This is a genomic window from Nonomuraea sp. 3N208 (genome assembly GCF_052245935.1).
GTDB lineage: Bacteria > Actinomycetota > Actinomycetes > Streptosporangiales > Streptosporangiaceae > Nonomuraea.
Genome location: NZ_JBQQBR010000058.1, coordinates 1 through 54,250, shown reverse-complemented (window position 1 = coordinate 54,250; position 54,250 = coordinate 1). Strand labels below are relative to the sequence as shown.

59 protein-coding genes, 1 tRNA gene and 1 pseudogene (1 of these 61 cut by a window edge) are annotated in these 54,250 nt (G+C 67.9%); 27 read left to right on the top strand and 34 right to left on the bottom strand.

Annotated elements, in window-relative coordinates:
* Positions 1-681 carry the 5' portion of an NmrA family NAD(P)-binding protein gene (locus tag ACTWPT_RS52440; protein WP_443185067.1) on the bottom strand. Its footprint begins 129 nt before the window's first position, so 681 of the gene's 810 nt are visible here — the first part of the coding sequence; it begins with the start codon at positions 679-681; its stop codon lies beyond the left edge, outside the window.
* Positions 682-755: 74 nt separating this feature from the next.
* Here ACTWPT_RS52440 and ACTWPT_RS52435 point away from each other — a divergent pair, with 74 nt between their 5' ends.
* The 5 genes from ACTWPT_RS52435 to lipB all read left to right on the top strand — a co-directional run bounded on the left by ACTWPT_RS52435 (position 756) and on the right by lipB (position 4,275).
* Entirely contained in the window at positions 756-1,691 is a 936-nt protein-coding gene (locus ACTWPT_RS52435; protein ID WP_443185066.1) for an AraC family transcriptional regulator, read from the top strand.
* Positions 1,688-2,206: an HAD domain-containing protein gene (locus tag ACTWPT_RS52430; protein WP_443185065.1), complete on the top strand. Its 519-nt coding sequence runs from the start codon at positions 1,688-1,690 to the stop codon at positions 2,204-2,206. The genes ACTWPT_RS52435 and ACTWPT_RS52430 overlap by 4 nt, the downstream gene beginning before the upstream one ends.
* Before the next feature lie 63 nt (positions 2,207-2,269).
* On the top strand, positions 2,270-2,476 hold the full coding sequence (locus ACTWPT_RS52425; RefSeq protein ID WP_443185064.1) for a PspC domain-containing protein: 207 nt from the start codon (positions 2,270-2,272) through the stop codon (positions 2,474-2,476).
* A 206-nt stretch (positions 2,477-2,682) separates the two neighbouring features.
* Complete coding sequence (locus ACTWPT_RS52420) at positions 2,683-3,552, top strand: alpha/beta fold hydrolase (RefSeq protein ID WP_443185063.1); 870 nt, start codon at positions 2,683-2,685, stop codon at positions 3,550-3,552.
* An 87-nt stretch (positions 3,553-3,639) separates the two neighbouring features.
* On the top strand, positions 3,640-4,275 hold the full coding sequence (gene lipB, locus ACTWPT_RS52415) for a lipoyl(octanoyl) transferase LipB (protein WP_443185062.1): 636 nt from the start codon (positions 3,640-3,642) through the stop codon (positions 4,273-4,275).
* 135 nt (positions 4,276-4,410) lie between these two features.
* On the opposite strand, the gene ACTWPT_RS52410 is transcribed toward lipB, so the two are convergent.
* The 3 genes from ACTWPT_RS52410 to ACTWPT_RS52400 form a co-directional block, all read right to left on the bottom strand.
* Positions 4,411-5,940, bottom strand: coding sequence for an amino acid permease (locus tag ACTWPT_RS52410; protein ID WP_443185061.1), 1,530 nt, complete (start codon positions 5,938-5,940; stop codon positions 4,411-4,413).
* A gap of 143 nt (positions 5,941-6,083) precedes the next feature.
* Positions 6,084-6,629 carry a type 1 glutamine amidotransferase domain-containing protein gene (locus ACTWPT_RS52405; RefSeq protein WP_443185060.1) on the bottom strand — a complete coding sequence of 182 codons (546 nt, stop codon included), beginning with the start codon at positions 6,627-6,629 and terminating at the stop codon, positions 6,084-6,086.
* Positions 6,630-6,816: 187 nt separating this feature from the next.
* Positions 6,817-7,311: a ribosomal maturation YjgA family protein gene (locus tag ACTWPT_RS52400; protein ID WP_443185059.1), complete on the bottom strand. Its 495-nt coding sequence runs from the start codon at positions 7,309-7,311 to the stop codon at positions 6,817-6,819.
* 148 nt (positions 7,312-7,459) lie between these two features.
* Here ACTWPT_RS52400 and ACTWPT_RS52395 point away from each other — a divergent pair, with 148 nt between their 5' ends.
* The 5 genes from ACTWPT_RS52395 to ACTWPT_RS52375 are packed head-to-tail and all read left to right on the top strand — an operon-like array spanning position 7,460 to position 13,170.
* Positions 7,460-9,274, top strand: a complete 1,815-nt coding sequence (locus ACTWPT_RS52395; protein WP_443185058.1) for an ABC transporter substrate-binding protein — start codon at positions 7,460-7,462, stop codon at positions 9,272-9,274.
* Complete coding sequence (locus ACTWPT_RS52390) at positions 9,271-10,326, top strand: ABC transporter permease (protein ID WP_443185057.1); 1,056 nt, start codon at positions 9,271-9,273, stop codon at positions 10,324-10,326. Before ACTWPT_RS52395 ends, ACTWPT_RS52390 begins: the two co-directional genes overlap by 4 nt.
* Complete coding sequence (locus tag ACTWPT_RS52385; RefSeq protein ID WP_443185056.1) at positions 10,323-11,204, top strand: ABC transporter permease; 882 nt, start codon at positions 10,323-10,325, stop codon at positions 11,202-11,204. Before ACTWPT_RS52390 ends, ACTWPT_RS52385 begins: the two co-directional genes overlap by 4 nt.
* Positions 11,201-12,166, top strand: a complete 966-nt coding sequence (locus ACTWPT_RS52380) for an ABC transporter ATP-binding protein (RefSeq protein WP_443185055.1) — start codon at positions 11,201-11,203, stop codon at positions 12,164-12,166. Before ACTWPT_RS52385 ends, ACTWPT_RS52380 begins: the two co-directional genes overlap by 4 nt.
* On the top strand, positions 12,163-13,170 hold the full coding sequence (locus tag ACTWPT_RS52375) for an ABC transporter ATP-binding protein (RefSeq protein WP_443185054.1): 1,008 nt from the start codon (positions 12,163-12,165) through the stop codon (positions 13,168-13,170). The genes ACTWPT_RS52380 and ACTWPT_RS52375 overlap by 4 nt, the downstream gene beginning before the upstream one ends.
* Here the strand turns inward: ACTWPT_RS52375 and ACTWPT_RS52370 are convergent.
* Positions 13,164-13,730, bottom strand: a complete 567-nt coding sequence (locus tag ACTWPT_RS52370) for a nucleoside deaminase (RefSeq protein ID WP_443185053.1) — start codon at positions 13,728-13,730, stop codon at positions 13,164-13,166. The genes ACTWPT_RS52375 and ACTWPT_RS52370 overlap by 7 nt on opposite strands.
* 87 nt (positions 13,731-13,817) lie before the next feature.
* Here ACTWPT_RS52370 and ACTWPT_RS52365 point away from each other — a divergent pair.
* Both ACTWPT_RS52365 and ACTWPT_RS52360 read left to right on the top strand, forming a co-directional pair.
* Positions 13,818-14,087, top strand: a pseudogene (locus ACTWPT_RS52365) (antibiotic biosynthesis monooxygenase); the annotation flags it as partial.
* Between the two features lie 36 nt (positions 14,088-14,123).
* Positions 14,124-14,810 (top strand): antibiotic biosynthesis monooxygenase, encoded by a 687-nt coding sequence (locus ACTWPT_RS52360; protein ID WP_443185087.1) that lies wholly within the window; start codon positions 14,124-14,126, stop codon positions 14,808-14,810.
* A gap of 4 nt (positions 14,811-14,814) precedes the next feature.
* Here ACTWPT_RS52360 and ACTWPT_RS52355 read toward each other — a convergent pair whose 3' ends face one another.
* Both ACTWPT_RS52355 and ACTWPT_RS52350 read right to left on the bottom strand, forming a co-directional pair.
* Positions 14,815-15,462: a response regulator gene (locus tag ACTWPT_RS52355; protein WP_443185052.1), complete on the bottom strand. Its 648-nt coding sequence runs from the start codon at positions 15,460-15,462 to the stop codon at positions 14,815-14,817.
* Positions 15,459-16,553, bottom strand: a complete 1,095-nt coding sequence (locus ACTWPT_RS52350) for a sensor histidine kinase (RefSeq protein WP_443185051.1) — start codon at positions 16,551-16,553, stop codon at positions 15,459-15,461. Before ACTWPT_RS52350 ends, ACTWPT_RS52355 begins: the two co-directional genes overlap by 4 nt.
* A 110-nt stretch (positions 16,554-16,663) precedes the next feature.
* Here ACTWPT_RS52350 and ACTWPT_RS52345 point away from each other — a divergent pair, with 110 nt between their 5' ends.
* Positions 16,664-17,731: an alpha/beta hydrolase family protein gene (locus tag ACTWPT_RS52345; RefSeq protein ID WP_443185050.1), complete on the top strand. Its 1,068-nt coding sequence runs from the start codon at positions 16,664-16,666 to the stop codon at positions 17,729-17,731.
* Here the strand turns inward: ACTWPT_RS52345 and ACTWPT_RS52340 are convergent.
* A complete protein-coding gene (locus ACTWPT_RS52340; RefSeq protein WP_443185049.1) occupies positions 17,692-18,516 on the bottom strand; it encodes an NAD(P)H-binding protein in 825 nt (274 codons plus the stop codon). The genes ACTWPT_RS52345 and ACTWPT_RS52340 overlap by 40 nt on opposite strands.
* Positions 18,517-18,577: 61 nt before the next feature.
* Positions 18,578-19,753 (bottom strand): FAD-dependent monooxygenase, encoded by a 1,176-nt coding sequence (locus ACTWPT_RS52335; RefSeq protein WP_443185048.1) that lies wholly within the window; start codon positions 19,751-19,753, stop codon positions 18,578-18,580.
* 60 nt (positions 19,754-19,813) lie between these two features.
* Here ACTWPT_RS52335 and ACTWPT_RS52330 point away from each other — a divergent pair, with 60 nt between their 5' ends.
* Positions 19,814-20,380, top strand: a complete 567-nt coding sequence (locus ACTWPT_RS52330) for a TetR/AcrR family transcriptional regulator (RefSeq protein ID WP_443185047.1) — start codon at positions 19,814-19,816, stop codon at positions 20,378-20,380.
* Here ACTWPT_RS52330 and ACTWPT_RS52325 read toward each other — a convergent pair.
* Genes ACTWPT_RS52325 through ACTWPT_RS52315 form a run of 3 tightly spaced genes read right to left on the bottom strand, consistent with a single transcriptional unit; the run spans position 20,377 to position 21,978 of the window.
* A complete protein-coding gene (locus ACTWPT_RS52325; RefSeq protein ID WP_443185046.1) occupies positions 20,377-21,018 on the bottom strand; it encodes a maleylpyruvate isomerase N-terminal domain-containing protein in 642 nt (213 codons plus the stop codon). The two genes, ACTWPT_RS52330 and ACTWPT_RS52325, sit on opposite strands and share 4 nt — an antisense overlap.
* 19 nt (positions 21,019-21,037) lie before the next feature.
* Entirely contained in the window at positions 21,038-21,352 is a 315-nt protein-coding gene (locus tag ACTWPT_RS52320; protein ID WP_443185045.1) for a DMT family transporter, read from the bottom strand.
* Positions 21,349-21,978, bottom strand: a complete 630-nt coding sequence (locus ACTWPT_RS52315) for an FMN-dependent NADH-azoreductase (RefSeq protein WP_443185044.1) — start codon at positions 21,976-21,978, stop codon at positions 21,349-21,351. Before ACTWPT_RS52315 ends, ACTWPT_RS52320 begins: the two co-directional genes overlap by 4 nt.
* A 72-nt stretch (positions 21,979-22,050) precedes the next feature.
* On the opposite strand from ACTWPT_RS52315, the gene ACTWPT_RS52310 reads away from it, so the two are divergent.
* Complete coding sequence (locus ACTWPT_RS52310; RefSeq protein WP_443185043.1) at positions 22,051-22,605, top strand: TetR/AcrR family transcriptional regulator; 555 nt, start codon at positions 22,051-22,053, stop codon at positions 22,603-22,605.
* Here the strand turns inward: ACTWPT_RS52310 and ACTWPT_RS52305 are convergent.
* Positions 22,580-23,314, bottom strand: a complete 735-nt coding sequence (locus ACTWPT_RS52305; protein WP_443185042.1) for a nucleotidyltransferase — start codon at positions 23,312-23,314, stop codon at positions 22,580-22,582. The genes ACTWPT_RS52310 and ACTWPT_RS52305 overlap by 26 nt on opposite strands.
* Before the next feature lie 10 nt (positions 23,315-23,324).
* Here ACTWPT_RS52305 and ACTWPT_RS52300 point away from each other — a divergent pair, with 10 nt between their 5' ends.
* On the top strand, positions 23,325-24,140 hold the full coding sequence (locus ACTWPT_RS52300; RefSeq protein ID WP_443185041.1) for an SDR family NAD(P)-dependent oxidoreductase: 816 nt from the start codon (positions 23,325-23,327) through the stop codon (positions 24,138-24,140).
* On the opposite strand, the gene ACTWPT_RS52295 is transcribed toward ACTWPT_RS52300, so the two are convergent.
* Positions 24,127-25,065 (bottom strand): ribose-phosphate diphosphokinase, encoded by a 939-nt coding sequence (locus ACTWPT_RS52295; protein ID WP_443185040.1) that lies wholly within the window; start codon positions 25,063-25,065, stop codon positions 24,127-24,129. The genes ACTWPT_RS52300 and ACTWPT_RS52295 overlap by 14 nt on opposite strands.
* Positions 25,066-25,098: 33 nt before the next feature.
* A complete protein-coding gene (locus ACTWPT_RS52290; RefSeq protein ID WP_443185039.1) occupies positions 25,099-25,737 on the bottom strand; it encodes an HAD family hydrolase in 639 nt (212 codons plus the stop codon).
* 119 nt (positions 25,738-25,856) lie between these two features.
* Here ACTWPT_RS52290 and ACTWPT_RS52285 point away from each other — a divergent pair, with 119 nt between their 5' ends.
* Entirely contained in the window at positions 25,857-27,644 is a 1,788-nt protein-coding gene (locus tag ACTWPT_RS52285; RefSeq protein ID WP_443185038.1) for an alkyl/aryl-sulfatase, read from the top strand.
* 5 nt (positions 27,645-27,649) lie between these two features.
* Here the strand turns inward: ACTWPT_RS52285 and ACTWPT_RS52280 are convergent, their stop codons facing one another.
* Positions 27,650-29,080: a purine-cytosine permease family protein gene (locus ACTWPT_RS52280; protein WP_443185037.1), complete on the bottom strand. Its 1,431-nt coding sequence runs from the start codon at positions 29,078-29,080 to the stop codon at positions 27,650-27,652.
* A gap of 154 nt (positions 29,081-29,234) precedes the next feature.
* Between ACTWPT_RS52280 and ACTWPT_RS52275 the strand changes: the two genes are divergently transcribed.
* Entirely contained in the window at positions 29,235-30,662 is a 1,428-nt protein-coding gene (locus tag ACTWPT_RS52275; protein ID WP_443185036.1) for an MFS transporter, read from the top strand.
* A 111-nt stretch (positions 30,663-30,773) separates the two neighbouring features.
* Here ACTWPT_RS52275 and ACTWPT_RS52270 read toward each other — a convergent pair whose 3' ends face one another.
* A complete protein-coding gene (locus tag ACTWPT_RS52270) occupies positions 30,774-31,757 on the bottom strand; it encodes an NAD-dependent epimerase/dehydratase family protein (RefSeq protein ID WP_443185035.1) in 984 nt (327 codons plus the stop codon).
* Between the two features lie 85 nt (positions 31,758-31,842).
* Positions 31,843-32,022 carry a hypothetical protein gene (locus ACTWPT_RS52265; RefSeq protein WP_443185034.1) on the bottom strand — a complete coding sequence of 60 codons (180 nt, stop codon included), beginning with the start codon at positions 32,020-32,022 and terminating at the stop codon, positions 31,843-31,845.
* Positions 32,023-32,182: 160 nt separating this feature from the next.
* Between ACTWPT_RS52265 and ACTWPT_RS52260 the strand changes: the two genes are divergently transcribed.
* On the top strand, positions 32,183-33,556 hold the full coding sequence (locus ACTWPT_RS52260; RefSeq protein ID WP_443185033.1) for an ATP-binding protein: 1,374 nt from the start codon (positions 32,183-32,185) through the stop codon (positions 33,554-33,556).
* A 183-nt stretch (positions 33,557-33,739) separates the two neighbouring features.
* Here ACTWPT_RS52260 and ACTWPT_RS52255 read toward each other — a convergent pair whose 3' ends face one another.
* Positions 33,740-34,786, bottom strand: coding sequence for a S66 family peptidase (locus ACTWPT_RS52255; RefSeq protein WP_443185032.1), 1,047 nt, complete (start codon positions 34,784-34,786; stop codon positions 33,740-33,742).
* Positions 34,787-35,190: 404 nt separating this feature from the next.
* Entirely contained in the window at positions 35,191-36,978 is a 1,788-nt protein-coding gene (locus ACTWPT_RS52250; protein ID WP_443185031.1) for a bifunctional metallophosphatase/5'-nucleotidase, read from the bottom strand.
* 107 nt (positions 36,979-37,085) lie between these two features.
* On the opposite strand from ACTWPT_RS52250, the gene mshD reads away from it, so the two are divergent.
* The gene (gene mshD / locus ACTWPT_RS52245) at positions 37,086-37,988 is read left to right on the top strand and encodes a mycothiol synthase (RefSeq protein ID WP_443185030.1); all 903 of its coding nucleotides are present in this window, start codon (positions 37,086-37,088) and stop codon (positions 37,986-37,988) included.
* Positions 37,989-37,991: 3 nt separating this feature from the next.
* Here mshD and ACTWPT_RS52240 read toward each other — a convergent pair whose 3' ends face one another.
* The 3 genes from ACTWPT_RS52240 to dcd form a co-directional block, all read right to left on the bottom strand.
* Positions 37,992-38,996 (bottom strand): inorganic phosphate transporter, encoded by a 1,005-nt coding sequence (locus tag ACTWPT_RS52240; protein WP_443185029.1) that lies wholly within the window; start codon positions 38,994-38,996, stop codon positions 37,992-37,994.
* A 5-nt stretch (positions 38,997-39,001) separates the two neighbouring features.
* Positions 39,002-39,619 carry a DUF47 domain-containing protein gene (locus ACTWPT_RS52235; protein WP_443185028.1) on the bottom strand — a complete coding sequence of 206 codons (618 nt, stop codon included), beginning with the start codon at positions 39,617-39,619 and terminating at the stop codon, positions 39,002-39,004.
* A 250-nt stretch (positions 39,620-39,869) separates the two neighbouring features.
* Complete coding sequence (gene dcd, locus ACTWPT_RS52230) at positions 39,870-40,559, bottom strand: dCTP deaminase (protein ID WP_443185027.1); 690 nt, start codon at positions 40,557-40,559, stop codon at positions 39,870-39,872.
* Here dcd and ACTWPT_RS52225 point away from each other — a divergent pair.
* Positions 40,545-40,615, top strand: a tRNA-Gly gene (locus ACTWPT_RS52225). The genes dcd and ACTWPT_RS52225 overlap by 15 nt on opposite strands.
* Positions 40,616-40,721: 106 nt before the next feature.
* On the opposite strand, the gene ACTWPT_RS52220 is transcribed toward ACTWPT_RS52225, so the two are convergent.
* The 9 genes from ACTWPT_RS52220 to ACTWPT_RS52180 all read right to left on the bottom strand — a co-directional run bounded on the left by ACTWPT_RS52220 (position 40,722) and on the right by ACTWPT_RS52180 (position 48,189).
* Positions 40,722-42,065 (bottom strand): tyrosine-type recombinase/integrase, encoded by a 1,344-nt coding sequence (locus ACTWPT_RS52220; RefSeq protein ID WP_305914887.1) that lies wholly within the window; start codon positions 42,063-42,065, stop codon positions 40,722-40,724.
* Positions 42,065-42,271 carry a helix-turn-helix domain-containing protein gene (locus tag ACTWPT_RS52215; protein WP_225271124.1) on the bottom strand — a complete coding sequence of 69 codons (207 nt, stop codon included), beginning with the start codon at positions 42,269-42,271 and terminating at the stop codon, positions 42,065-42,067. The genes ACTWPT_RS52220 and ACTWPT_RS52215 overlap by 1 nt, the downstream gene beginning before the upstream one ends.
* A 12-nt stretch (positions 42,272-42,283) precedes the next feature.
* The gene (locus ACTWPT_RS52210) at positions 42,284-43,813 is read right to left on the bottom strand and encodes a replication initiator (protein ID WP_443185086.1); all 1,530 of its coding nucleotides are present in this window, start codon (positions 43,811-43,813) and stop codon (positions 42,284-42,286) included.
* A 176-nt stretch (positions 43,814-43,989) separates the two neighbouring features.
* Positions 43,990-45,399, bottom strand: coding sequence for an FtsK/SpoIIIE domain-containing protein (locus ACTWPT_RS52205; protein WP_305914888.1), 1,410 nt, complete (start codon positions 45,397-45,399; stop codon positions 43,990-43,992).
* 88 nt (positions 45,400-45,487) lie between these two features.
* Positions 45,488-45,790 carry a hypothetical protein gene (locus ACTWPT_RS52200; RefSeq protein WP_443185026.1) on the bottom strand — a complete coding sequence of 101 codons (303 nt, stop codon included), beginning with the start codon at positions 45,788-45,790 and terminating at the stop codon, positions 45,488-45,490.
* Positions 45,787-46,062 carry a hypothetical protein gene (locus ACTWPT_RS52195; protein WP_443185025.1) on the bottom strand — a complete coding sequence of 92 codons (276 nt, stop codon included), beginning with the start codon at positions 46,060-46,062 and terminating at the stop codon, positions 45,787-45,789. The genes ACTWPT_RS52200 and ACTWPT_RS52195 overlap by 4 nt, the downstream gene beginning before the upstream one ends.
* Positions 46,062-46,475 (bottom strand): plasmid replication, integration and excision activator, encoded by a 414-nt coding sequence (locus ACTWPT_RS52190; RefSeq protein WP_305914891.1) that lies wholly within the window; start codon positions 46,473-46,475, stop codon positions 46,062-46,064. The genes ACTWPT_RS52195 and ACTWPT_RS52190 overlap by 1 nt, the downstream gene beginning before the upstream one ends.
* A 506-nt stretch (positions 46,476-46,981) precedes the next feature.
* On the bottom strand, positions 46,982-47,713 hold the full coding sequence (locus ACTWPT_RS52185; protein ID WP_443185024.1) for a GntR family transcriptional regulator: 732 nt from the start codon (positions 47,711-47,713) through the stop codon (positions 46,982-46,984).
* Between the two features lie 185 nt (positions 47,714-47,898).
* Entirely contained in the window at positions 47,899-48,189 is a 291-nt protein-coding gene (locus tag ACTWPT_RS52180) for a hypothetical protein (protein WP_305914892.1), read from the bottom strand.
* 318 nt (positions 48,190-48,507) lie between these two features.
* On the opposite strand from ACTWPT_RS52180, the gene ACTWPT_RS52175 reads away from it, so the two are divergent.
* Complete coding sequence (locus tag ACTWPT_RS52175; protein WP_327585928.1) at positions 48,508-49,380, top strand: DUF5919 domain-containing protein; 873 nt, start codon at positions 48,508-48,510, stop codon at positions 49,378-49,380.
* Positions 49,377-50,201, top strand: a complete 825-nt coding sequence (locus tag ACTWPT_RS52170; protein WP_327585927.1) for an inositol monophosphatase family protein — start codon at positions 49,377-49,379, stop codon at positions 50,199-50,201. The genes ACTWPT_RS52175 and ACTWPT_RS52170 overlap by 4 nt, the downstream gene beginning before the upstream one ends.
* A 627-nt stretch (positions 50,202-50,828) precedes the next feature.
* On the opposite strand, the gene ACTWPT_RS52165 is transcribed toward ACTWPT_RS52170, so the two are convergent.
* Complete coding sequence (locus ACTWPT_RS52165; protein ID WP_305914895.1) at positions 50,829-51,167, bottom strand: hypothetical protein; 339 nt, start codon at positions 51,165-51,167, stop codon at positions 50,829-50,831.
* Between the two features lie 649 nt (positions 51,168-51,816).
* Between ACTWPT_RS52165 and ACTWPT_RS52160 the strand changes: the two genes are divergently transcribed.
* Positions 51,817-52,047: a DUF433 domain-containing protein gene (locus ACTWPT_RS52160; protein WP_103961631.1), complete on the top strand. Its 231-nt coding sequence runs from the start codon at positions 51,817-51,819 to the stop codon at positions 52,045-52,047.
* Positions 52,044-52,412 (top strand): DUF5615 family PIN-like protein, encoded by a 369-nt coding sequence (locus tag ACTWPT_RS52155; protein WP_188195486.1) that lies wholly within the window; start codon positions 52,044-52,046, stop codon positions 52,410-52,412. The genes ACTWPT_RS52160 and ACTWPT_RS52155 overlap by 4 nt, the downstream gene beginning before the upstream one ends.
* A 291-nt stretch (positions 52,413-52,703) precedes the next feature.
* Here ACTWPT_RS52155 and ACTWPT_RS52150 read toward each other — a convergent pair whose 3' ends face one another.
* Positions 52,704-52,871 carry a hypothetical protein gene (locus tag ACTWPT_RS52150; protein ID WP_443185023.1) on the bottom strand — a complete coding sequence of 56 codons (168 nt, stop codon included), beginning with the start codon at positions 52,869-52,871 and terminating at the stop codon, positions 52,704-52,706.
* A 581-nt stretch (positions 52,872-53,452) separates the two neighbouring features.
* Between ACTWPT_RS52150 and ACTWPT_RS52145 the strand changes: the two genes are divergently transcribed.
* Together ACTWPT_RS52145 and ACTWPT_RS52140 are read left to right on the top strand one after the other, a co-directional pair.
* Positions 53,453-53,773: a hypothetical protein gene (locus tag ACTWPT_RS52145; RefSeq protein ID WP_443185022.1), complete on the top strand. Its 321-nt coding sequence runs from the start codon at positions 53,453-53,455 to the stop codon at positions 53,771-53,773.
* 102 nt (positions 53,774-53,875) lie between these two features.
* Positions 53,876-54,127, top strand: a complete 252-nt coding sequence (locus ACTWPT_RS52140; RefSeq protein WP_443185021.1) for a hypothetical protein — start codon at positions 53,876-53,878, stop codon at positions 54,125-54,127.
* The last annotated feature ends 123 nt before the right edge of the window (positions 54,128-54,250 follow it).

The following is a 54,250-nucleotide window of genomic DNA, read 5'->3' as shown; positions in this document are numbered from 1 at the left end:
GGACAGGCTCTCCGCCTCCGCTTGGGGCAAGCCGTGCGCGACGGCCGCGGCCACGTACTCCTCCGGTGTCACCCGGACGAACGAGATCTTCCTGCCGGTGGCCTGGGACAGCTCCTCGGCGGCGCGCGCGAACGTCAGCAGGCGCGGCCCGGTCAGCTCGTAGAGCTTGCCGGTATGGCCGTCCTGGCTGAGCGCCGCCGCGGCCACGTCGGCGATGTCGTCGACGTCCACGAACGGCTCGGGCACGTCGGCGGCGGGCAGCGCGATGACGCCCTCGCGCATCGGCTCCAGCAGGAAGTCCTCGCTGAAGTTCTGCATGAACCAGCTGCAGCGGACGATCGTCCACTCCGCGCCGGACTCCTGCACGGGCACCTCACTGGCCTGTGCCTCCGGCTCGCCCCGGCCCGACAGCAGGACGATCCGCCGCACCCCGTTGCGTACCGCGAGGTCGGTGAAGGCCTTGATGTCGTCGTACGCGCCCGGGAAGGCCAGGTCCGGGTAGTAGGCGAGGTAGACGGCCGAGACGCCGTCGAGCGCGGCCGGCCACGTGGAGCGGTCGGCCCAGTCGAAGGGCGGTGTGGAAGAGCGGGACCCGATCCGTACGGGCAGGCCGAGAGCGGTGAGCCGGTCGGCCACGCGGCGGCCGGTCTTGCCCGTGCCGCTGGTTACCAAAGTCGTCATGCGTCTAGTAAGCCGCCGTACGCGGCAGACTCTCCATGGTTGAGAAGCGCAATCCCATATGCGATCGTCTGGCCATGGACCAGCTCGCGGCGTTGCTCGACGGCCCACGTGCCCGTGGCGCCTTCCTGCTTCGCGTGATCCTCGATTCGCCCTGGTCGCTGCGCATCCAGGACGAGGCGCCGCTGGCGGCCACCGCGGTGGTGCGCGGGCAGGCGTGGGTGGTGCCCGACAATGGCGAGCCGGTACGCGTCGGGCCGGGCGAGGTCGTGATCAACCGGGGGCCGGAGCCGTACACGCTGGCCGACGATCCCGGCACCAAGCCGCAGATCGTGATCCACCCAGGCGAGCACTGCACCACACTCGACGGCGAGTCGCTCGCGCAGGCCATGGACCTGGGCGTGCGGACGTGGGGCGACAACCCCGACGGCGACACCGTGATGCTGACCGGCGCCTACACCATGGAAGGCGAGGTCAGCAGACGACTGCTGGAGGCACTGCCCCCAGTGATCGTCCAGCCCGGCGGGCCGATCGCCGCGCTGCTCGGCGCCGAGATCGTCAAGGACGAGCCGGGGCAGGAGGCGGTCCTGGACCGGCTGCTCGACCTGCTGCTCATCGCGGTGCTGCGGTCGTGGTTCGCCACCCATGAGGCGCCGGCCTGGTACCGCGCCATGAGCGACCCGGTGGTCGGCAAGGCCATGCGGATGTTGCATAACAACCCCGCCCACCCGTGGACGGTCGCCGCCCTGGCCGCCGAGGTCGGCGTGTCGAGGGCGTCACTGGCCCGGCGCTTCACCGAACTGGTCGGCGAGCCGCCGATGTCCTTCCTCACCGACTGGCGCCTCGCCCTGGCCGCCGACCTGCTGCGCGAGCCCGACGCCACGATCGGGTCCGTCGCCAGAAAGGTCGGGTACGGCAGCCCTTTCGCGCTCAGCGCGGCCTTCAAACGGGTGCGGGGGATCAGCCCGCAGGAATATCGCGCGCGGGATGCGATGGCCGGAGCGGTGACGTGAAGCCCCTCCTGCTGCTCGACGTGGACGGGGTGCTCAACCCCATGGGCCGGCCCACCCCCGACTTCCGCCGCTACCGGTGCACCGTCGACGGCGAGCTCTACACCGTCCACCTCAACCCCAGGCATGGCCGCCGCCTCCGCGACCTGGCGCTGGCCACCGGGGCGGAGCTGGTCTGGGCGACCACCTGGGGCCACCATGCCAACGACTGGATCGCCCCCCGGATCGGCCTGCCCTCACTCCCCGTCATCCCCGTGACCCCGGACTTCCCGCCGCCCCCGCGGAGCGAGTACGGCGAACTGTTCAAAACCCCATGCGTGGCGGCGTACGCCGGCCGCCGCCCGTTCGTCTGGTTCGACGACCAGATATGGGCGGAGGACGAGGAGTATCTCAGGGTGCATCGGGGTCTGGAAGATTTCCTGCTCGTCCACGTCGACCCCGTACGCGGACTGACCAGCCGCCATCTGGGCATGGCACGTGAATGGCTGACCCTTACAGGGTTTTCTCAGGGTTCTTAGCGGGAGTCCTGCGGCCTGGCTGTCCGTTTTCCAGGTAGGTCGTCATTCACGGAGGGATCAATCATGTACCGCTCACGAGAGCACAGGATCATAGCGGGGGTCTGCGGGGGCCTCGCCGACAAGATGGGCCTGCCGCCCACTCTCGTCCGGATCCTCTGGCTGCTCCTGTCCCTCATCCCGGGGCCGCTGTGGGTCGTCTACGTCGTCATGTGGATCCTCATTCCGGAGGAGCCCAAGGGCTACCGCACGGCCCCGCCCGCTGCCCGGTAGGCGGTTGACGGGAGCCCACCCCGAAGGACTCGCGAGGGGGCGCGCCGCGCCACAGAAGCTCAGGCGCGCTTCCCGCGCGGGTCCTCGACCTCGGTACGCGTGCGGACCTCTCCTCGCCGTTTTCCTGGAGGATATGCGGGTCGGACGGCGATGAGTTTCGCCGCTCCCACTGGTCTCCATCACAGGCATCGAGAAGGAGCGACCACATGACGAGCGAGCCCAAGTCCCACACCCTAGAGGTCCCCGGCGCGACTCTCGCCTATGACGTACGGGAGTCCACAACGAGCACCGCCGCGACGCTGTTGATGATCGGATCGCCGATGGACGCCAGCGGGTTCGCCAGCCTGGCCGGGCACTTCCAGGATCGTACGGTGGTGACCTATGACCCGCGAGGGATCAGCCGGAGCCAGCGGACCGACGGCGGCGCGGAGTCGACGCCTGAGCAGCACGGCGACGACCTGCACCGGCTGATCACCGCGCTCGGCGGCGGGCCGGTGGACATCTTCGCCAGCAGCGGCGGCGCCGTCAACGCGCTGGCGCTGGTGGCCCGGCATCCGGAGCAGGTCCGCATGCTCGTGGCCCATGAGCCCCCGGCCGCCCAGGTCCTGCCGGACCGGGAGCAGGCTCTGGCGGCGGTGGCGGACATCCGCCAGACGTACGACCGGGACGGCTTCGGACCGGCGATGGCGAAGTTCATCGCGATCAGCAGCCTGCGCGGCCAGATCCCAACCAATTTCGCCGATCTGCCCGTTCCGAACCCCGCCGACGTCGGGATGCCGGCGGAAGACGACGGTTCCCGCGACGACGTGCTGTTCCGGCAGAACCTCATGACCTGTACGCACTACCAGCACGACTTCGAGGCGCTACGCGCGGCGCCGACCCGCATCGTCGTCGGCGTCGGCGCCGAATCGGAGGGCGAGATGGCCCACCGCGCCGGCGTGGCGGTCGCCGAACGGCTCGGCACGAAGCCCGTGACCTTCCCCAGCCACCACGGCGGCTTTCTCGGCGGCGAGTTCGGCTACAAGGGCGACCCGGACGCCTTCGCCGTCACACTCCGCCAGGTTCTGTCGGAGTAGGGCGGGTCCCGATACCCGCGCAGGCGCCCCCGCTGCCAGCCGGGATGTGCGTGCGCCGGTGTCCGGGAGGCGTCTTATCCTCGAAGCATGAGGGCAAGGCCGCTGACACTCGTTCAGGATGATCTCGTCGACTACGACACGGCGATGGAGCGCATGACCGACCTCGTCGGGCAGCGCCAGCGGGACGAGCGGCCGGACACGCTCTGGCTGCTCAGCCATCCGGCCGTCTACACCATCGGCCGCCGCACGCCGCTCACCCACCTGCCCGACCCCACGCGCGGCATCCCGGTGGTCGAGACGGGCCGTGGCGGGCAGCTCACCTACCACGGGCCGGGCCAGCTCGTCGGCTACCTGATCGTCAAGCTGGATGAGGACCAGGGCATCGTCGACTACGTGCGCGAGGTGGAGCTGCGGCTGGTGGAGGCGCTGGGCAAGCTGGGCTTGCCGGCCGAGCGGCGTGACACGCCGCCGGGGTCCGAGCTGCTCACCGGCGTCTGGACTGTGGAAACCGGCCGGAAGATCATCTCGATCGGGATGCGGCAGAGCCGGAGAGTCACCAGCCACGGATTCGCGCTCAACGTGGACGGCGACCTGACGCCCTGGAACTGGGCGATCGCCTGCGGGATGCCGGACGTGGACATGACCTCGCTCAACCGCGAGCTGGGCACGGCCTCCATGGACGAGGTCCGCACGGCCGTGGCCGCCGCCTTCGAAGCATCCTGACGGCCGGGATCAGCTGCGGGGAAACACCTGCACGTCGGCGTTGTGCACGCTGCCGGCCAGCTTGCCGTCGGCGGTCGATAGCAGGTTGCAAGCAAGGGGGTACGGCTCGGAGAAGCCGTACCCACCCGCAAGGCATCAGGGCGCCGGGACCTCGTCGACGGTGCGGCGGGGACCCGTGAACCAGTGCTTGGCCGACAACGCCCACCACAGGGCGATGCCGATCAGCACGACCCCCACCGCGATCGGCGCGTAGTTGACCGACGTCCACGTGAAGTCGGCGTTGCCCGGCACGCCGGCCGGCGAGAACGGCATGATGAAGTAGATCGAGACGATCACGATCTCGGCGCAGGCGATCCAGCACAGAACCCGATACTTCTTGCCGAGGGTCCACGGGCCGGGCTGGAAGTCGTCGCCCATGCGCAACCGCAACCAGATCGGGATCAGGAACGCCAGGTAGAGCCCGATGACCGCGATCGACACGACGGCGTAGAAGGCGACCGGCGTGGTGAATCCGGGAGGGGCGTACAGGGCGGGCAGCGTGATCAGCGCGGCCGCCACGCAGCCGCCGAGGATCGCGTTGACGGGGGTGCGGTTGCGGTCCACCTTGGACCACAGCCGCCATCCGGGAATCGCGCCGTCACGCGAGAACGCGTACGTCATCCGCGACATCGAGGTCACGCAGCTCATCCCGCAGAAGAACTGCCCGATCGTGGAGATCGCGAAGATCGCCGTGGCCAGCGGCGACGACAAGGCGGTCTCGAAGATGGCGCCGACGAATCCGCCCTGTTTGTTGAGCTCGTCCACGTTCGTGGCGGCGAACAGGAACGACAGCAGCAGGATCCAGCCGCCGATGGCCGAGTAGAAGATCGACTGCCACAGGCCGCGTGCCGCGCTCTTGGCGGCTCCCTGCGTTTCCTCCGACACGTGCGCGCAGGCGTCGAAGCCGGTGATCGTGTACTGGGTGAGCAGGAAGCCGAGCGGCAGCACGTACAGCCAGAAGGGGAGACCGTCGGAGCCGTCGCCGAAGCCGGAGTTGTTGTTCGTGCCGAAGAAGACGAAGTCGGCCGACTGGTGCTGGCTGGGCGCGAAGATCAGGATGGCGACGATGATCGCGGCGCCCGCGACGTGCCACCAGACCGAGACGTTCTGCAGCACCGAGATCAGCTTGTGGCTGTAGATGTTGATCAGGGCGTGCAGCGCCAGGATGATCACGAACAGCAGGAACGCCTGGGGGAGCGTGGCTTCCCAAGCGCCGCCGGTCAGCCGGTTGAGGGTGATGTTGAGGAAGGTCGCGCAGCCGTAGTCGACCGACGCAGTGACCGCGATGAGGCCGATCAGGTTGAGCCAGCCGGTGAACCAGCCGTGGATCGGCTTGCCCATCTTGGCGGCCCACCAGTAGATGCCGCCCGCCGTCGGATACGCCGACACCAGCTCCGACATGCAGAAGCCGATGATCAGGATGAACAAGGAGATCAGCGGCCAGCCCCAGGAGATGGCGATGGGGCCGCCGTTGTTCCAGGCCTGTCCGAACGTGGTGAAGCAGCCGGCGAGGATCGAGATGATGGAGAAGGAGATGGCGAAGTTAGAGAATCCGCTCCAGGTCCGGGCCAGCTCCTGCTTATAGCCGAGCTCGGCGAGTCGCCTGGAATCCTCGTCAATGGTCATGGGGTCTCCTTGGGGGGCGCGGAGGACGCTCCAATTGGACTACATCTAGACCATTTCTTTTCAGGTGACAAGGCGTTACAGGCGAGTTTCGCAGCGGTCAGGGCACAAAGAAGCCCGCGGCCCGGCGGACCGCGGGCGGTAGGTCACTCGCCGAACGCGTCGGTCGCTGCCTGGCAGAACGCCTTGAGGTCGTCCGGCTTGCGGCTGGTGACCAGCGTGTTCGGGCCGTCCGTGCACACCACGACCTCCTGGTCCACCCAGGTCGCTCCGGCGTTGCGCAGGTCGGTCTGGAGGCTGGGCCAGGACGTGAGCGTACGTCCGCGTACCACGTCGGCCTCGACCAGGGTCCAGGGCGCGTGGCAGATGGCCGCCACCGGCTTGCCCGCGTCGAAGAAGGCGCGGACGAACCGCACAGCCTGTGGCACCGTACGCAGATAATCGGGGTTGGCGACACCCCCTGGGAGTACGAGGCCGCCAAAGGCGGTTGCTTCGGCGCTGTCCACCGTGTCGTCAACGGCGAACGTGTCCGCCTTGTCCAGATGGTGGAAGGCCCGCACCTGGCCCCGTTCGGTGGAGATGAGCCGGGGCGTGCCGCCGGCCTGCTTGACCGCCTTCCAGGGTTCGGTGAGCTCCACCTGCTCCACTCCCTCGGGAGCGACCAGGAACGCGATGGTCTTGCCGTTCAGCATGTGAACTCCTCCCCACGTGTTTCCCTCCACCTATCCGCCGGGGTCTGATGTATGCGCCTGTACTACAGGTAGGTATATAGTTACTCTGCGTACCAAGTGGAGGGCGTCACTCGCTCCCCGGCCTGAAGGCTGGGGCCTGTCCCGCTGAGCGGGCGGGCCAGAGTGACCAGGGGAGACCTGTCGTGTTTCACCTGGCGCGGCGGGCGTCACCCCCGTGAGGGGGAGCAGGCGGCCGTGAGGCCGCGTCTCGCATGTTCGTCCTGGCTTCCATCGGCTTGCCGTCCGCGGGCCGATGGAAGCCGTTCGGTGTGGTGCGCTTCGCCGAGGTGATCAGGGCCGTGCGGCGCCTGAGCCAGAGCGCGTGCGCGCCCCACGCGGCGCCCGCGCCCACCGCGTACCAGAGCAGGTCGGGCGGGTTGAACGTGCTGCCGAGCACCAGCCGCAGGGGCGTCGGAATCTCGCTGAGCTGGGCGAACTCGATGGTCCAGCTCAGCCCGGCGGCAACCGAAGCCGCCGCCCACGGCCGCATCCGGGGTCGGGCGAACAGGACGAGTGCGTAGATCAGCACGGTGTAGAGAGCATCGCCCGCGTATTTGGACACCGGGCCGTCCCACAACAGCCGCACCCCCAATCCGGCCGCGATCGTCAGGGCGGCGGCGAGGGCGACGGGCAGGCGAGGCACCCAGCTCACGGTAGTCCCAAAGGGCCTGAAAATTTACACCGCCAAAGGATACGAAGATGAAACAATTTTCCGCCACGCGTTGACACACGGTCTTCGTATGGTTTGCCTGTCTCTACACAGGAACCCCCCGCCTGAAGGTGAGGCACTTATGAGGAAATGGTTCGCGCGCCTGGCTGTGCTGGGCGTAGCGCTTTTAGTAGCAGGTCAGGGGACGACCGCGGCCCTTGCCCAGGACCCGTCGGCGGGGAAGAAGACCATGCGCGTCGGCGCGACGCAGGCCATGGACTCGATGAACCCGTTCCTGGCCGTCCGCCTGGTCTCGACGTCGATCCACCGCTGGATGTATGGCTTTCTCACCGTCCCCGACTCCAAGACCCTCCAGCCCAGCGCCGACCTGGCGGAGTCGTGGACCACGTCCGATGACGGGCTCACCTGGACGTTCAAGATCCGCGCCGCCAAGTGGTCGGACGGCAAGCCGATCACGGCCGAGGACGCGGCCTGGACGTTCAACAAGATGATGACGGACGAGGCCGCCAAGACCGCCAACGGCCCGGCGGTGGAGAACTTCGAGAGCGTCACGGCCAGCGGTCAGGATCTGACCATCAAGCTCAAGGCTCCGCAGGCGTCCATGCTGGAGAACCCGGTCCCGATCATGCCCAAGCATGTCTGGGAGTCGGTCACCGACATGGCCAACTACGACGCCGAGAAGTACCCGAGCGTGACCAGCGGCCCGTACATCGCCATCGAGCACAAGAAGGATCAGTACGTCAAGCTGCAGGCCAACCCGAACTACTGGCGTGGCAAGCCCAAGATCGACGAGCTGCAGGTCATCTTCTACGACAACCCCCAGGCCGCCATCGCGGGCCTGAAGAACGGTGACATCGACCTGATCGGCCGCCTGTCGCCGCCGGAGTTCCAGGCCATCCAGAACGACCCGAACATCGAGGCGTGGAACACCCAGGGTCGCCGCGCGGCGTACCTGCAGATCAACCACGGCGCCACCACGACCGACGACAAGCCCGTCGGCGACGGCCACCCGGCGCTGAAGGACCTCAAGGTCCGTCAGGCGCTGCACTACGCCATCGACAAGCAGAAGCTGGTCGCCGAGGTCCAGAACGGCCTGGCCAAGCCGGCCGACGGCTCGATCGTGCCGCCCATGTACACGGACTTCTTCTGGGAGGCCAGCGGCGACACCAAGGTCGGCTACGACCCCGCCAAGGCCAACCAGATCCTCGACGACGCCGGCTACAAGAAGGGCGCCGACGGCATCCGCACGATGCCCGACGGCGACCGCAAGCTGGAGTTCCGCTTCAGCATCCACACCGACACCCCGATCGAGGACAAGCTCGCCGAATACCTGACCGGCTTCTTCAAGGAGATCGGCATCACGCTGACCACCAAGAAGCTGGACTCCAGCAAGTTCAGCGAGGAGACCGGCGTCACCGGCCTGTTCGACATCGCGATCAGCGGCTGGTCGGTCAACCCCGACCCCGAAGAGGTCTTCGCCACGCACCTGTGCAGCCGCAGGCCGGCCCCAGGCGGCGAGGGCGGCGGCACCGAGTCGTTCTTCTGCGACGAGACCTTCGAGAAGCTCTATCAGGACCAGTTGAAGGAGCTCGACCGGCCCAAGCGCGCCGAGATCCTCAAGCAGATGCAGGAGCGGCTCTACACGCAGGCGCCGATCATTGCCATCTACTACCCGAACGACCTCGAGGGTTATCGCAAGGACCGGGTCACCAGCATCACCCCGATCCCCGAGACCAAGGGCCTGCTGTACGGCGGCAGCGGCTACTGGCCGTTCTACACCGTGGACGTCAAGGCCACGGCGACGGGCGGCGGCGCGAGCGGCGGCGGCTCCAACACCGGACTGATCACCGGTATCGTCGGCGGCGTGGTGGTCGTGGGCCTGGCGGCCTTCCTCCTGACCAGGCGGCGCAAGAGCACCGCCGACGAACGCGAATGACGACTCCTCTCGAAGCAGCAGAGCCCGCCGCCGTCCAGGCGGCGGGCCCTGGTGACGACCGCCCCACTGGCCGCGGCACGCTGCAGTACGCGTTGTCGAAGGCCGGTGGGGCGTTGTTCAGCATCGCCATGGTGATCGTCGGCACGTTCTTCGTGTTCCGGCTGCTGCCCGGCGACCCGGTACGCAACCTCGCGCAGGGCCGCAACATGACCCCCGCGCAGCTCGATCTCGAACGCCGCCGGCTCGGCCTCGACAAGCCGCTCATCGACCAGTTCCTCGACTTCGTGGGCGACACGCTCAGGCTCAACCTGGGCACCTCGTACGAGTACAAGCGGCCGGTCCTGGACCTGATCGGCGAGCGGCTCGGCCCGACGTTGCTGCTGGCCGGGACGGGCCTGGTCATCGCGGTCAGCCTCGGCATCTGGCAGGGGACGCGGGCCGGGTGGCGGCACGGCAGCAGGTTCGACCGGTTCTCCACCGGTGCGTCGCTGGCGTTGTGGTCCGTGCCGACGTTCTGGCTCGGGCTGCTGGTGATGATGGTGTTCGGCGTCGGCATCGGGCCGATCCCTGGCATCTTCCCGTTCCGGGGCATCGAGAGTGTGGACGCGCCCGACGGGTTCGCCTACATCCTGGACGTGGCGTCCCACATGGTGCTGCCGTGCCTGACGCTGGTGGCCGTGGTCTACGCGCAGTACCTCCTCGTCATGCGGTCGTCGCTGCTGGAGGAGGTCAGCCAGGACTACATCACCGTGGCCCGTGCCAAGGGCCTGCGCGACGACGACGTCCGCCGCCACCACGCGGTGCCCAATGCGCTGCTGCCCACGGTGACGCTGGTGTTCATGCGCATCGGCTTCGTGGTCGGCGGCGCGGTCACCGTGGAGACCATCTACACCTGGCCCGGACTGGGGCAACTGTTCTACGAGGCGGTCAGAGTGCCGGACTTCACGCTCATGCAGGGCACGTTCATGCTGATCACCGTTGCCGTGATCATCATGAACACACTGGCCGACGTGGTCTACCACATCCTCGACCCGCGGGTGAGGGCAGCATGACCAGCGTCGCCGGAGCCCGCAGGCGGCTCGCGTTGAGTCGCTTCTGGGCCGATTTCCGCAATCACCGCGCCGGCATGATCGGCTTGGTCGTACTCGTCGCCGCCGTGGCGCTCGCGTTGATCGCGCCGCTGTTCATCAGCGAGGACGTGACCAGCGTCGTCAGAGGCACCGGCGAGAAGTGGGCGCCACCCGGCCTGAGCGAGCCGTTCGGCACCGACGAATCAGGGCGCTCGATCCTGTTGATGGTCTGGTGGGGCTCGCGCACGTCGTTGCTGATCGGCTTCTTGGCCGCGCTGCTCAGCATCGTGATCGGCCTCGTCGTCGGCGTCGCGGCCGGTCATTTCCGCGGCTGGCTCGGCGGCACGCTCATGCGCGTCACCGACTGGTTCCTGGTGTTGCCGTCGCTGGTCACAGCCCTGGTGCTGGCGGCCATCCTGGGCGGCAGCACGTTCACGATCATCATGGCGATCGGGATCACGACGTGGCCCTCCACCGCACGACTGATCCGAGCCCAGACGCTGGCCGTCGAGGCTCGGCCGTACATCGAGCGGTCGAAGGCGCTCGGCGCCGGGCACTGGCACATCACCACCCGGCACGTGCTGCCGAACGTGGCGCCGCTGCTGCTGGCCAGCACGACGCTGGAGTGCTCCAGCGCCATCGTCACCGAGTCCACGCTGGCCTTCCTCGGCGCCAGCGCGAACAAGACCTCCTGGGGGACAATGCTGCGCGGCTCGTACGACTACGGCGCGGCCACCCAGGGCGCGTGGTGGTACATCCTCATCCCCGGCCTGGCCATCCTCACCGTCGTCATGGCGTTCACCCTGGTCGGCCGGGCCCTGGAGGCCGTGCTCAACCCGAGGCTCAGGAGGGCCGCATGAGTCTCCTAGAACTCGACGACCTGTCGGTGACGTACCGCATCGCCTCGGGCGAGGTGCCCGCGGTGCGCGGCGTGTCGCTGACGCTGGACTCCGGAGCGGCACTCGGAGTCGCCGGCGAGTCGGGATCCGGCAAATCGACGCTGGCCATGGCGCTGCTCCGGCTCCTGCCCCGGGACGCGCGCGTCGGCGGCCGGATCCTGCTCGACGGTGATGACGTCCTCACCATGAAGTGGGGCCGCATCCGGGCGGTGCGCTGGGCGGAGGCCTCGATCGTGTTCCAGGGCGCCCAGCACGGGCTCAACCCGGTACGCAGGATCGGCGACCAGATCGCCGAGCCGCTGCTCGTGCACGGGCTGGCCAAGCCGGACGCCGCCCGCAAGCGCGTCACCGAGCTGCTCGAACAGGTCGGCCTGCCGGCCTGGCGGGCCCGCAGTTTCCCGCACGAGCTGTCGGGCGGGCAGCGGCAGCGCGTGATGATCGCGATGGCACTGGCCTGCTCGCCGCGGCTGATCATCGCCGACGAGCCGACCACCGCGCTCGACGTGATGGTCCAAGCACAGGTCCTCACGCTGATCAAGGACCTGGTGGCCCAGCACGACATCTCCTTGATCATGATCTCGCACGACCTGTCGGTGCTCGCCGACGTGTGCGACCAGCTGGCGGTCATGTACGCGGGCCGTGTCGTCGAACACGGCCCGTCACACGAGGTCTTCCACGACGCCAAGCACCCCTACAGCCGAGCGCTGGCGGCGGCGTTCCCGACGGTCGGCGACCCGGCGTCGCGGCTGGCGCCCAAGGGGCTCGGCGGTGACCCGCCCGACCCGATGCAGTTGCCGACCGGCTGCTCGTTCCACCCGCGCTGCCCGGTCGCGCTGGAGGAGTGCGCGACCATGGACGTGGAGCTCTGGGCGGCCGGCAAGGGCCGTACCGCGGCCTGCGTGCATGTACAGGAGGCCTCATGACAGAGACGCAGACCGCCGCCGAGGCGGTCTCGACGACGCGGCCGACCTTGCTGGAAGCCCGTGACCTGCACGTCGATTTCGCTTCCCGCGGCCGCCGCGCCCGCGCCGTGGACGGCGTGAACCTCGCGATCGGCGAGGGCGAGATCGTGGCGCTGGTCGGCGAGTCCGGCTGCGGCAAGACCACGCTGGCCCGCACCCTGCTCGGCCTCGAACGCCCGACCTCCGGTGAGGTCCGCTACGGCGGCGCCGCGCTGGACTACTCCTCCAGGGCGCTCAAGGCCTACCGCCGGCAGGTGCAGCTCGTCCTGCAGGATCCGACGGGCTCGCTCAACCCCCGGCACACGGTTTACGAGGCCGTCGCCGAGGGCCCGCGCATCCACGGCCTGCCGGACGAGCGTGAGGTCGTGGCCACGGCCCTGTCCAGAGCGGGGTTGCGGCCGCCCGACCGGTTCTTCCTGCGCTACCCGCACGAGTTGTCCGGCGGGCAGCGGCAGCGCGTGGTGATCGCGGGCGCGCTGGCGCTCAACCCGAAGGTGCTGGTCGCCGACGAGCCGGTGGCCTCGCTCGACGCCTCCGTACGCGGTGAGATCCTGGCCCTGCTGCTCAAGCTGCGGGAGGAGCTGGGCCTGTCGGCGCTGGTCGTCACCCACGACCTGGGGCTGGCGTGGAACATCGCGGACCGGGTGGCCGTGATGTACCTGGGCAGAATCGTCGAGTCCGGGCCTGTCGAGCAGGTGCTGACCGCGCCGCGGCACCCGTACACGCAGGCGCTGCTGTCGGTGTTGCCCGAGTCCCCGGAGCGGGTGGTGCTGACCGGCGAGCCGCCGGACCCGACGCGGATCCCCGGCGGGTGCCGCTTCCACGCTCGCTGTCAGGTGCTCGCCTCCGGGCGGGCGGCCGAGGCCGGGGTGGACGCCAAGTGCCGGGCGGAGCCACTGGCCATCCTGCCCGCGGTGCCCGATGCGCAGGCGGCCTGCTACTACGCGGACGCTGTCGTTCAGTAGGGGTGATGGTCGGGCTTGTTCGCCCAGGTCGCGTACGCTTGGGCGCCGAGCTCGGGATGGATTTGATCCAGCTCGATCTTGCGCTGGTCGTAGGGTTTCGTGAAGTCTTCGTACTGGAAGGCGTCGTCGAAGCCGATCTTCCGGGTCGCCTCCAGGTCCGAGCTGAAGTGCACGGCGTCGATCCTTGACCAGTAAATGGCGCTCATGCACATGGGGCAGGGATAGCCGCTCGTGTAGAGGGAACAGCCCATGAGCATCCTGGCCCGCTCGGGCAGCGGGTCGGGCGATCCCGCGGGGCGTGGTACGAGCTCGAGCGTCGACTCGTTCTGGTGTTCCTCCGGGACGGAGGGCGCCTGCGGATTGAGGACCTGAATGGCCTTGCGGATCGCCTCGACTTCGCCGTGCGCGGTCGGATCGCCGGTGAGGAGGACACGATTCTGGCCGCGGGCCACAATTTCTCCGTCCTTGACGATGACCGCGCCGAACGGACCGCCCCATCCATGAGTCACTGACTCGGTGGCGAGCCGTACGGCTTCGGCCATGAAATCCTTGGGTGTCATTTGATGACCTCCGGCAGGTAAAAAACAACTGAAATTTCGACCCTGATCAACCGTTGTGGTGGATTCGTTGGCGCATTTCTTCCCTGGGTGCCCTGGACTACACTTGCCCAGGTGAAGCCTTATGTGCACCGTGGACCCGGAGGCGGTGTCGCCACCGTGGTGATCTCCTCGAAAGTCCGCGAAGGCCGCGAGGTGGACTATCGGCGCTGGCAGCAGAAGATAAATGACACCATGCGCTCCTTTCCTGGTTTTCAGGGCTCGGACGTTTATCCGCCAATTCCTGGCGAGCAGGATGTCTGGGTGGTCGTGTTCCGATTCTCGAGCACCGCCGAATTGACCGGGTGGCTGGATTCGGAAACGCGAAGAAGACTGCTCGAGGAGGTTCGCCCGCTGTTGGACAAGCCCTCGGAGCTGGAGATCCTGGCGGGGGAGCCGCCGGCGAGGGAGGCGGTCACGGCAGTGATCTCCCACAACGTGCGGCAGGGGCGCGAGCGTGATTTCCAGCGCTGGCAGGACAAGGTGCGCAAGGCGCAGGAGAAGTTCCCCGGATTCCTGGGGTTCGAAGCGTTCGAGCCCGTGCCGGGTGTCCAGGAGCACTGGGTCGTCATGTTCCGCTACGACACCCGGGAACACCTCGACGACTGGCTCGAGTCCGGCACCCGCAGGAAACTCCTGGACGAGGGGCGCCACTACTTCGCCGACTTCGACGTGCGTACGGTCAAGTCGGCGTTCAGCGGCTGGTTCCGGTTCAACGGCGAGGCGGCGCGAGAACCCCCGCCCAACTGGAAGCAAGCCATGTCCGTGCTGCTGGGCCTCTATCCCACGGTGATGATCCTGAATTTGACGGTGGGCCGCGCGTTCGAGGCGGTGCGCCTGCCCGGATACCTCGCCATGTTCATCAGCAACGGCTTGAGTGTCTCCATCCTCACGTGGCTGATGATGCCGCTCGTCAACAGAACCTTCACGTCCTGGCTGTCGCCCAGCGGGGGCGGCTCGGTCTTCACGAACATCGCGGGCGCGTTGGTGATGGTGGCGTGCATGGCGCTGTGCATCGCCGTCTTCGGCCTGATCACGAGTTAGACGGTCAGCCCAGGTCGGCGTCGTGGACCAGGATGGCCGCCTGGACCCGGTTGGCCAGGCCCAGCTTGGCCAGCATGCGGCTGACGTGTGCCTTCACCGTGGCCTCCGTCAGGTGCAGCTCGCGGCCGATCTCGGCGTTTGACAGGCCTCGGGCCAGCGCCCTGATCACGTCCTCCTCGCGGCCGGTGAGCGTGGCGAGCTGCTTGCGGGCGGTCTCGGCGCGTGAAGGTCTGCGGTCGGCGTACGAGGCGATCAGGCGTTTGGTGACCGAGGGGGAGAGCATGGCCTGGCCGCCGGCGACCGTGCGGACAGCGGCGGCAAGGTCCCTCGGCGGGGTGTCCTTGAGCAGGAACCCGACGGCGCCCAGGCGCAGCGCCTCGTGCACATATTTGTCCAGGTCGAACGTGGTCAGCATGATCAGCTTGGTAGCGCCGGGCTGGGACAGCAGGTGGGCGGCGGCGGTCAGGCCGTCCATGCCCGGCATGCGCACGTCCATCAGCACGACCTCCGGCCGTAGCCGCGCAACGGCGGACACGGCCTCGGCTCCGTCCCGGGCCTCGCCGACGACCGCGATGTCGCCCGCAGCTTCGAGGATTAGCCGCAGCCCCGACCGTACGAGCTCCTCGTCGTCGACGACAAGCACTCTGATCATGCGGTCCACCGACCGACGGCCGCCGGGATCTTGGCGCGCACCAGGAAACCGCCGCCCTCCTCCGCGCTGGTGCGCAGCGTGCCACCGAGCAGCTCCACCCGCTCCCGCAGTCCCACCAGGCCCCAGCCGGCGCCGGGCAGCTCCTGACGCGGTGCCGTCGGCGCCTGGTTGTGCACTTCCACCTCCAGCTCGTCCGGCCCGTAGCGGATGCGCACGTCCGTGCGGGAATCCCCGGCGTGCTTGTGCACGTTGGTGAGCGCCTCCTGCACCACCCGGTACGCGGTCCGCTCCACAGCCTGCTCCACCAGCCGCACGTCGCCTTCGTCGTGCCTGGTCACCGCGATGCCCAGGGCGCGGGATTGGTCGAGCAACCGGTCGAGATCGGCGAGCGTGGGCAGCGGCTGGTCGTCGGTCTTGGACGAGCGCAGCACGCCGAGCACGTCACGCAGGTTGGTGAGGGCCTCCCGGCCGATCCCGCCGATCATGGCGGCGGTCCTGGCCGTCTCCTCGTCGGTCGCCCGTACCTCCAGCGCCCCGGCGTGCAGCACGATCAGCGAGACCCGGTGGGCGACGACGTCGTGCATCTCCCTGGCGATCCTGGCCCGCTCCTGCGCTCTGGCCTGCTCGGCCCGCATGATCTGCTCGTGCTCCGACCGCCTCTGCAGTTCGCGCCTGGCGCGGACGAGGAGGCCGACGGCGAACGGCAGCCCGATCACGACCAGCGCCATCATCAGCGCGTTGCCCAGTCCGGTGGTTGGACGCTCCTGCCACTCGCTCACGGCCGTGGAGATCCCGCACACCACCAGGCAGCCGCCGAGGTAGGCGGCGATGTCGCGGCTCCTGGTCAGCGTGCGGCCCGCATAATAGGAGGCGACCAGCAGCGGCGGCCACATCGCCGGCCACGCGTACGCGACGGCCGCCACGACCGCCAGCGGCCACCACGACCGCCGCGTCCACCAGGCGGCCAGCCCCGCCGCGGCGGTCACCGCGACCAGCACCGGGAGCGGCAGGTCCGACGGCACCCCGGCCTGCCCGTGCGCGCCGAGCAGGGAGAGCCCGAACACACCCGCGCCGAGCAGAACGAACCGCATGGCCACCAGCGTATGGGCCCGACCGGAAAACCCTTTACGACGAAAGTAGTAAGAGCCGGTCGACGATCGGGGCGGACGGCCGGGCCCTTCTGGCCGCGATCGTGGAGCCCATGATCGCTCTGTCTTTGATCGTTCTCGCCGCGCACACGACTCCGGCGACCGACCTCGCCCTGCCCGAGCCGACCGGCCCGAAGCCCGTCGGCACGACGAGCCTGCATCTGATCGACTCCAGCCGCCCCGACCCGTGGAACCCGAAGGCCGGGGAGCGCGAGCTCCTGGTCACGCTCTGGTACCCCGCCCGCAAGGCCACCGGGGAACCGGCGCCCTACGTCACCCCGCAGGAGTCGGCCGCCATACTCAAGCCCTATGAGAACGTGCCCCCGGACGCCCTCACCCAGGTCGAGACGCACGCTAGACGCGACGCCCCCGTACGCGGAGGCCGCCTGCCGCTCGTCGTCATGTCGCCCGGGTTCAGCTTCCCGCGGGCGAGCCTCACCTCGCTGGGCGAGGACCTCGCCAGCAGGGGATACCTGGTCGCGGCAGTGGAGCACACGTACGAGTCGGTGGCCACCACGTTCCCCGACGGGCGGACCACCACCTGCCTGGCGTGCGTGAAGGGCCAGGACGGCGCGAAGGTCGCCGCGAGCCGGGTGGTGGACGTGCGGTTCGTGCTGGACGAGCTGGCCGAGGGCCGCTGGGGTAAGGCGATCGACCGGTCGAGGATTGCCATGGTCGGCCACTCGATGGGCGGCAACAGCGCCGCCCACGCCATGGCGGCCGATCCGCGGATCAAGGCAGGCGCCAACCTGGACGGCTCCTTCCAGCCGATCGTCGCACGCCTGGACCGCCCGTTCCTGCTCATCGGGGCCCCGCCGCAGCGCACGCCGGACGGGAGCGATCAGTCGTGGAAGAAGTCCTGGGCCGGCATGACCGGGCCGAAGAGCTGGATCACGGTAGCGGGGACCGACCACTCTGCGTTCGTCGACTACGCCGTGCTCAGGCCGCCGCTCGGCATCCCCGCCCAGGAGCTCGACGGCGCGCGGGCGTTGCGTATCACCCGCGCCCATCTCGCCGCCTTCCTCGACCGGCACCTACGCGGCAGGAACACGCCGGTCGAGGCCTATCCCGAGGTCACCGATCACACGCGGAAGGCGTCGGCGTTCTCCGCGGCCCACTGAGCGAAGCTGCGCGCGTCCCGGCCGGTGATCTCTCGCACGGTCGGGACCACGGTGTAGCCGACCTCCGGCGTGTTGCCGAGCGCGTTGACGAGGAACTCGATGGTCTCCTCGCCCATGCCGTCAAGGCGCCACTTGGCCCGCGCCTCGTCCACGGTCAGCTCCACGAACCGTACGTCTCTGCCGATCGCCGCGCCCAGGATCGCGACCTTCTCTCTGAGCGTGATCGCCTCAGGCCCGGTCAGCGTGTACGTCCTGCCGCCGTGTCCCCCCTGGACCAGCACCGTCGCGGCCACGGCGGCGATGTCCCGCTCGTGCACGAGCGCGCTCAGCCGGTCGCCGAACGGCTCCTTGATGACGCCTTCCGTCCTGACCGTGTGCGCCCACCAGCGCAGCGTGTTGGACATGAACTCGACGGGGTGCAGCAGCGTCCACTCGATGTTGGTGGCGGCCAGCGCCTGCTCCAACTCGCCGTCCGCGCGCCCGCCGAGCACCGTGACCCGCCGCACGCCTGCCTCGGCGGCCAGCTTCACCAAACCGGCGCCGTCCGGCAGAGGTGTGTAGTCGTCACCCGCGAAGTTGATGAAGTGCACGCCCTCGACGCCGTCGAAGACGTCGGCCAGCGTGTCGAGCCTGGCAAGGTCACCCGCGACGATCTCGACGCCCTCGGGCAGCTCGGCCTTGGCGGGGTTCCTGGTCAGGGCACGCACCTGCTGTCCGGCCGCGAGGAGCTCCGCGACGACGAGTCGGCCGACGGTCCCGGTGGCTCCGGTGACGAGGAAGGTCATGATGAAATCCATTTCTTTCGGAACGGAACGTTCTGCTCTTACTATAGCAGAACGGAACGCTTCATTCCATATAGTTCTTGAGTGAGATGGCGTTCGCGGCTCGGTGAATCGGCCCCGCGATCCGCTCGACCATCCGGTCGCGTCCAGGCAGGTGCGGGATCAACTTGATCACCTTGATCTGGACCCAGAGGGCCAGGCGTGACGGGATCACCATGCCCTTGAGATTGGCCTCGGCGAGCGCCTGGTTGGCCGCGACGAAGCCGCGCAGCTCCCGCTCGTACCCGTCTACGCCGTCGCCGGCGGCCAGCTCGCCGGCCAGCACGTACGCCCCCACGATCGCCAGGCTCGTGCCCTGCCCCGAGGCCGGAGAGGCGCAGTACGCCGCGTCGCCCACGAGCACCACCCGGCCCTTGGACCACCGGTCCATGTGGATCTGGCCGACCGAGTCGAAGTAGAAGTCCTTGGCGTCCCGCGCGGCGGCGAGCAGCCCGGGAACCTCCCAGCCGGTCCCGTCCATGGCCCGCGCCAGCAGCTCCTTCTGCTCGGTCACATTCCTGTGGTCGTAGGCCAGCGGCTGCGACGACCACATGAATAACGCTTTGGCGCCCGTGTCCTGGCGGGTGCTGTAGACGTTCGCGGTCCGGCCCGGCGCCGCGTGCACCGCCTCCTCGCGGTCCAGGCCCAGCGTGTTGGGCACCGTGCAGATCGAGATGTAGTGGCCGAGGTGGCGGGCGAAGCGCTCCTCCTCGCCGAAGACCAGCCTCCTGACGTTGGAGTGGGCGCCGTCCGCCCCGATGACCAGGTCGAACGCACGCGGCTGCGAGCGCTCGAAGGTCACCGTGCCGTCGTCGGCGATGCCGGTGATCGAGTCGTCGAAGATGTACTCGACCTCGTCGCGCGTCAGCTCGTACAGCAGTTCGTTGAGGTCGCCGCGCATGATCTCGACGTCGTCGCCCGTGCGGCCGCCGAACAGGGCGGCGTCCATGGTCGCGACCGGCCTGCCCTTGGCGTCGTAGTGGGTGGCGACCCGCATGTCCGTGCTCCTGGCGCGGACCGCGTCCATGAGCCCCATGCGCTCGATCACCTGGAGCGCCGCGCCCCGGATATCGATCTTGTAGCCGCCCTCGCGAAGGGCGGGCGCCCGCTCCACCACGGTGACGGTGAAGCCGTGCCTGCGCAGCCAGTAGGCCGTCGTCGTGCCGGCGATGCTGGCGCCGGAGATCAGAATGTTCGTCATGCCAATGACAGTACATCTGTCTCAGACGTCTGTCTAGGACGATTGTGCTATTCTCTGGGTATGGGAAACAGAGAAGATCTCCTGGCAGGGGCGAAGCGGTGCCTGATCGAGAAGGGCTACTCACGCACGACGGCGCGGGACATCGCCAACGCTTCCGGCGTGAGCCTGGCCGGCATCGGCTACCACTTCAGGTCGAAGGACGCCCTGATGAACGAGGCGCTGTTCGAGGTGATGCGGGAGTGGGGCGACGACCTGGGCGCGACTCTGTCGGCCGACGTCAAGCAGGACGCCACGCCGCTTGAGCGGTTCGAGGCGGCGTGGGATCGGGTGGTGGAGTCGTTCTCGCGGCTGCGGCCGCTGTGGGTGACCCAGTTCGAGCTGCTGGGGCAGATCGATCACATACCAGAGGTACGCGAACAGCTCGTCCACGGCATCAAGGAGGCGCGGCTGGGGCTGACCGAGTTGTTCGAGGGCATCGAGCCGGGGAGCGATCCTGAGCGTGAGCGGCTGACCGGGACGTTCTACCAGGCCATGCTGACCGGGTTCCTGTCCCAATGGCTGCTCGACCCGGACAGTGCGCTGTCGGGCCGCGAGGTCGTCGCGGCCCTGCGCATGATCGCCTCCTAGAAGGCGCTGATGGTGGCCGGCGCGCGTTCGGCGCGGCTCAGCGTGCGGATGACGGCCGTGGCCCCGTGCCGGTGCACGGCCAGCCGGGCCAGCAGCTCGACCGCCGGATCGATGACCGACTCAGGCAGGGCAGGCGTCTCGACGCCCACGCTGGCGGCCAGGTCGTCGGAGTGCACGACCAGCTCGACCAGCCTGGTCAGCAGGAAGTCGTCCAGCGTGAGCGACCAGTCCGCCCACGGCAGGTGCACGACCCGGTCGGCGGGCTCGGCGGGCAGTGCGGCGGTCAGCAGGTCGAGCAGTGCCTGCGTGCGCTCCACCAGCGCGACCGGCCCGTCGGCGGCGGCCGCCTCCCCGCCCCGCCGGACGAAGACGTTGCTCTCGTGGTCGAGGCCCGCCTGCACCCATGGTGACCTGGAAAAGTGCTCGATGAGCCCGATCGGCTCCTGGACGGCTCCGTTGTCGGCCGCCAGCGCGTCGCGAACCCTCACGATCTGGTGGGCCAGGTGTCCGGCCAGTCCGCCGACGCTGAATTCCGTGAGCGCGCTCGGCTTGTCCCACGCCCCGGCCACGGCCGGGTCGCGCAGGAGCGACACGGCCGACGCCGCGGCGGCCAGATAGGACTGCCTGCTCTCCCCCATATGTCGCCCTTCCGCTGATTCAGGTGGTAACTCGGGCCAACACTATCCCTCCGACGATGAGCGCGAGCGCCGTCATCCTGCCCACTGAGACGGGGTCGTCGTTGAGCACGATGCCCAGGGTGATCGCGCCGACGGCGCCGATGCCGGTGAAGACCGCGTACGCGGTGCCGACCGGCAAGGTGTTCATGGCCTGCGACAGCAGCCAGACGGCGGCGGCCATCAGGGCCAGGCAGATCAGCGTGGGCACGAGTCTGGTGAAGTTGTGCGTCGGCTTGATGCTCTGCGACCACGCCACCTCCACCAGCCCGGCCAGCATCAGGATCAGCCAGTTCATCGGGCCGCCTCCTTCAGCGCCGCCGCCAGGGACTCCTCGTGCCGGCCGCGCATGTGGGCCAGCGCCGGGTCGAGGCGGGCATTGACCAGCTCCGCGTGGATGAACGTCACGTCCTCGACCCGGAAGTGGCCCTTGAAGAAGTCGCGCAGGTAACGCTCCTGGTGGTCGTACGGCTCGCGGGGCGTGCCCGGGCCGTACGCGCCGCCGCGCGCGCCGGTCACCACGAACGAGCGGCCTGCGAGCGACATCTTGGGGAACGTGATCTGGTCGAGCCAGGCCTTCAGCGATGAGGGGATCGAGTAGTTGTACATCGGCGTGCCGATCAGGATCACCTCGGCCGCCACCACCTCGGCCAGCAGCGGCTCCACGACGGCCCACGCCCGGCGGTGGGCGGGCGTGCGAACCGCCTCCTCGTAACGCGAAATTTCGGTTATCTCGTGCTCAAGGATGTAGTCGCACAACTCCGTCCAAGCCTCGCCGATGTGCGGCACAGGCTGTGCGGCCAGGTCGCGGTAGACGTACCCGGCCTGTGGGTTGGCGGCTCGCCAGGTCTCGGCGTACACGCTCGACAACCTGCGCGAGAACGACGCCGCGCGGCGTGCGCTGGCGTCCAGATGCAGCAACATGATCTCTCCAATAAGTGGACACGCTGTCCGGTTCAATATAACCGGACAACGTGTCCACCTACAATGGGCGTCATGGAGAGAGCCGACGCCGCGCGCAACCGCGCCCGGATCCTCGAAGCGGCAGCCCAGCTCTTCGCCGAGAAGGCGCCGCAGGACGTGACGATGGACGACATCGCCAGGAGGGCGGGGGTGGGCCGGGGCACGCTTTATCGCCGCTACCCGGACCGGGCCTCGATCGCCGTCGCGCTGCTCGACGAGCACGAACGGGAGCTTCAGGAACGGCTGCTGCGCGGCGAGCCGCCGCTGGGCCCGGGTGCGCCCGCCGCCGCGCGGCTGGCCGCCTTCTACGCCGCCATGGTGCGGCTGCTGGAGGACCACGCGCACCTGGTGCTCGGCTCGGAAGTAGGCCGCTCGCGCTTCGAGACCGGCGCGTACGGCTTCTGGCGGGCACACGTGCGGGTGCTCCTGGTCGCCGCCGGCACGCCCGGCCCCGACGCGCTGGTCGACGTCCTGCTCGCGCCTCTGGCCCCCGAGGTGTACAGCTATCAGCGCTCGGTGCTCGGCCTGACCCCCGCCCAGATCACCGAGGCGCTGACCAGGCTCACGGCGATCCTAGAACCCTCGTGATCGTGGACCTGATGAACGCGCGGGCCAGCTTGGCCCTCCTGAACCGGCTCAGCGGCGGCGCCGTCGTGCCGTACCTGCGGGCCCGCACGTCGGCCACCACGATCGCGGGCGCGCCCAGCTCGTGCAGCACCTCCAGGGCCTCCCGCTTGCTGATCAGCCGCCCGTCCCGCAGCGTGACCACGGCCCTGGCGACCGTGACCATGCCCAGATCCACCCAGATGTCGTGCAACCACCGCCGCCGTCCCCCCGTCCTGTCCAGCCAGAAGTCCCGCAGGTCCGCCCGGACGAACTCGGCCAGCTCCGCGTCCGACACCTGGGGCAGCAGGCCGGTGGGCGGCGGACCGTGCAGCTCCAGGGGCTTGGTGTGCAGTTCGCGCCGCGTGACGGCGGTGACCGGGCGCCGGAAGATGCGCTCGTGCGCCCACGTCACGTGCTCGGCCGACAGGTCCGCCAGCTCCTGCCTGGCCATGTACGAGCAGTGCAGCTTGTCCGCGAGTGGCAGGTCGATGGCCCGGTGCAGGGCCTTGAGTCGCCGCCACTGCTCCATCGTGATCGGCTCGCCGACGACGGCGATGAGGTCCAGGTCGCTGAGGCCCGGCTGGTAGTCGTCGGTCGCCAGTGAGCCATGCGCCCATAACGCGACAAGGGGAACGGCCGGCTCCACTGCTTCGTGAAAATGCCTTAGCAGGCGGTCGGTCGCTACATGCATGATGGCCACTATGATCGATACACGGCTGGCTGGAAAGGTCGCGTTGATCACCGGGGCCAATCACGGCATCGGCGCGGCCATCGCGATCGCGCTGGCGGCCGAGGGCGTTTCGGTGTTCGTGACCTACAAGCGGCTTCCTCCGCTCGACCATCCGGCCTATCCGGAGGCCTACGATCGCCACCGCGCCGCCGGGGCCGATGACGTGGTGCGTCGCATTCGCGAGGCCGGCGGCCAGGCCGAGTCGGCCGAGGCCGACCTGACCGACCCCGCGACCCCTAAGGTGCTGTTCGACCAGGCGGAGAAGGCGTTCGGGCCGGTGGAGATCCTGGTCAACAACGCGAGCGGCTGGCGCAGCGACACGTTCACGCCGACCGAACGCGACGGCTTCGGCCGCCCGCTCCGGCCGGTGGACGCCGAGACGCACGGCGGGCAGTTCGCGGTGGACGTACGCGCGCCCGCTCTGCTGATCGCCGAGTTCGCCCGGCGGCACATCGAACGCGGCGCCACCTGGGGCCGGATCATCGGCCTGACCTCGGAAGGGCCGCAGGGCTTCCCGTCCGAGGTCTCCTACGGCGCCGCGAAAGCGGCCCAGGAAAGCTACACGATGTCGGCCGCGCACGAGCTGGGCCCGTACGGTGTCACGGCCAACATGGTCCACCCGCCCATCACCGACACCGGCTGGGTCAATGAGGAAGTGGAGAAGCTGGCCCGCACCCACGGCCCGCTGCGCTCGGTCGGGCAGCCGGAGGACGTGGCCGAAGTGATCACCTTCCTGGCCTCCCACCAAGGGCGGCGCGTGACCGCGCAGGTCGTCAAGATGTACTGAACAGGGCGCTCACCGACTCGCCGTCGTGGATGCGGCGCATGGCCTCGGCCAGGGCGGGCGCGATCGACAGGACCGTGAGCTTGTCGCTGGGCTTGGGCGGTGGCACGGTGTTCGTGCAGACGATCTCCACGACCTCGGGCAGCGCGCTCAGCCGCTCCAGCGCGCCGCTGGAGAAGAGCCCGTGCGTGCAGGCCAGGCGCACCGAGCGCACGCCGCGCTCGCGCAGCCGGTCGAGCAGCTCGATGACCGTGCTCCCCTTGGCGATCTCGTCGTCCAGGACGATGACGTCCTTGCCCTCCACGTCGCCGATGACCGAGCTGATCACCACGCGGTCGTCGCTGAAGCGTTGTTTGGCGCCCATCGCGACACCGGTGCCGAGCAGGCGGGCGAAGTGGGCGGCCTCCTTGGCGTTGCCGAGGTCGGGGGAGACGACGACCGTGTTCGACAGGTCGTACTGGCGGAAGTGCGCGGCCAGCTCGCGCAGCGCGTGCAGGTGGTCGACGGGGACGCTGAAGAAGCCGTGCACCTGCGGCGAGTGCAGCGTCATCGCCAGCACCCGGTCGGCGCCCGCGGCCACCATCAGGTCGGCGACCAGCCGCGCGCCGATGGAGATCCGCGGCGCGTCCTTCTTGTCCGACCGCGCGTAGGCGTAATGCGGCAGTACCACAGTGGTTCTTGCCGCCGACGCGCCACGGGCGGCGTCCAGCATGAGCAGCAGTTCGACCAGGTGCTCCTGGACGGGCGGCACCAGCGGCTGGATGAGGAAGACGTCACGCTCGCGGCAGTTGGCCTGCAACTGCACTTCCAGCGCGTCGTTGGCGAAGCGGCTGACCCTGACCGGGTGCAGGGGAGTGCCCAGGTGGGCGCAGATCTCTTCGGCCAGTTCGGGGTGGGCGGTGCCGCTGAAAACCGTGATGTCTCGCACGGTTCCCAGAGCATAGCCACTAGGTGCACAAGTTCACGAGAGGAGGTCGGGGGTGAGCGCGTCGAGTCCCGGCAACACCCGCCAGGCCAGCGCAAGCGCGTCCGGCGCGGGCGGGTACCGCGGGTGCGGCACGGCGATCACCCGCATCCCGGCGGCATGCGCCGACCGCAGTCCGTTGCTCGAGTCCTCGACCGCCGCGCAGCCGCGCGGATCGACGTTCATCCGCCGCGCCGCCTCCAGGTATCCGTCCGGCGCCGGCTTGCCGCGCGCCACCTCCTCGGTGGACACCGTGACGGCGAAACACTCCTTCAACTCGGCCGCATCCAGCACCACGTCGATCAGCCGGCGCGGCGACGAGCTGGCCAGCCCCAGCGTGACCGGCCCGGACAGCCGCCGCACCGCCTCCACCGCACCCGGCAGCAACGGCACCTCGTCGCGATAGCGCGCGGCCATCTGGTCCACCACGCCGCGTGCGATCTCGTCCGGCGCCATCCGCACCCCCAGTTCATGCAGGTACGCGGCCCACTCGCCGGTGCTCATGCCCATGAGCCTGGACTGGGTGTCCGGCTGCCACGTGCCGCCGTGCTCGGCGACGAACGCCCGCCGCACCTCCTCCCACACCGGCTCGGAATCGACCAGCACGCCGTCGAGGTCGAACACGCACGCTTCCATGGCACCTCCCGTAGGCATCGACAGGTCCAACATCATCGCATGTCCTTATTGCCCGAGATTCATCCTCTTAGGGGCCTTTGTTGAGCTATCCGGGCTGGATACCGGGCATGCGGCTAGGCATGGCAGACCTTCCACTTCATGACAAGGGCGACTTCGCGGACGCGGACCGAGGTTTCATCGCCAAGCTCAGCCCTGCTGTGATCAAGACAGCGGACGGCCGGGTGATCTGGGACGGCGACTCCTACGACTTCCTCCGGGGGGAGTGCCCCAAGACGGCCCATCCCAGCCTGTGGCGACAGGCGCAGTTGTGCGCCAAACAAGGTCTGTACGAGGTCACCGACGGCATCTACCAGGTGCGCGGCCTGGACCTGTCCAACATGACGCTGGTCGAGGGCGAGACCGGCGTCATCGTGATCGACCCGCTGATCTCCACCGAGTGCGCCGCCGCCGCGCTGAAGTTGTACCGCGCCCACCGCGGCGCGCGTCCCGTCACCGGCGTGATCTACACGCACCCGCACGCCGCCCACTTCGGCGGCGTCCGCGGCGTCACCCGCGGCGGGGTGCCCATCCTGGGCCCAGCCGGGTTCCTGGAGCACGCGGTGTCGGAGAGCGTGTACGCGGGCCCGGCGCTGACCCGCCGCGCCGTCTACATGTACGGCCCGGCCCTGCCCCGCTCGCCCGAGGGTCAGATCGGCTGCGGCCTCGGCATGACCGTCTCGACGGGCACCCTGTCCCTCATCCCGCCCACGGTCGAGATCACCCGCACCGGGCAGGAGGAGACGGTCGACGGCGTACGAATGGTCTTCCAGCTGGGCTCCAGCGCCGAGATGGCCTTCCTCATCCTGGACCGCAACGCGTTGTACCTGGCCGAGAACGCAACCCACAACCAGCACAACATCCTGTCCCTGCGCGGCGGCCCGTTCCGCGACGCCAAGGCCTGGGCGCGGTGCCTCAACGAGGCGATCTCCCTGTTCGCCGGCCACGCCGACGTCGCCTTCGCCGCACACCACTGGCCCACGTGGGGCCGCGACGACATCGCCCGGTTCCTCGCCCGGCACCGCGACATGTACGCCTACCTGCACGACCAGACCCTGCGCCTGCTCAACAAGGGCCTGACGGCGGCCGAGATCGCCGAGGCCGTGCAGCTGCCGCCCGAGCTCGAGCGGTCCTGGCACACGCACGGCTACCACGGCTCGGCCAGTCACAACGTCAAGGCCATCTACCAGCGGTACCTCGGCTGGTTCGACGGCAACCCCGCGCACCTATGGGAGCATCCGGCGCGGGAGAGCGCGATCCGGTACGTCGAGTGCCTGGGCGGCGGCGCGGCCGTGGTCGAGTTCGCCCGCCGTTATCTGGCCGAGAACGACCTGCGCTTCGCCGCCCAGCTGCTCAACCACGCCGTCTTCGCCGACGAGGGCAACAAGGAGGCCCGCGACCTGCTCGCCGCGGTCTACACCAGGCTCGGCCAGGGCGCGGAGAACGCCACGTGGCGCAACTTCTACCTCATGGGCGCGCTGGAGCTGGCGGACGGCATCGTGCCCGCCACCGCCGACGCGGTCTCGCCCGACCTGTTCGCCGCGTTGAGCATGGACCAGGTCTTCGACTCGCTCGCCATCCGCGTGGACGGCCCACGGGCGTGGCACGAGCGTCTGGCCATCGACTGGGATCTGACCGACCTAGGGGAGCGGCACCGTACGACGTTGTCCAACGGCGCGCTGATCCACCAGGCCGAGCCGCCCGACGAGGGCGCGGACCTGACGCTGCGGCTGACGAAGCCGCAGCTGCTCGGCCTGCTGTCGGGCAAGGGCTTCGAAGGGGTGGAGCGGGAGGGCGACACGTCGGCGCTGCGGCGGCTGGTGGCGGTGCTGGACCGGCCGGTGCCCGACTTCGCCATCGTCACGGCGTGAACGGCTCAGCGGCTGCCGCCAGGTGCGTCAGCGGTGCGGCGAGGTCGCGCGACCGCGGTGATCAGGTAGTACAGCACCCCGGCCAGCACGAGCGCGATGACCACGCCGATGTTCGCCGCCCCGAACGTGCTCTTCTCCAGCTCCTCGCTCATCAGAAAGCCCACCACGGTTGCGATGTTCTGGTCAGCGGACGTGATGAGCCCCAGCCCCACGGTCGACGCCACCACCAGCGACAACACGCCGGCCCAGTTGACGGCCGGCGCCCCGGCTCGCAGCAGCCGCTCGTCGTAGGCTTGGCCGCCGGCCCGCAGCCGCCACATGTCCACCAGGAAAATCGCGACCCAGGCCGCCATCACCACGCCGGCGATCGCCAGGAACGCCTGGAAGGTGGCGAGGAAGCTGCTGGAGACGAACAGCAGATAGTAGCCGCCGAGCACCATGAGCAGCCCGTCGATCAGCACCGCGTAGTGCCGCCTGATCGGCACCCCGAGCGCCAGCATCGACAGCCCGGACGAATAAATGTCCATGATCGCCCCGGACAGGAAGCCGCCGATGGCGGTCAGCAGGTACGGCAGCAGGAACCACGTCGGCAGTGCCCCCGCCAGCGCCCCCACCGGGTCGCCGCCGGCCGCCCCGGCCAGTTGCGGATCGCCGCCTGCCAGCAGGACCCCGAACACGAGCAGCACCATCGGCGGCAGTGCGCCCCCGAGCATCGTCCACAGCGCCACCGACCTCGGAGGGGAGCTCGTGGGCAGGTAACGCGAGTAGTCGGCGCCGCAGTTGACCCAGCCCAGGCCCAGCAGGGTCATCGCGAAGATGATCCCGCCCACCCAGCCGCCGGGCCCGGCCGTGGTCTCCAGTGACACACCGAGCCTGGGCACCATGAGGATCATGTAGACGACGGTCAGCACGATGAACGCGTACGTCAGGTACCGCTGCACGGCCATGATCATGGCGTGGCCGTACACGCCGACCGCGATCACCACCACGGCCGCGACGGCGAAGCAGATCGCGGTGGCGGTCGTGCTGGGCATGCCGGGCGCGAGCCGCGCCAGGATGGCCGCGCCACTCTGCGCCGCCAGCGTGACCAGCACAATCTCCCAGCCGACGTTCGAGATGTACGAGAACACCGTGGGTAACTTGTTGCCCTGGTACCCGAACGGCGCCCGCCCCAGCGTCATCGTCGGCACACCCGACCGCGCGCCGCCGACCGCGACCAGGCCGACCAGCAGGAACGACAGCGCGTACCCGATGGCGCCGGTGATGACGGCGGGCACGACGCCGAGGCCGAGGCCCACGATGTACACGCCGAAGGCGATGCCGAACAGGGACAGGTTGGAGGCGGCCCACGGCCAGAACAGGTCACCCGGGCGGCCGCGCCGCTCCGCCTCGGGAACCGCGTTGATGCCGTTCTGCTCGACGGTCATCGTGTCCATGATCGGACGTTACCCGCCTTCCGCGGAGAAGCCCATCCCTGTGGCCGAGCAAAGAATTCATGGGTGGCCACGGGCGATATTTCGTAGCTTGCGGGGAATCATGGTCGGGCCGCGGCGGCCGTACCGACTCCTGCCGCGCGGAGAGGTAGCTGTGATGGGGGCGTCCGGATTCGACACGCGCCGGCACGCCCTGGCCGTGTGTCTGGTGGCGGCGTTCATGAGCGGTCTGGACGTCAGCATCGTCAACGTGGCACTGCCGTCCATCAGGGAAGGGCTGCAGGCGACGGCTGGCGGGCTGCAGTGGACGCTGTCCGGTTACGCGCTCACGTTCGGGCTGCTCCTGATCCCGGCCGGGAGACTGGGGGACGCCAGGAGCCGGCGGGCGATCTTCATGTTCGGGGTGGCGTTGTTCACGCTGGCCAGCGCGGCGTGCGGGCTCGCCGGGAACATGCCGCTGCTGATCACGGCCAGGCTGGTGCAGGGCATGGCGGCCGGCATGATGAACCCGCAGGTCTCGGGGCTGATCCAGCAGATGTTCCAGGGGTACGAGCGGGCGCGGGCGTTCGGCGCGCTCGGCGCCACCCTCGGCCTGTCCACGACCGCGGGGCCGCTGATCGGCGGTGTCCTGGTCAGTGCCTTCGGGCCCGAGCACGGATGGCGGTGGGTGTTCCTGGTGAACCTGCCGATCGGCATCGCCCTCCTGCCCCTGGCCTACCGCGCGCTCCCGGCTCCGCACTCTACGGCGGCGTCCCGGGATGCCCTGGGCCGGCGCGAGAGCATGGATCCGGTGGGGGTGCTGCTGCTCGGCGTCGGCGTCGCGGGCCTCTTGCTGCCGTTCATCCAGCGGCATCAATGGGAGGGCGCGACCAAGTGGCTGCTCGTCCCCGCCGCGTTCACCCTGCTGACCGGGTTCGTGGCATGGGAGCGGATCTATCCCCGCGAGCCGCTGGTGAACCTGTCCCTGTTCCGCAAGTGCTCCTACAGCCTGGGCTCGGCCATCGCCCTGTTCTACTTCGCCGGCTTCACCGGCATCTTCTTCACCTTCACGCTGTACCTGCAGAGCGGCCTCCAGTACAGCCCGCTGATGGCCGGGTTGTCGATCACGCCGTTCGCCCTCGGCTCGGCTTCGGCGTCCGTGGTCGGCGGGCGGCTCGTGTCGCGGGCCGGACGGCGGCTGGTCGCCGTCGGTCTCACCACGGTGATCGTCGGGCTCTCCGCCACGATGGCCGCGACCGCGCTGGTGCCCGGCCACGGGGTCGGGCTGGCGACCGCGTTGCCGCTTCTGGTCGCGGGGCTGGGCAGCGGCCTGGTGATCTCGCCCAACCAGGCGATCGCCCTGTCCGAGGTGCCACCCGAAGGCGGCGGAAGCGCGGCCGGGGTGCTGCAGACAGGCCAGCGGCTGGGGTCGGCGATCGGGATCGCGGCGGCGGGCTCGACGTTCTTCGGCTCACTGGCCGACGGCTGGCCGACGGCCTTCCGCCACGGCCTGCTGGTGGTCCTGCTCTTCGTCGCCCTCGCCCTCGCCGCCGCCGGCTACGACCTCATCCGCACCTACCGCTCCGCCCCACGGGACCAGCCTTGACCGCCCGCCCGCCCCGTTCAACCGGCCAGGAGCCCGCACCGCCGGCCTCAACCGCCCAGAGACCCCCGCACCGCCGGCCTCAACCGGCCAGAGACCTCCGCACCGCCTGCCTCAGCCGGCCAGAAGCCTCGCCTCCACTGCCGGATCGAGCCCCTTCAACGGCCGATCCAGCCGCATCGGAGCCACACCACCGAGGCTCCGCAGCCACGCCCACGTATCGGCCACCGTCTCCGCCACGGGCCGGAACCGCAGACCCGCCGCCACGGCCTTGGACACGTCACCTCCGTGCATGTAGTCGTAGTCCTCGCCCACCAGCCAGATCGGCAGCTCGATCCACGGCGTCACCCCAGCCGCCAGGATCGCCTCCGCCTCGACCCACCGCAGCTCGGCTTCGGCCCCGGTCACCTTCACGCAGGTCTCGAGGAGCTCCCGCGTCGTCACGAACCCCGGAGGGCTCACCACGTTGAACGCTCCGCCGATTCCTCGCTCGGCCGCCCGCAGGCACCACACGGCCAGGTCACGCGCGTCGACGTACTGGAGACCGAGGTCGGCAGGCCCGGGCGCGAGCACAGGACCGCCACGGGCGATCCTGCTCAGCCACCACGGCAGCCGCCCGACGTTCTCGTAAGGCCCGATGATCAGCCCTGCCCTGGCCAGCAGCGCCCGCTCCCCGAACGCCGCGACCGCCGCCAGCTCCGCTCCCGCCTTGTTCCTGGCGTAGTCGGAGTCGTCGTCATCGTCGGCGGAGGCCGCCACGACCGGTGCGCTCTCGTCCGCGCCGAAGGGCAGCGGCTCGGCGTACACGGACCTGCTGGACACGTAGACGTAGTGTCCCGCGCGCTCGGCCAGCAGGGACGCGGCGTCCCTGACCGCGGAGGCCGCCCACGACCAGGTGTCCACCACGACGTCCCATTCGCCGCGCTCCAGCGCCGCCAGCCCGCCGGCCGCCGACCGGTCACCGCGTAACGCCGTCACCCCCGCGGGCGGCTCGTGGCTGCCCCGGTTGAACACCGTCACATCCCATCCCAGGCCCAGCGCCTCCTCGACGACCGCCCGCCCGACGAACTCCGTGCCACCCAGCACCAGAACCTTCATGACACCTCACTCTGGCCCAGGCGCCTCCGCGTGAACAGACGTCCACGCCATCAGCGGAATCGCCACAAGCGAACACCCCGAGTGCTCAGAACTCGCAGCCACCTGGATCAGCGACCTTGTCATCGTCGTAGTCGGGAGGAATAGGCGGCGAGCCGCCCACCCGCCGTCCAAAGCCGGGCTCGGGTTCACCGGGGACCCGCACGGTGAGCCCGCGGACACCAAGGGGACCCTCGTCCGCCATCACCTCGACTCTGTCGCCCCTCACCCACCCGATCCTGGGCTGACCAGCTGCACAGAGCGTGGCGAAACGCCCCTCTTGGCGCCCCGCTTACTCAATCTCGATCTCTATAGCACCAGATCAAGCCCCTTGATGTTCTGCAAGCCATACCTGGGTAAGTGTCACAGACAGTGAGTACGGGGGTTGGATGGCGACGAGGTTCTTTCCGCGTTCGATCCGGGCGCGCCTGACCACGATCGCGACCTTGGTCGCGGCGGTGGTCTTCACCGCCACGTCCACGATCACCCTCGCCACCGTGCCGAGCAGCCTGCACGGCCTGGTCTACACCCGGGAGGAGCTGGCGGTGCGCAGGGTCGCCAACGACGCTCGCGACGGTCAGGTCCCGGCCCAGCTCGAGACGATGTCGAAGGTACACCTCCTGCAGGTGGTCTCCCAGAAGGGAGAGGTCCTGGCCGCCACTCCCGACCTCCGCGGCGACCCGCCGCTCCTGAGGACCAGACGGGGGGACCAGCCCGGAAAGATCTACGTGACCGAGCAGATGTTGCCGTCGGCCCTGGGCGAGGAGGAAGGGGAATACCTCGTCATGGTCATGCCCGTGCGCACACCCGAGGGCGTCGTCACCGTTTACGGCGCCGTCTCGCTCCAGGAGGTCAACCAGTCCCTGACCTGGCTCTATCTGCTGGTCTTCCTCGGCGCCCCGCTGGTCTTGCTCATGGTCGCGGGCACGACGTGGGCGGTGGTCGGGTTCGCGCTGCGCCCTGTCGAGCGCATCCGCGCCGAAATGGCCGAGATCACCGGTCAGGACCTCAGCAGGCGCGTGCCCGTACCCGACACCGGCGACGAGATCACCAGCCTCGCCGCTACCACGAACGACACCCTCGACCGCCTTGAACGCTCCGCGGAGACCCAGCGCCGCTTCGTCGCCGACGCCTCGCACGAACTCCGCAGCCCCATCTCGGCCCTGCGCGCCCAGCTCGAGTTCGCCAACGCCTATCCGGAGGAAACGGACTGGGCGGCCACCGGCGCCCGCGCCCTGGACGCTGCCGACCGCCTCACCTACATCATCGAGGAGCTGCTGATGCTGGCCAAGCTGGACGCCGGCGCGGTCCTGCAGCGCCGCGTGGTGGACATGTGCCACATGGCAGCAGAGCAGGTACGCCGCCGCGTGCGGTCCAGGGTGCCCATCATTCTCGCCCCCTGCCACCCGGCCCCCGTCCACGGCTCGCCCGTGCAGCTCGACCGCCTCCTGACGAACCTCCTCGACAACGCCACCCGGCACGCCGCCACCAGGATCGACCTCTCGGTCGCGATCGAGGACGACAAGGTGATCGTCACGGTGACGGACGACGGCGAAGGCATCCCGCCGGAGGACAGGGAGCGGGTCTTCGAACGATTCACCCGCCTGGAGAGCGCCCGTGTGAAGGAGATGGGCGGCAGCGGCCTCGGCCTGCCTCTGTCCCGCGAAATCGCCACCGCCCACGGCGGCTCACTCACCATCGCCGAGCACACGCCCGGCGCCCGCTTCGTGGCCGTGCTCCCGCTGTACGAGGGAGGGCCGTAGACTCCGCCGAGTGGACCTGCGGAACTCTCCGACGAGATCGAATCCGTGTCGAGCCGGTATGCGCGGTCGCTCGGGATCGAGCGGGACGACATCTGGTTCCTGCTGAAGCTCCAGGAGACGGTCGGCGAGCTGACGCAGGCGTTTCTGCTGCGCACCGGCGAGCCAGGACCACGGGGCGACGGGTCAGTAGGAGACCGTGATCCTGCGCGCGGGGCCGTCGAGGCGGATCCGCCCACCGTACGGGATCACCAGTTTCGGGTCGGTGTGCCCGAAGTCGACGTCGAAGACGATCAGCGCGTCGTCGTTGTACTCGGCGAACGCACGCAGCACCGCCTCCCGCTGGTCACGCGCATACGCGACCCGCTGTTCGGGAGTGGTGCGGCGCTCGAGCGACCACCCTCGGGCACGCCCGACCATGACGCCGCCGAACCGCCGCAGCAGCCCACGCTCGCCCATGCAGCGCAGGATGCGGTAAACCTCCGTGGCGCTCGGCATCTTCTCCGAGGTCTCGAAGAACAGTACCCCGCCCTCGTGCTCCTCGGCCGGCCGGATCGCGCGGCCGGCCATCAGCAGCCACGACACGATCTCCAGGCAGCCGCCCCAGCTCACGCCCTCGACGACCCGGCCCGCGTTGTGCCAGGTCCAGCCGTCCGGGCACGGCGTCATCGCCGGCTCGCTCGCGAACGTCTCGGGCTCGTCCCACGGCCGGTCCACGTCGGTGTAGGCGGTGGCCGGCCGCAACTCGTACGGGCCGCTGGTGAACAGCGCGGCACGCAGCGACTCCGCGGTGAGCGGATGCATGGCCCCCGCCCGGCCGAACTCGGTCATGACCGCGCCGCCGTGGTACCCGACGATTCCGAGGTCCCACAGGAAGGCCAGCAGGTTGGTGGCGTCGCTGTAGCCGAAGAACGGCTTCGGATGGGCCTTCAACAGGTCGCGGTCGAGATGGGCCAGCACGGTGATCTGGTCGTCGCCGCCGATGCTGCTGATCACGGCGGCGATGTCCGGGTCGGCGAAGGCGGCATGGAGGTCCCTGGCGCGCTCGGCCGGCGACGACCCCATCCTGCGGGTCGTCGGATACTCCACGGGGATCAGTCCGAAGTCGTCACGCAACCGCTGGAGCCCCAGCTCGTACGGCATCGGGAAGATCTCCGGCAGCCCGGCGGACGGCGACACGACCGCCACCCGATCACTGGGCTTCGGCTTGCCGGGGTAGACGGGGATATGCATGAAGGTATCTTCACGGATCCCACCAATGGTGGCCATCGGGTTTCCCCGAGTCTGGCCACAGGCGGGGCGGCATACGCCCTGGTCGCAGAGAATGCGGACATCGTTCTGATTCTCCTGCGCCGGCCCGCGCACAAGGGTCACACTGGTCCCTGCGGCCACGCACGTGCTCTCTTCCGTCCTCGGACGATGCCCCTCCAAGGAACACGTGCTGGCCGTCGCCGTTTGCGGACGACCCCGGGCATGTGGCGCGGGCCGAGGCGATCCCGCCGTCAGGTGTCACTCACCACGAAGCCACCCTGGTCATGCCGGGATCACCGGCAGACACGAATCGAACTCCGTCAAGGGCCCGCCGCCGCGTCGCCTTTGGCGGCGGGCCCATCGGAGGTCGAGGAGCGAGAGGGCGGTCAGTCGATCACGGTGATGCGGTTGGTGGCGGGCGGTGCGGTGGGGCGGTTGGCGCCGAGGTAGTCGACGAAGGCGTCGATGTCCAGCGGCCCGCTCCACAGCTCCGTCCCGTCCCGGAAGGCGACGAACGCGTCACCGCCGCCCACCAGGAAGTTGTTCGCCGCGACCCGGATGGTCTGCGTGTCCGTCACCGGCACCCCGTCGATCTTCATGTCCGACACCTTTGAGCCCCACGCGGCGCTCCGGCTGTAGGTGTAGGTGAAGTTGGCCGAGGGCTGCAGGATCTTGGTGAACGCCTGGTTGTTGGGCCCGCCGGTGAACTGCTGCTCGAGCAGCGTCTTCAGCTGAGCGCCGGTCAGGGTCACGACCTGCATGAGGTTGTTGAACGGCTGCGTGGTGAACGCCTCGCCGTACGTCACCACGCCGTCGCCCTCGTTCACCGGCGAGGTCGCGTACGTCAGCGGGGCGCGCACGCCACCCGGGTTCATGAAGGCGATCTGGGCGTTGCCGCCCGTCTTGGTGGCGGCCAGCTGGGCGTCGGCGATGAGGTTGCCGAGCGCGGACTCGCCGGAGGGCACGGCCGTGTTGGTGATGTCGGTGGTGATCGTGCCGACCGCCTTGTTGGCGACGGGGGCGACGCGATCCTTCCACGTCTGCACAAAGGCTGAAATTTCGGGATCGGGGGCGACCGTCCGTGTGACGACGTGGTTGTCCGCCACGACCGAGGCCCGTTCGATGTCCCGGGTCCGGACGTCGACATTCATGTCCACCTGCGTGATGACCCGGCCGAACGAGCCCCCCTGCGAGTAGACGCGATCGTTGCCCGCCGGGTCCTTGACCTTGCACAGGTACGCCTGGTGCGAGTGCCCGCTGAGCACGAGGTCGACCTCGGCGTCCGCCTGCGTGGCGATGCGGTTGCCCAGCCCAGGGATGGCGCTGCAGGCGTCCGGCGACTGGCCGGCGTTCACCTGGTCGCCCTCGTGCACGAGCACGACCTGCGCCTTCACGCCCACCAGCTTGAGGATCTTGGAGGCGACATTCGCGGCCTTGACCTCGTCCACGAACTTGAGGTCCTTGATGCCCTCCGTCGTGACGATGCTCGGCGTCGTCTGCGTGACCAGCCCGATGAAGCCGATCGGCACGCCGTTCATCCATTTGACGCTGACCGGCGGCAGCGCGGGCACGCCCCAGTCGGCCAGCAGCTTCTTGACCTCTGTCCGCTTGGCACCGAGCGCGGCGAGCGCGTCCGTCTTCTCGTTGGGGTTCTTGAACAGCACGTTCGCGCCGACGTAGTCGAACTTGGCGCCCTTCCACTCGCCGGCCGGCGAGCAGCCGTCGACCGGGTGGCAGCCGCCGTCCATGATGCGGCGCAGCTCGGCGTACCCCTCGTCGAACTCGTGGTTACCTACCGCGGCCACCTTGAGTCCCAGCTTGTCCATGAACTCGATGGACGGCTCGTCATGGTAGGCCGCCGAGATCAGCGGCGTCGCCCCGATGAGGTCACCCTGGGCCACTGCGATGGTGTTCTGGTCGGCCAGGGCCTTCATGTGCGCGGCAACGTAGGCCGCGCCGCCGGCGTCGACGGTCTGGCCGTGCTCGTCCACCATGCGTCCGGAGGACCCGGTGGGAGGCTCGAGGTGACCGTGGAAGTCGTTGAGTGCGAGTAGCCGTACGGGAACCGTACGCGGCGGGGCCTTGCTCGCGCCCGCCGGGAGGGTGGCGAGCAGGACCGCCCCCGACGCGACGGCTCCGGCGAGCGCCAGCCGGAGTAAGGAACGAGACGTCATGGCCTTAGACGTTAAGGCTGGAAGCTATGTGCCCAATGTCGCAAAGGTAACGATTTGTCAGGGAGTTACATGGCGTTATTTGCCAGTCGTACGCCTAAAGTTCTCGTGTGAGCGCGCATGTGAAGATCAGGGAACGGCTGGACGATTCAGAGATCGCCGAGGTGCTCGGCCTGGTGGCGGCGGCGACGGAGGCCGACGGCGTCCGCCCGCTCAACGAGCACGTGATGCTCCACCTGAGGTACGGCGGCGACCCCCAGGCGCGCTCGCTCCTGCTGTACGGCGACGCTCTGGCGGGCTATGCCCACGTCGATCCGACGGACGAGGTCGAGGGCCCGAGCGCCGAGCTGGTCATCCACCCGGCACACCGCCACCAGGGCCACGGCGCCCGCCTGCTGCGATCCGTGCTCGACCTGACCGATGGCCGGCTGCGCTTGTGGGCGCACGGCGACCATCCGGGCGCCGGTGCGCTGGCGGCGCAATTCGGCCTCGAACGCGTCCGCTCGCTCTGGCAGATGCGCCGCTCCCTGTTCGCCCCTCTGGAGGCGTTCGTGCTCCCGGAGGGGGTGCGGGTGCGGGCATTCAGGCCCGGACAGGACGAGGAGGCCTGGCTCAAGGTCAACGCCGCGGCCTTCGCCCATCACCCCGAGCAGGGCGCGTGGACGATCGAGGACCTGCTGCGGCGCGAGCGGGAGCCCTGGTTCGACCCGGAGGGCTTCTTCCTGGCGTTCCGCGGCGACAAGCTGGTCGGCTTCCACTGGACGAAGATCCACGGCTCGTCCGAGCATGGCCACGAGCCGCTCGGCGAGGTGTACGTGGTCGGCGTCGACCCCTCGCAGCAGGGCACCGGCCTGGGCAGGGCGCTCACCCTGGCCGGCCTGAGCCACCTGCGCGCCCGCGGCCTCGCCCAAGCGATGCTGTATGTGGACGAGGCCAACACGGCGGCGATCAGGTTGTACGAGTCCCTGGGCTTCGCCCGCTGGGACGTGGACGTGATGTACGCGATCGCGTAGCGGCTATTCGATGATCGCGTGAAGCAGGAAGTAGGAGACTGCGGCCACCGCGGCGGCGGCCGGGATGGTCAGGATCCAGGCGGTGATGATGTTGCCCGCCACGCCCCACCGCACGGCACTGAGCCGCTTGGTCGCGCCCACGCCCATGATCGCCGAAGTGATCGTGTGCGTGGTCGAGATCGGCGCACCGAACCCGATGGCGGCCGCGTACAGGACGGTCGCCGCCGCCGACTCGGCTGCGAACCCCTGGGGCGGGTCGAGCGCGATGATGCGCCGCCCCAGCGTGCGCATGATGCGCCAGCCGCCCGCGTACGTGCCGAGGGAGATCGCACCCGCGGCGGCCAGGATGACCCACTGCGGGATGGGATCGTCCGGCGCGGCGAAGCCGCCGACGGTGAGGGCCAGGAAGATCACACCCATCGTCTTCTGCGCGTCCTGCAGGCCGTGCCCGAGCGCCATGGCGGCGGCCGAGACGGTCTGCGAGTAGCGGAAGCCGCGGTTGGTCTTGCCCGGCTGGCGGTTGCGGAAGATCCAGTAGATTGCGATCATGATCGCGGCGGCGAGACTGAACCCGACCAACGGCGAGAGGATCATCGGGATGACGACCTTCTCGAGGACGCCGTCCCAATGCACCACGCTGGCCGAGGCCAGGGCGGAGCCCACCAGGCCGCCGATGAGCGCGTGGCTGGAGGAGGAGGGCAGGCCGAAATACCAGGTGATCAGGTTCCAGGTGATCGCACCGATGAGCGCCGCAGCCACGATGACCAGGCCGTGTGAGCCGTCCGGCGCGTCGATGATGCCCTTGCCGACCGTCGAGGCGACCTGGGTGCCCAGGTGGGCGCCGATGAAGTTCATGGCCGCGGCCATGAACAACGCGGCCCTGGGGGTGAGGGCCCGGGTCGAGACGGAGGTCGCGATGGCGTTCGCCGCGTCGTGGAACCCGTTGGTGTAGTCGAAGATCAGAGCGACGACGACCACGCCGATGACGAGGGCGAGCGAGAGGTCCACTGCGCCTAGCTTTCCTTGACCGCGATCGACTCGACAGTGTTGGCCACATGCTCGAAGGCGTCGGCCGCCTCCTCGAGAGCGTCGACGACCTCCTTCATCTTCATGACCGTGAGGGCGTCGTACTCGCCGCTGAACAGCTTGGCCAGGAGCCTCCTGTAGACCTGGTCGCCCTGGTTCTCCAGGCGGTTGACCTCGATCCAGTATTCGTTGAGGTTCTTCATCGACCGCAGCCGCGGCATGGCCTCGGCCGTCAGCTCGGCGGCTCGCTCCAGCACCTCGACCTGCCTGACCACGTCCTTGGGCAGGTGGTCGAGCTGGTACAGGAAGATGAGGTCGGAAGCGGCCTCCATGGCGTCCATCACGTCGTCGAGGTTGGAGGCGAGGCGGTAGATGTCCTCGCGGTCGAACGGAGTGATGAAGCTCTCGTTGAGCCGGTTCATGATCGCATGGGTGCGTTCGTCACCGGCGTGCTCGCAAGCGCGCATCTTTTCGGCCAGGGCCTCTCGGTCCGAGCCCTCGCTGATGATCTCCACCAGCAAGCGCGATGCTGTGACCAGGTTGTTCGCCGAGTCGGCGAACAGGTCGTAGTAGCTGTCCTCACGTGGCGTGAGACGCAGGCGCACGTCGTTCTCCAGCTGTGCGGGGATGGTCCGTGGAAGAGGGTATGGCCTACCAGGCGAAATGCGAACTTCATGTCTCCTTCGCCTAATGGCTACCCGCCGTATGTTGCGCAACACCGAGTTTGCGGGTAGTTCTGGCCACTTTTCCTGCTCGCGCCCCTTTTCGCCACCCCGTACGCGTCCACTGGGCGCCCGAAACCCGTCGGCCAATCAACCCAATGTTCCCTTTTTGTTCACCTCCTGTTCATCTTGTTCATATCTTCGTACGGTGAAAGTTCCGGAATGACCTGGACGGGGTGGGCCCCCGCTGGCCTTGATAGCGCGACCCGTACTTGGCGGATCCGTACGGGTGCTCGGCCGGCGAGCTGAGCTTGAAGACGCACAACTGCCCGATCTTCATGCCCGGCCACAACTTGATCGGCAACGTCGCCACGTTCGACAGCTCCAGCGTCACATGCCCGCTGAACCCTGGATCAATGAACCCGGCCGTCGAATGCGTCAACAACCCGAGCCGCCCCAGCGAACTCTTCCCCTCCAGCCGCGACGCCAGATCATCAGACAACGTGATCACCTCGTACGTGGAGGCCAGCACGAACTCACCCGGATGCAGGATGAACGGATCGTCGCCGTCAGGCTCCACCATCCGCGTCAGATCCGGCTGCTCCACGGACGGGTCGATGTGCGGGTACCGATGGTTCTCAAACACCCGAAAGAACCGGTCGAGCCGCACATCGATGCTTGAGGGCTGGATCATGTCCCGATCGAAGGGGTCGAGCGAGAGCCGGCCGGAGTTGATCTCGGCAAGGATGTCGCGGTCAGATAGCAGCACGGAGAGCAACCTACCGTCCGGGTGGAAACTGTGCGGGCTCGGGATTGCTGTTGTGGGGCAAGTTTCCGCTACAGTGGGTGGCGCGACTTCGGGTCGTGCGCGGGTGTAGTTCAATGGCAGAACATCAGCTTCCCAAGCTGACAGCGCGGGTTCGATTCCCGTCACCCGCTCTCAGCCAGAAAGCCCAGGTAGACCGATGGATTCGGTACCTGGGCTTCGTTGTTTTCTAGAGCTTTTGATCTCCGCGTGCCATTAGCGTGCCATTAGGGCTCGTGGTCATCCGGCGGGGACCAGCAGGCCGGGCGGGTCGTCGTCGTCCTCGTCGCGTGCCCGTTCGTGCCCGATCAGATGCTTGTCGATGGCTTCGGTGATCAGTTTGTCGGCTCCCCGGACGGCGTGCTGATAGATCATCGCGGCGCGGACGTTGTCGTGTCCCATGCGTGCCATGAGGTCCTTGAGGCCCGCGCCCGAGTCCGCTGCGATCATGTTTCCCGTGTGACGGAGATCATGGAAGTGCAGCCCCGGGACGCCGATCGCCCGTACGGCCTCTATCCAGCCGGACAGCTTGTTGAACCCGCTCCGGCGCATGGGGCTGCCCTTGACTCCGGTGAAGACCAGAGATCCGGCTTCGGGCTTCACGTAGAGCCGCAGGTGCTCTCGTAGGGCTGGGATGATCGCCTGCGGGATACCCACGATACGCTTGCCAGCCTTGGACTTGGGCGGACCAAGAACCAGCTCGCCAGTGGAGCGTTCCACATAGGCCAGGCGCACCCGGACCGTACCCGCGTCGAGGTCGAGGTCTGCTCGGGTCAGCGCGGTGATCTCGCCCCATCGCAGGCTCGCGAAGGTGGCCAGGAGCACGAAGGCCCTGTACCGCCGATCGTGCGTGCTGTCGGCCTGCCCGGTGTCGATCATCCGCCACAGCGCCCGCTCGGCTTCCGCTCGCGTCGGGAAGACCTCCGGATACGTCCGCATCTCCCCATGCCGCTGGAACCGGATGCGGTGCCCCTCACCTCTCTTGAGCCCTCGAATGCTGCCCACCGGGCGGCGCCCGACCTTGTCCGCCAGCTCGAAGACCTGCCCCACGGACAGGACCGGTCGCTCTTCGGCGTGCTCGTCGCCGGCCCCGCGGATCCTGCACGGGTTGCGGGAGATGATCCGGTCGTCCTCGGCCGCCGTCATGAGCACGGCGCGGAGGAGCCGGTACGCCTTGGCCGCCATGCTCACCGAGACGCCCTTGCCGAGCAGATCCGCCCGCCACTGCCGGATCATCGCCGTGGAGAGCTTGCCGAGCGAGACGTTGCCGAGATACGGCGTGATGTGCTTCTTGAGCAGCCAGCGATAGAGGTCGATCGTCCTCGGCCGGAGCCCAGGACGCTGGTCGATCCAGGTTGCCGAATACTCCGCGAGCTTGACTTTGGCCCGCTCGGGGTCGGTCCACGTCCCAGCGAGGATCTTTCCCTCGATCAGGGTCAGCGCCCGGTCTGCGTCGCCCTTGCGCTCGTAGGTCTCCTCACCAGTTCTGATGCGCCCGTCCGGTCCGGGGTAGCGGATCTGGAAGCGTCCCGAGGGCAGCTTGCGGATGTTGCCGAAACGGCGGTGGTTGTCCTTGTTGGCCATCAGGCGGCCCTCCCCGTTGCGTCGAAGGTCGTCATGGGCGCGACGGTCCCGGCGACGACGAAGGCGATCAGTGCGGACTCTCGGATGCGGACGTGCCGCCCGACCTTGACGAACTCGATCCGGCGTTCGGCGATCAGTCGGCGGACGAAGCGAACCGAGGTGCTGAGCAGTTCGGCCGCTTCCGGGACGGTGAACAGTTGGTCCAAGATCTCCTCCTCTCAGGCTGCCTGCGGAGTTGCCGAAAGTTCTTCGAGGCGTCTCAGGTGGGCGCGCCATCGCTGCCGTTCGGCGATGGACCTGAGGAGCCGGACGCCGATCGGAGCGACCTCGGGATCGCCCGGCCTGACCGGTTGCCAGACGTAGCGGTGTGGGTCGGTGGGTTCGTCGGCCTGGCCGAGCGCTTCCAGGACCCAGGTGCGGCGGTCCTGCTTGTGTTCGGCGAGCGTCTTGTTGCTCCACTTCCGGGAGACGAGGACCCGGCGACCGGCGTAGCCGAGGTGTTCGGGCTTGTGAGCCTTGGACCGGCAGCGGCCGGGAACCATCCCCGGCTTGGCGTTCTTGGGCTGAACGCCGTACCGGAGCCAGTTCGGGCAGGTCGGTGAGCACGGCTCGTAGCGGAGGGCATCGACGAAGCGGGCCGCGTGCTCCCGCTGAGCCTGACCGTCCAGGGTCTCGCCGAGGCTCTTCGTCAGGTACTTGGACAGGTACCGGATGCACTGATCGGCGTCCGGCGACCCGGCGAGCACGCCCTTGACGTCCACCTGATCGCCGAAGCGGATCACGTGCATGGGCTCGTCGTCGAGCTGGTCGAGTGCTTCGTCCCAGGTGCGTAGGACCTCGCCCGTCTCTGGGTCCACGTAGCCGTCGTTCCAGATGGGCAGGTGGTCACCCTCGAAACGGACTTCATCCGCCTGAGGCCACCAGACCTGGTGATAGGTCGCCGCCGCGATCTGCTTCATCTCGGCGCGCGGCAGGGTGCCCCGGACGGCCATGTGCAGATGCGGAGCGAGCCGCTTCTGAGGTTCCACCGTGGCGAAGTACTGCACGTCATAGCCAGCGACCCGGCGAAGGTTCTGCACGAACCGATCCACGAGCTTGGAGAAGTGCAGCGCGTCACGGGCCGCCCGAACGTAGTCGTACGTGTCCGGATCGACGGGGGAGCCGTTCATGACCTTGCCGTAGCTCGGCAGGGTGAGCGTGACGAACAGAGAAGGCCGGTAGGTCCTGCCGTCTGACGCCTCGAAGGTCCGCCCCAGAGTCGTGCTGGCCATCTTCCGCTTCGGCAGGTCAGGCGCGTCCTGGCGGCGCTTGGTGGAGCGGACGCGCTTGGACCCTGTACGACCGAGCACGTTGCCGCGCATCCCGGCCTCGTTGATCTCGATGTCGAGCCCGGTGAGCACGGCGTCCAAGTCGGAGGTGTCGCCGCCGGCCCTTTCCTCCTCGTCGCGCTTGGCCTGCATGTCGGCCCGGAACTCGACAAGCCAGCGCTGCCCATCGGTCGCCTCGTCGGGCGTGATGATCGGCTCCTCATCGAGGTGCCATCCCTCCCGGCACTGCGCCATCCGGAGCCGCCGGTTGCGCTTGGCGCACGGAGGACACTTGCTCTCCAGCGGTGAGCCGCACGGGACATCGACGATCTCTGACTTGCCGGTCGTCATGTCGAGCCGCTTGAGCGCCACGGGACGGATGCAGACGCCGTGAAGCTTGGCGATCTCCTCGGCCACGTCGCGGGCGAGCGGTTGAGCCATGCGGATGGCTCGCGGAGTCTTGCGGTCGTTCAACGGACCTCCTCCAACCTCGGGGAACGTGAGCGCGATCTGTCCGCACTCGGAGCACTCGACCAGGCCGCGCATCGCGTCGAGCCAGAGAACATTCAAAGCACGGCACGAAGCGCAGCAGAGGCCGTCGAGGAAGTGAGCCAGTGTCATCGGACCTCACCGACCATCGCGCGGATGTCGTCGTCGGAGACGTACGCGGCCCGTACGCGGATCGGATCGGGACTGGTCTCCAGCCGGACGTATCCGACGCCCGCGCCCCGTTCTGGACGAGGGGAGATGCGGTCGGCCAGCGCGCCGCGATCCCTTGCCCCGTCACCGAGCACCATGTCCACCTGCTCCGACTCATCGAGCCGCAGAGCGATCTTGTCCGGGAAGAGGTTGCGGATGTTCATGACCTCCTTGCGAGGGTCCTGGAGAGCCGCCAGGACGCCGACGCCGACCGCGCGGCCTTGAGTGGTCAGCGTGGCCAGGGCAGCCGAGATGCGTTGCCTGAGCTGCCTGTCGGACTGGTAGGCGGTCAGGAACGCCACCTCATCGACCACGACCAGGACGAACGGGTCGTCGAGAGTGGGTGTGTGTGATCGTTGAACCCCGGCGAAACGAGCCGCACGCTTCTGCATGACGCTCACGGCCTCGTCGAGCAGGTCAGCGCAGTCAGCGGGATCCGCCGCGTACCGGCCGCCGAAGAGGGCCCTGCCGTACGACAGCTCCATCAGCTTCGGGTCGAGCGCCCAGATCTCGACCAGGCCCGCATGCAGGGCTGGCATGAGGCCACGAATCGCTGACCAGATGATCGAGCCCTTGCCCGCCCCAGTGGCACCGGCGACGAGGACATGAGTCCCGTGCAGCCGGAGGAGCCACGGCGAGCCGTCCTCTTGCCTGCCGATCTCGACCGGCCCGACAGTCGGTGTGTCTGGGACGGGAAGCGCGGCTATCGGCGTGGCCAGCGGATCGTGACGCGGGAAGGTCAGCACGAGCTGACCGGCCCTGGCCACCGCGACACGGCAGCTCTCCGACCCGAAGCCGTGGGACAGGTTCTCGATCCTGTCGGACCAGTCCTTGACCGCTTGGCCGTCGAGCATGCGGACGGTGAGCCGATCGGCCCAGGAGTCGGAGGTGACCTTGACCAGCCGCGGGATGTACTCCCGTCCGCGTATGTGCCGGGCCAGCCCGGCGACGGTCATGACCGGCTGCCAGTGTCGCCGATAGATCCAGAACCAGCGTGCGAAGGCGACCAGCCGCCAGCCGATCCACCGCGCGAACGTCGGCCTGTCGAGGATCGCCCAGGCGCCCATGGCCACGAGAGCGGGAACGACGAGCAGCAGCGCGACGCGCCAGCCGTACACGAGGCAGAGCCCAGCAGGAACGGCGATCGCCGCCAGCGCGACGGGATGCCGCCAGACAAGACGGAAGAGGCCGGCTACGAACCGGGCGATGAAGATGACCAGAGTGATGATGGCCGGGGTCTGCACCACGGCCGGTTTGAAGACCACCGCTGTGTCAGGGGTGGTCGAGACGATGCGGTGCGGCTCGTCGCCGGGCATCCTCTTGAACATTAGGGTGAAGTCCTTCCATGCATGTCGCGTGTGTGCGGAAGACCGAGGGGCCGCCGGAAGTTGCCGCTTCCTGCGGCCCCGCTGAGCATCAGGCCGCCTCGCCGTCGGTGGCCTTGCCTGACTCGCCGGAGTGCAGCCGCTCGCAGTCAGCCAGATAGCGAGCGGCGGCGTTGAAGATCCCGCGAGCAACGGTCAGGTCGTTATCGGTCACCGGTCCCGACGTCGAGACGGTCACCGAGGCGTCCTGGGTGTCGAGGTCGAAGCAGGGCTTGCCGTTCTCCCCGAGCCAGGCACGCGCCCGCAGCTCCGCCGAGCAGAAGGCGATGCTGAACCGCGACGGCTGACCGGGACGTAGGGAGACGGTGACGTAGGTGTACGGGCTGAGCGTCATCGACCCGCCACCCCCAGACCGTTCGGGAGGCCGTGGAACATGCGCTCCACCGCTCTGGCGAACATGGCGGCCTCTCGCGCCAGAGTCCGAGCGAACTCGACGTCGTCGAGGGTGACGTGATCGTTGGCCGACGTGGTGACGAGCACCTGCGTACCGCCGAAGACGAGCCCCAGGACCGGCGACCGCTGCGGGTACGGATGGTTCCGTGCGTCAGCGCCCTGACCGACCTTGAGCGCGATCGTGCTGACCGGACGGGCCTTCCGCCGCCCCATCACGCTGCGTCCTTGGTAGCGGTCGTCGCCCTACCAGCCGGACGAGGAGCGCGCATCTCGCGAACCTTGATCGAGTACGCCAGCCTTCCGGCCTGGTTGACGTACGGGGTGGCGGTCATCTGGTCGAACTCGACCGGCGTGAACGGCAGCCCGGCCATAGGAGCCGGAGGAACCGGCTGAGTCGGGCTGAGCAGCTTGACGGAGACGGTCTTCTGAGCCGCCTTGAGCGTCGGGTCGGCATCCATGACGCTGACCTGCCAGACGAGCTCTCCGCTCTGCTTGTCGCGGGTCTGGACGAAGCGCCCGTTGGTCGAGGCATCGAAGTCCTTGACGGGCTCGACGTCGCCCACGATGTAGCAGCCGTGCGGGAAGACCATGTCGAACGTGACGGGGATGGGACCTTGCAGTGCCATGAGGCTTGCTCCTAGCTTGTCGTCTTGTCGCTAACTCGTCTTGTCGAGTTGTCATGAAAGTACCCGCAGGTCAGGGACTTGACAACACGAGTTAGCGGGATTTCTTCAAGATCTTTTAGGGGGCCATGACAAATCCATCCATAAGCCATTGCGGCATAGCGGATGGATCGGTTTAAATGACGATCAACTCCACGTGATCTCCAAAGCTCGTGCGGGGACCATGTGGCAGTCGCGCCGATATGGGACCGTGCAAGGAGTGCGAGATCTCGAAATTACGGTACGACCTCAATCATGCCCGCGACATGTCGCTCAAGAGTGAGCCCGACGATGAAGCCATGAGGCCGCCGCCTGGCGGTCGTGGGGTAGATATCGTCAAGATCAAAGCCCGTGCCCGACAACTGGCTAGACGTAGGCTGACGAATCAGGAAGAAAAATCCCAAAGATGGAGAATCGCCCTTATTCGGGCTGAGTGCAGCGAGCAGGAGCGCCGCAGAAATGGGCTCTGACTAGAGCGAGTAAGAGTCCTCTAGCTCGTGAAGGTCCCCGGGGAGCACCAGATCCACGACGAGTACGGGCCGTCCTCCGCCATTGAACACGCTCGCCAGAACACCGAGAACGGGCGCGCTCTTGCGAATCTCCATGAGCTTGGCCTCGTCGGTTGAAGGGTGCCTTGCGCTCAGTCGTTCGACGACGTGTTGGAGCTTGAGGCCCTTGCTCGCTCGCAGATGTTCCCTGATGCCGGCACTAAGGGGCTGCGCGTCGCCGAGCTGCGTCCCCTCGGCCCGTTGAGCCGGACACCACACGGTGAACAGATCCGTGGGTCGCTCATCATCACGGAAGAGGACGCGGCGCCGTACGACCGTGGACCCCTCCGGCACGTCCAACAGCTTGGCGATTGCCGCACTGGCTGCCAATGATCCGGCGTCGATGACCGTGCTGTTCTCGTCGGCTTCCACACGGTCCAGGACGGCGCGGCCCGGACGGGGGTGCTGGCTGGACGCGCCCGGCGGAGCCGCCTTCACGAAGGAGCCCTTGCCATGTTCCCGCTCGATGACGCCGCGGAGCTGGAGAACCTGGAGTGCGCGGACGACCGTTGGGCGGCTCACCTTGAAGTCTCGAACAAGCTGCGTCTCGGAGGGCAGCAGAGAGCCGGGCGGATAGGTCCCGTCCGCGATCTTTTGCCTGATCGTCTGCACGATCTGGGCGTACTTCGGGGGCGCGAACTCTTCAGACGACATGACGACCACCCAACAACTCGACTTGTCGTAAAGCCTAGTTCGAGTTGGACGGCCTGTCTCCCCCTCAACTACAGGAAGCGTACGAACTGGTGGAGGAACCATCTGACTGCGCTACAGACAGCCCCTCCACCAGCACCAAGACGCGACGGAATGGCACCCCTGTACTCGCCAACCGCCGCGCCCGCCTATCGAGCCTCGCCATTGAGGAGGGCAATCCAGGCGTCCTGTGCCTCCTTGGATCGCCAGCGATACGTCTCGTGAATCTGCTGCACCACTCCATCGAGACGCGTAGTCCGACGGATGTAGACAAGGCCACCCTCGCGACACCGTTCGTAGATGATGTCCTCGCACTCGCAGGTGAACTCGATCACGCGCGGCGGACCCTGCTCGCGGACCACCTCCCGCCAGACCAGGCGCATGCAGTCTGGCCGAAGCGGACCAACGTGAGGCGCAAAGCAGCCGACGTAGACGTTCACAGCAACGCACCCGCCCGTCCGGTCCCGCTGCACCGCCAGCAGTCATCGCGGTGTCGGTCATCAGGAGCGGCGTCGCCTGAGTTGTTCTCGGCCACCACCACGGCCCGGCGGAGGCTGACGTACTTCCAGCCTCGCCCTGAGCAGGAGTTACACGGCGCAGTCATGCAACGAGGATTGCCGGAGGACCTGTCACGTCTCGATCGCTCCCGAGTACCGTCTGTAATCGACTCGTCTCTTTTCGTCTCCTCTTTGTCTCGTCCGAGACCGTCTCTGTCGCTAACCTGGGCTCATATGGCACCCCAGTCCGAGGCGCGGATCATGACTGACCAGCCGATCCTGTTGAAGACTCTCCTGACGCAACGCCACTGGCAGACCTACAGCACGTTCTGTAAGGAGTACGACAAGGCGGCCAAGAAGGTGGACCCGTCGTTGCAGGGCGGTTGGCCGAGCCGGGCACAGCTCCACCGATGGCTGAACGGGGAACTCAAGGGCTTGCCGTACTCGGGCCACTGCCGCGTCTTGGAAGCGATGTTCCCGGGCAGGTCGGCGAGCGAATTGTTCTCCACAACCGCCCCGGCGATTCCGGCGCAGCGGATAGAGCCGGAGCCAGCCAGAAGCGGCGGCCTCGACGCCGCAACCTGCTCCATGCCGCAGATGGCCGACGTAACGGCGGTATTCAGCAGCCGCTCGGCCTTCTCCTCCGCATATCCGGCATCCACGATGTTCGACGACGCGAAGGAAATCAGCGCAGCAGGCCTGTCGCTCAACATCCTCTGCCAGAGCTACCCCGATCATCAGCTCAGGCGTCTGCTGGACTCCGGTACGCTCATCCGCTGTCTCTTCCTCGACCCGAAGGGACAGGCCATCCGCGCCCGCGAAGCAGAAGAGGGCTACACCGACAGCACCCTGACGACCCTCACGGCGCTCAACATCAGCATGCTGACCAGGCTGCGCGCTCGGCTCGACACCACGTCCGCCCAACGCCTTGAACTTCACGTCTACGACGAGACGATCCGATTCAATCTGATCATCGTGGACCGGGCGTTGTGCGTGGTCCAGCCGTACTTGCCGCAGGCACGCGGAGTCGATTCACCAACCTTTGTGATCAAGGACAACACCGCCGCAGAGGGGCTGTTCCCCATCTTCGACCAGGTGTTCAGGGATATGTGGGAGCGGAGCAAACCCGTATGACCATCGACGCCAGGACTCTTCTCCCCATCGCTGAGCGGGCCGTGTCGATCGCCAGCGAGATCATCCGCACCAAGGCTCCCGGCGTTGTCACCGCCAAAGGCGATCGGGACATGGCGACGGAGGTGGACTACGCCGTAGAACATGCCGTACGGGAGTTCCTGGCCCGCGAGACACCTGAGATCGGCTTCCTCGGCGAGGAGGAAGGCGTTAGCCACCCGGGCGACAGCCTGATGTGGGCGCTGGACCCCGTGGACGGAACGGCCAACTTCCTGCACGGCATCCCGCTCTGCGGTGTCTCCCTCGGGCTGATCGACAAGGACACGCCCGCACTCGGAGTGATCGACCTGCCGTTCCTCAACCTTCGCTACTCGGCGGCCGAGAATGTTGGCGCTACCGCCAACGGATCTGCCATCCAGGTAAGTGACGCCCGCGAGTTGCAGACCGCGATCGTGGCGATCGGTGACTATGCCGTGGGGGAGAACGCCGACGAGCGAAACCGGCCACGGCTTGCCCTGACCCAAGAACTCGCTGCTCGTGTCCAGCGCATCCGGATGTTCGGCTCAGCCGCGATCGATCTCGCCTGGGTGGCAGACGGCAGGATCGATGCCAACATCATGCTCAGCAACAACCCGTGGGACACCGCAGCAGGAGTCGCCATCGCCCGAGAAGCCGGAGCGACTGTGGTCGATCTCGACGGCAGCCCGCACAGCATGAACGCTCACGCGACCATCGCAGCAAGCCCCAAACTCGTGGCAGACCTCGTGGAACTCATCGCCGAGGCCCGCAAGGCCGTGGTGCTCGATCGGAACATTGCCGAATAGTTCTTGTAGGTATCAAGCGGCGGCGCGCCGCGCCGCCGTACAGCGGCCCGTCGCTTGCCCGCCGCCCGGGCATGCGGCCTGGGGGCCGGTCCCGGGCGGCAGCAGCACGGACCGCCACGCCGATCGTGGCGCCCGCCGTACTGAGCAAGCTCACCGACCCCAGCGTCACGCCGCCGCACGAATGCAGCCCTACGATCGCCACGCGTGGGCTGGCCTCAGGTAGTGGCTGGGGGCGATCGACGATCCGGTGCTTCGTTCCTCAGCACCGGCTCACCGGATAGCGGTGTCCTCAGGTCGCGAAGCCAAGCATGTGGCTGCTGACTCGGTCGTGTCGTCGTAGGTAGACAGCGAGACAGCGGATCGTCTGTGCGCCCTTTCGGGATTTGACTGCTGCCCATACTCTGTGCCCTAGCAAGAACGATCATGCATCGAAAGCGGGAAACCCATGCATACCTGGGTCAGCACCGCAGGAGGTCCGCTGGGGCCTGTGTTGAGTCGTGATCATTGGAGGCTGCGCATCCAGATCACTGCTCCTCGCAGGTGGAGGCCAGCAAGATCGCTCTCGGGCATCTTGTCGTAGCGGCTCGCGATGCCGTGCCACGCCTTCAGCCCAGGACGCGGAACAGCTCAGCAGCCGTACCACCCGGCGTAGGCGTCCCACTTGCCGTTCTTGGTGAATTCTGCGCTCTTGCCCTTGTTGATCGTGGTGCACTTCGAGTCGGGCATAAAGGCCCCCCTCCAGTCCACCTTGAGCTTCTTCTTGCTGGCGCAGTTGTTCGTGATCTTCACCCAGTGGTGATAGTACTTTCCGAAGGCGGTCTCCTCGTAGAAGGTCCTCCCATGCTGGACATTGACGCAGGAGGGCGCGGCGTTGGCCGCCGGAGCGGCGGCGGCCGGTGTGGCGACAGTCATGGTGAGCACAGCTGCCGCCAGAGCTGCGGCTCGGATGAAGGCACGGGAATCCATCGTTCTCCTTGGGGATATCGCGGCGATTTTGGATGCTGCCGGTTGGGCAGCAAGAAACGCCCGCCACATGCGGGTTGTTGACACGGCCAACGCTAGCGAGGGGCGGTATATCGCGGGTATGGCAGTGATTCGGGCAAGGCCAGGCCGGATACCCGCTTCGTCGACCTCGACCACGCTCAACCGCTACACGCACGCGTCGCCCGAGGGTCTGTAGTGCCGAGTCAACAATCGCCTCTGGAGTGGATCTCCAGCTCAGGGAGGGGGAAGTGCTCAAGATCGGCGGGTCCTAATGGGGCCGAGGCGGGCGGGGTGCGCGCAGTGCGTTTCAATCCCAGGTCGGAGAGCTGATCCTCGTGCCAGATGCGTGCCAGAACGAACGGCAGGTCAAGGTCATTCAGGGCCACTCACGGCCACTCGTCGCGGTCTGACCAGGACCCCCGTTCTCCCCGCTCAGGACACCAAGATCAGTAGCCGGTTCCCAAGCTGACAGCGCGGGTTCGATTCCCGTCACCCGCTCCACAGAAAGCTCAGCCAGGCCTCTGGCACTGGCCGGTTTCCTTGATCTTCCTCATCTCTCTTCATGTCGCCGTGGTATCGCGGTCGCTAGCACAGGTGCGAGCTGGCAGTATCGAGATGGAGGGGAGACACCATGAACTTCGATCGGATCACTGTCGAGCCCGACAAGCTCGAAGGCAAACCGACCATCCGAGGGCTGCGGATCACCGTGGAGACGGTGGTACGGCTCGTCGCGGCTGGATGGACCTTCGATGAGATCTTGTCGGACTACCCCGACCTCGAACGCGAGGACATCAAGCAGGGGCTGGAATACGCAGCGGCCTCCACGAACGTCCACTTCTACCGCCTCCGAGAGCCGGCGTGAACTTCCTGATTGATGAGAACCTCTCACCGCGCGTCGCTGAACTGCTGGCGAAGGCCGGTCACGATGCGGTGCACGTGCGCGATCTCCAAGCGACGAGTGCGCCGGACTCCACGATCATGGCCCTTGCCATGGCGGACGACCGGGTCATCGTCTCGGCGGATACAGACTTCGGCGCGCTTTTGGCTCAGGCCCGTACCACCAAGCCCTCGGTCATGCTTGTGCGGGAGATCCTTGAGCTTCGACCGCCTGAGCTGGTGAATATCATCCTTAACCACCTTGATGTCCTCGACCCTCACCTGTCTACGGGTGCGATCGTGGCCTTTGCCCCCGCAGGCATCAGAGTGCGAGCGCTCCCGCTCCGTTGAACAAAGAGCATTTGACCGCCGTGCCATTAGCGTGCCATTAAGCGCGGTGACGAGGGGTCAACCACGGTCACTCACGGCCGGCCTCAGTCGCAGGTCAGCGCGTCCACAAGCCAAGATCCCTGCAATTCCCAAGCTGACAGCGCGGGTTCGATTCCCGTCACCCGCTCTCACTGTGAAAGCCCAGGTAGACCGGTGGATTCGGCACCTGGGCTTTGATCTTGTAGGGCCTGGATTCCACTCGCGTGCCAGATTCGTGCCAGATCAGTTGATCTTGCGGGCCATTACGGGCCATTAGCCGACCGGCACGAGCGCCCCCGCTTCACCGTCGTCCCCCTCATCCTCCTTGGGCTTGAGGCCTTCCCCGACGATCTCGCCGAGCGCGTCGGCGATCGCTCGATCCCGGTCGACCGCGTAGTGGTGCCCGGGACATGCCGACCCCGTCAGCCTGCGGCATCGCACCTGAGGGGGCGGCTCGTGAGTTGATGTCCCTCTGATCGCTTGAGCTGCATGAGGATGGCCGGTCACGGGCCCGTTGCCGGGCTACGGACGCGGCTGAGTGACCAATCCCGGCTCAGCCTCCACCAGAATGCCTGCGATAGTAGTCGAGCGCCGCGCTGTGCGGGAGGCAGGCCGTGGGGCAGCAAATTCCACTGGCAGCCGGTCCGGCTCTGGTGCGGCAGCGCCTTGCCCTGGTGACCGCTGACCGAGGGGTGGGCGGACTTCCCATGTCGCGATCATCGACTCGATCAACGCCTATCGCTCATCAGATGAGTTGCTCGCGTACTGCTTGCGCTCACTCATCCGGCTATCCCAGCAGATCCACGCTCACCAGTCGGTCATAACGCTACAGATTCAGTCGATCACACTACGGCATCACGGGTGCCAGCTCGCCAACCGGCCTCCGATAGTGGACGAAGCCGAAATCACGTCATCGAGCGATCCAAGTCACAGGCCAAGACCGGTCGAGGTTCGACATACCACGTCTATACCGACCTCTGCTGAACTCGGCTCCTGCAAGGTTCTCATGACAGAGGAGTAACATGCGGAAGCTCACGGCGACGCCTGCCCTCGCGATAGGCGCATTCGTGCTGGTCGGCCCCAGTCCGGCATACGCCGCCAACACCTGCAAGGCACTCATCAAGATCAAGCAAGGCCCGCCGGACAGCGCCTCGGCCGCGTGCACCGGAAGCCAGGGGCAATTCCGGATCCGTATCGGCTGCGTCTCCAACCCGTCAGACCTCGGAACCCTGGACTTCTACTGGGGCTCATGGGTGGGGTCGGCAAGGGTGTCAGCGAAGAGCTACTCAAGCCAGCGCCCCTACATTCTGCGCACAGCCGTCGAGCGTTCCGCCCGATCGTGACCATAGGGACCGGCATGACAGAAGTCGATTCCGCCTGATGGGCATCGCCAGCAAGCCTCGACAAAAGATCATGAAGCACGCAGCAGAGAGGACCACACAGTCGTGGACACCAAGCCCAGCCAGCTTCGCACCGCGGCAAAGCTTGCCGTCGCCGGGGTCGTCACCAGCGCCGCCGCACATGTCCTGGTCCTACTGGCCACCGGACCGCTCGGCGCCGAAGTCGTCATCGTGATCGCCGGGACACTGCTCGGCATCCTCGGCTACCTCGTCGGCGCCGGCTTCCTGCTCGCCGCCGCCATCTTCGGTTGCGTCCACCTGCGGCAAACATACGGCAGGAGGTGGCCATGGTTCTGAGAGGGCGGTCCGCGGGTCTATGCCCCTGATGTCGTAGTGTGATCGAGTGAATCTGTAGCGTTATGCCTAGCTGGTGGGCGTGGGTGTGCTGAGATGGCCGGGTGAGTGAGCGCAAGCCGTACG

Coding starts and splice junctions, on each gene's coding strand:
- ACTWPT_RS52335 (WP_443185048.1), bottom strand. CDS start 19,753: ATGACGAACATTCTGATCTCCGGCGCCAGCATCGCCGGCACGACGACG.
- ACTWPT_RS52200 (WP_443185026.1), bottom strand. CDS start 45,790: ATGACGCTCAGCCCGTACACCTACGTCACCGTCTCCCTACGTCCCGGT.
- ACTWPT_RS52145 (WP_443185022.1), top strand. CDS start 53,453: ATGCGGAAGCTCACGGCGACGCCTGCCCTCGCGATAGGCGCATTCGTG.
- ACTWPT_RS52220 (WP_305914887.1), bottom strand. CDS start 42,065: ATGGCCAACAAGGACAACCACCGCCGTTTCGGCAACATCCGCAAGCTG.
- ACTWPT_RS52380 (WP_443185055.1), top strand. CDS start 11,201: ATGAGTCTCCTAGAACTCGACGACCTGTCGGTGACGTACCGCATCGCC.
- ACTWPT_RS52270 (WP_443185035.1), bottom strand. CDS start 31,757: ATGAAGGTTCTGGTGCTGGGTGGCACGGAGTTCGTCGGGCGGGCGGTC.
- ACTWPT_RS52290 (WP_443185039.1), bottom strand. CDS start 25,737: ATGGAAGCGTGCGTGTTCGACCTCGACGGCGTGCTGGTCGATTCCGAG.
- ACTWPT_RS52275 (WP_443185036.1), top strand. CDS start 29,235: ATGGGGGCGTCCGGATTCGACACGCGCCGGCACGCCCTGGCCGTGTGT.
- ACTWPT_RS52190 (WP_305914891.1), bottom strand. CDS start 46,475: ATGGCACTGCAAGGTCCCATCCCCGTCACGTTCGACATGGTCTTCCCG.
- ACTWPT_RS52280 (WP_443185037.1), bottom strand. CDS start 29,080: ATGGACACGATGACCGTCGAGCAGAACGGCATCAACGCGGTTCCCGAG.
- ACTWPT_RS52410 (WP_443185061.1), bottom strand. CDS start 5,940: ATGACCATTGACGAGGATTCCAGGCGACTCGCCGAGCTCGGCTATAAG.
- ACTWPT_RS52355 (WP_443185052.1), bottom strand. CDS start 15,462: ATGATCAGAGTGCTTGTCGTCGACGACGAGGAGCTCGTACGGTCGGGG.
- ACTWPT_RS52420 (WP_443185063.1), top strand. CDS start 2,683: ATGACGAGCGAGCCCAAGTCCCACACCCTAGAGGTCCCCGGCGCGACT.
- ACTWPT_RS52285 (WP_443185038.1), top strand. CDS start 25,857: ATGGCAGACCTTCCACTTCATGACAAGGGCGACTTCGCGGACGCGGAC.
- ACTWPT_RS52300 (WP_443185041.1), top strand. CDS start 23,325: ATGATCGATACACGGCTGGCTGGAAAGGTCGCGTTGATCACCGGGGCC.
- ACTWPT_RS52310 (WP_443185043.1), top strand. CDS start 22,051: ATGGAGAGAGCCGACGCCGCGCGCAACCGCGCCCGGATCCTCGAAGCG.
- ACTWPT_RS52165 (WP_305914895.1), bottom strand. CDS start 51,167: ATGGATTCCCGTGCCTTCATCCGAGCCGCAGCTCTGGCGGCAGCTGTG.
- ACTWPT_RS52260 (WP_443185033.1), top strand. CDS start 32,183: ATGGCGACGAGGTTCTTTCCGCGTTCGATCCGGGCGCGCCTGACCACG.
- ACTWPT_RS52405 (WP_443185060.1), bottom strand. CDS start 6,629: ATGCTGAACGGCAAGACCATCGCGTTCCTGGTCGCTCCCGAGGGAGTG.
- ACTWPT_RS52250 (WP_443185031.1), bottom strand. CDS start 36,978: ATGACGTCTCGTTCCTTACTCCGGCTGGCGCTCGCCGGAGCCGTCGCG.
- ACTWPT_RS52350 (WP_443185051.1), bottom strand. CDS start 16,553: ATGCGGTTCGTTCTGCTCGGCGCGGGTGTGTTCGGGCTCTCCCTGCTC.
- ACTWPT_RS52320 (WP_443185045.1), bottom strand. CDS start 21,352: ATGAACTGGCTGATCCTGATGCTGGCCGGGCTGGTGGAGGTGGCGTGG.
- ACTWPT_RS52170 (WP_327585927.1), top strand. CDS start 49,377: ATGACCATCGACGCCAGGACTCTTCTCCCCATCGCTGAGCGGGCCGTG.
- ACTWPT_RS52325 (WP_443185046.1), bottom strand. CDS start 21,018: ATGGGGGAGAGCAGGCAGTCCTATCTGGCCGCCGCGGCGTCGGCCGTG.
- ACTWPT_RS52370 (WP_443185053.1), bottom strand. CDS start 13,730: ATGACACCCAAGGATTTCATGGCCGAAGCCGTACGGCTCGCCACCGAG.
- ACTWPT_RS52395 (WP_443185058.1), top strand. CDS start 7,460: ATGAGGAAATGGTTCGCGCGCCTGGCTGTGCTGGGCGTAGCGCTTTTA.
- ACTWPT_RS52195 (WP_443185025.1), bottom strand. CDS start 46,062: ATGGGGCGGCGGAAGGCCCGTCCGGTCAGCACGATCGCGCTCAAGGTC.
- ACTWPT_RS52425 (WP_443185064.1), top strand. CDS start 2,270: ATGTACCGCTCACGAGAGCACAGGATCATAGCGGGGGTCTGCGGGGGC.
- lipB (WP_443185062.1), top strand. CDS start 3,640: ATGAGGGCAAGGCCGCTGACACTCGTTCAGGATGATCTCGTCGACTAC.
- ACTWPT_RS52330 (WP_443185047.1), top strand. CDS start 19,814: ATGGGAAACAGAGAAGATCTCCTGGCAGGGGCGAAGCGGTGCCTGATC.
- ACTWPT_RS52175 (WP_327585928.1), top strand. CDS start 48,508: ATGACTGACCAGCCGATCCTGTTGAAGACTCTCCTGACGCAACGCCAC.
- ACTWPT_RS52385 (WP_443185056.1), top strand. CDS start 10,323: ATGACCAGCGTCGCCGGAGCCCGCAGGCGGCTCGCGTTGAGTCGCTTC.
- ACTWPT_RS52315 (WP_443185044.1), bottom strand. CDS start 21,978: ATGTTGCTGCATCTGGACGCCAGCGCACGCCGCGCGGCGTCGTTCTCG.
- ACTWPT_RS52375 (WP_443185054.1), top strand. CDS start 12,163: ATGACAGAGACGCAGACCGCCGCCGAGGCGGTCTCGACGACGCGGCCG.
- ACTWPT_RS52185 (WP_443185024.1), bottom strand. CDS start 47,713: ATGTCGTCTGAAGAGTTCGCGCCCCCGAAGTACGCCCAGATCGTGCAG.
- ACTWPT_RS52340 (WP_443185049.1), bottom strand. CDS start 18,516: ATGACCTTCCTCGTCACCGGAGCCACCGGGACCGTCGGCCGACTCGTC.
- ACTWPT_RS52160 (WP_103961631.1), top strand. CDS start 51,817: ATGAACTTCGATCGGATCACTGTCGAGCCCGACAAGCTCGAAGGCAAA.
- ACTWPT_RS52255 (WP_443185032.1), bottom strand. CDS start 34,786: ATGCATATCCCCGTCTACCCCGGCAAGCCGAAGCCCAGTGATCGGGTG.
- ACTWPT_RS52205 (WP_305914888.1), bottom strand. CDS start 45,399: ATGTTCAAGAGGATGCCCGGCGACGAGCCGCACCGCATCGTCTCGACC.
- ACTWPT_RS52390 (WP_443185057.1), top strand. CDS start 9,271: ATGACGACTCCTCTCGAAGCAGCAGAGCCCGCCGCCGTCCAGGCGGCG.
- ACTWPT_RS52305 (WP_443185042.1), bottom strand. CDS start 23,314: ATGCATGTAGCGACCGACCGCCTGCTAAGGCATTTTCACGAAGCAGTG.
- ACTWPT_RS52435 (WP_443185066.1), top strand. CDS start 756: ATGGACCAGCTCGCGGCGTTGCTCGACGGCCCACGTGCCCGTGGCGCC.
- ACTWPT_RS52210 (WP_443185086.1), bottom strand. CDS start 43,813: ATGGCTCAACCGCTCGCCCGCGACGTGGCCGAGGAGATCGCCAAGCTT.
- ACTWPT_RS52345 (WP_443185050.1), top strand. CDS start 16,664: ATGATCGCTCTGTCTTTGATCGTTCTCGCCGCGCACACGACTCCGGCG.